The sequence below is a fragment of the Paenibacillus sp. IHBB 3054 genome (genome assembly GCF_051594305.1).
GTDB lineage: Bacteria > Bacillota > Bacilli > Paenibacillales > Paenibacillaceae > Paenibacillus_AQ.
In genome coordinates, this window is sequence record NZ_JBOFBG010000007.1 from 114,425 (window position 1) to 172,095 (window position 57,671).

A 57,671-nucleotide genomic window follows, 5' to 3' on the forward strand; every position below is an offset into this window, starting at 1 on the left:
TTGTCCTCATACATATAGAAGTCTTCCCAAACCGCTTCATAAATTCGCTTGCGCGTGAACACCCGCCCCGGTTCTTCCATCATCAGCTTAAGGATTTTATATTCAGTGGAGGTCAACACAACCGGTTCCCCTGAGACATACAGAACACACTCGCTCAGATCTAGTGTCAGTGCTCCAAGTACAATTTTCTCAACCGCCGGCTCCTTCTCCACAGGAGAAACATCAAAATGATGGACTCTCCTCAGCAAAGCATTGACACGGGCAACGACCTCTAGCGGATTAAAGGGTTTAGAGATATAATCATCCGCTCCGAGCTCCAGACCGAGAATTTTGTCATGATGCTGGCTTTTGGCCGATAAGAACAGGACGGGAAAATGATACGCCCGGCGAATACTCTTAAGCAGCTGTAATCCATCCATCCCCGGCATCATAATATCGAGAATAGCTAAATCGATGGTATGCTCCCCAATGATATGTAAAGCGTCCATACCGTTGGTAGCCTTCAAAATATGGTAGTCCTTTTCAAGGTAAAGCTGCAGCAATTCGACGATTTCGAGTTCGTCATCAGCGATCAGTATCGTAAATATAATAAATCACCCCTACTCAATATAACTCTCTAACCTTTATTCATTCTAAACCAAACCTAAAGATTGGATAAATATTTATGGAATATTGTATTTATCTTTTTTTCATTCGTTCGAACGGGGCTTTACAGTTTCTTGCGCTGACTGTATAATTATTTTTAATTGTATACGGAATCAAACGGAGGAGCCTGCCAAAAGCGGGCTCTTTTTGTGTTTTTTACTGGGAAAATAAGTTAATTATCAATACCTGAGAATTGTACAGAATGAATGGATACAACCGCAATAGCAGAAAACTAGAACATGAATAAAAGAGGAGGAGTGCTGGACCGTGCTGCATCTTGTAGTTTTACTTCCATTTTTGCTTGCTGCATTTATTCCGCTTACTAAATATTTGCCGCGTTTTCATGTGGGCTGGATCGTTCTGCCCTTGCCTGCAGCTCTATTTCTCTACTTCCTGACAAGAATCCCAAGTATTCAAGCAGGATCAAATCTAATGACAAGCTTCTCCTGGATGCCTTCACTTGGAGTCGATATTACACTTTACCTGGATGGACTCAGCCTGTTGTTTGTTTTGCTGATTACCGGAATGGGCGCTCTGGTGGTACTCTATTCCATTTATTATCTGAGTAAGCACAGCGAAGGGATTCGCCAATTCTACATGTACCTGCTGATGTTTATGGGGGCGATGCTGGGTGTTGTGCTGTCAGATAATCTGATGGTTCTATACGGGTTCTGGGAGCTCACCAGTATTTCTTCATTCCTGCTGATTGCTTTCTGGCACCGCCGGGAAAGATCGCGCTACGGTGCAATGAAGTCGATGCTCATTACGGTGTTTGGCGGTCTGGCTATGTTTGCCGGATTTAATCTGTTATACGTCATGACTGGAACTTATAGTATCCGGGAAATTGTAGCTGTAGCCGGATCTTTGCCGGGCCACTCCATGTTTATCCCGGCGATGCTGCTGATCCTGCTGGGAGCGTTCACGAAATCCGCGCAATTTCCATTTCATATCTGGCTGCCTGATGCGATGGAAGCACCGACACCGGTCAGCGCCTATCTTCATTCGGCTACGATGGTTAAGGCGGGAATCTATTTGGTTGCACGGCTCACCCCTGTATTTGCAGGTCAATCCGGGTGGTTCTGGCTGGTTTCGCTCACAGGAATGGTGACACTGATCTATGGAGCATTTAAAGCGATTAAGCAAAGCGATCTCAAAGGCTTGCTTGCGTACTCTACCATCAGCCAGCTCGGTCTGATCATGTCTCTGCTGGGACTTGGTTCGGCGGCTTCCTTTTTTGCCGGGAAGGAAGAAGCTGTTTTCTATACTATGGCTACTACAGCGGCCCTCTTTCATCTCCTGAATCATGCTGTTTTTAAAGGCAGCTTGTTTATGGTTGTCGGAATTATTGACCATGAAACGGGTACCCGGGATCTCCGCAAGCTGGGCGGGCTGATGTCTCTCATGCCCATTACTTTCTCGGTCGCATTGATCGGCGCATTCTCCATGGCGGGCTTGCCGCCGTTCAGCGGGTTCCTCAGCAAAGAAATGTTCTTTACCGCTATGCTGAATATCCGTGAGTTCGACATACTGAATACTGGCTCCTTGATGGGGATTTTTCCGGTAGCAGCCTGGCTTGCTAGTGTGTTTACCTTTGTGTACAGTATGATTCTCGTCTTTAAGACCTTTGGGGGTAAACTTCAGAAGGCTAAACTGGATAAAATGCCGCATGAAGCGCCGCTCGGCCTTCTGCTGTCACCAGTGATGCTGGTCTCCCTTGCTGTAGTCTTTGCTTTCTTTCCTGAGCTTGTTTCTAATTCGCTGATTGAGCCGGCCATGGCATCGATCCATAACGGGGTATTGGCGCCTGAAGAAACGTTCGAGGTCTCGATTCATTTCTGGCATGGCTGGACACCGGAGATATTTATGACCATAGGTGTTATCGCTGCTGGTGTGCTGTTATACCGAAGCTACAGCCGGGTGCGGGTCTTGGACCGTGGGCCAAGCGGACGGAAAACGCTCCACCATCTCTATGATGGGAGCCTTCAATTGTTGGAGCGGGGCTCAAAACGCCTGACCAATGCTTATATGACCGGCTCCAACCGTCATTATTTGCTGTATATTTTCAGCTTCTTTATTATCGCGTTGCTCGCTGCTCTAATTGGACAACCGGGTATCAGCTTCGGCATGGAGCACTATGCGCCATTGTCCATTTATGAGACAGCGGTAATAGCCGTTATGCTGCTTGCGGCATTCGCGGTGCCTTTTGCCAAATCACGGGTCAGTGCCATTTTATTCACTGGCTGTGTCGGCTATATGGTAACGCTATTGTTCGTCATCTTCCGGGCGCCTGATCTCGCGCTTACGCAAATGATGATAGAGACGGTGTCGGTCATTCTCTTCCTTCTCTGCTTCAGATATCTTCCGAAGCTGAAGAAGGAGAAGGAACGCCTGCGGTTTAAGCTGCCGAACTTGATTATCGCCCTTGGTGTTGGTATCACCACAACTTTAATTGCTTTGGCGGCGATGGGTAGCAGTCCCTTTGAACCGATTTCTGAGTTTTTCCTGAAAGAAAGCTACAATTCAGCCGGCGGTAAAAATGTAGTCAACGTCATTCTGGTGGATTTCCGCGGCTTTGATACCTTGTTTGAAATTATGGTGCTCGGTATCGCCTCAATGGCTATCTATGGTTTGATTCATTTAAGAATGGAACCTGGTCAGACTGAAGCCGGAAAAGTCCATTCTGGAAACTCAGCCTCGAGGCTGCAAAGTAATGATGTGATCCTGCAGACCATGTCTAAGGGAATTGTCCTCATTATACTTACGTTCTCCTTGTACTTGTTCTTTGCGGGCCACAACCATCCGGGGGGAGGTTTTATTGGAGCGCTGATGACTTCCGCCGCGCTTGTTCTGATGGCTGTCGCTTTTGGCATGGATACGGTCCGTAAGGTTATTCCGGTGAACTACCGCTTGATTACGGGAGCCGGATTGCTGATCGCGATTGTTACGGCATCGGGTTCCTTCATATTTAATGCACCGTTTCTCAGTCATGCCTTTGGTCATTTTCAATTGCCTATACTCGGGGATACAGAGCTTGCGACAGCGGTTCTGTTTGACCTGGGCGTGTATTTGGCCGTAGTGGGTGTAACCATGAACATCATATTATCGATCGGGGGGGATAAACAATGGAACTCATAATGGCGGTGGCTGTAGGGATTTTATTTACAATTGGTGTCTATCTGATTCTGTCCAAAAGTCTGCTGCGCATTGTGCTGGGAACTTCCCTGCTGACACATGGCGTCCATCTGCTGCTCCTCACGATGGCCGGACTCAAAAAAGGCGCTGCACCGGTGCTAGGAGACAATGCGGAGACTTATGTTGATCCCCTGCCGCAGGCGCTGATCTTAACCTCCATTGTGATCAGCTTTGGAGTTACTGCGTTCTATTTTGTTCTGGCCTACCGTTCCTACCAGACACTGGGTACGGATGAAATCGATAGTATCAAGGAGGAGAAAGAATGAGCAATCTGTTAGTGCTGCCGATTCTGATCCCCCTGTGTACAGCTGTGATCCTGATCTTCCTGAAAGAAAGAATCCGGCTCCAGCGCCGGATCAGCTCCGCCAGTGGATTACTGAATATCGTCATTGCTGCTGTCCTGGTCTCACGCGTTCACGATAAGGGTATACAAACCCTGCAGATGGGGGGATGGTCCCCGCCTTACAGCATTGTGTTCGTTGGCGATATGTTAGCGTCATTGCTGCTGCTGACGGCTTCGCTGGTCAGCTTTGCCATATTGCTCTACTCCTTCCGCAGTATAGGTGAGGAGCGGGAGCGCTTTTACTACTATAGCTTTTTTCATTTCTTGCTCGTAGGGGTATACGGTTCCTTCCTTACAGGGGACATCTTTAATCTGTTCGTCTTCTTCGAGGTGATGCTCATTTCTTCCTATGCGCTTATTTCTATTGGCGGGACGAAGCTCCAGCTCCGGGAGACGTCCAAATATTTGCTGATAAATATCGTATCCTCCACACTGTTCGTGGCGGCGGTAGCTTATCTCTATGCAGCAGTGGGCACGCTCAACATGGCCCATTTGTCCCAGCGTATTGCCGAAGCGGGGCAAGGCGGCGTACTTAATGTAATAGCCATTTTGTTCCTGATCGTATTTTCTTTAAAGGCCGGGCTCATGCTGTTTTATTGGCTGCCTGGATCATACAGTGCACCTCCGGTGGCGGTCAGGGCTTTGTTTGGCGCATTGTTGACTAAAGTGGGCTTGTATGCAATTATTCGTACATTTACCCTCCTGTTCGTAAACGATCCGGGCTTCACCCAGCCTTGGATAGCCTGGATGGCGGCGGCTACAATGATTCTGGGCGGATTGGGAGCTGTAGCCTATCAGGATATTCCCCGTATTCTTAATTACAATGTCATCATCAGCGTTGGTTTTGTCGCCTTTGGCCTGGCAGTTGGGACACCTGACTCTCTGAACGGGGCGGTATTCTATTTGCTGCATGATATGTTGGCGAAAGCACTGATGTTTATTCTCGGAGGAATGATCATCTCTGCCGCAGGAACAGAACACTTGAAGAACATGGGGGGGATGATCAGAAAGTACCCCTTGATCGGTTGGATGTTTTTTATACTGGCGCTTGCTCTGGTGGGGATTCCTCCGCTCAGCGGTTTTACCGGCAAGGTTCTGATCATTCGCGGAGGGTTGGATACCGGCATGTTGACCTTGTCTCTGATTGGTCTGGCGTCAAGCTTTCTTGTACTGTATTCCTTGATGAAGGTGTTCAGACTGGCATTTTGGGGAAATGAACCGGAGAAGGAATTACCAAAGGCCAACTTAAAAAGCGCTTCGGCCGTTGCTGCCGGACTGCTTGTTCTTGTTATTGCAATGGGTATTGGGGCGGAGTGGGTATACGCCTATGTATCGCAGGCTGGAGATCTCTTGGTCTCACCCGGGCTTTATATTGAAGCTGTAATGAAGGAGTAGAGGAGATGGCTTTGCAAATACTGTTCAACCTGATGATTGCTTTCATGTGGATGCTGCTGAATAACAACAGTTCGGGCTCAAGCTTTATCGTGGGGTTTGTGCTTGGAGTGTTCATTCTGCTGATCCTGCGGAAATCCTGGACGCAGCCCTTTTATCTCAAACGAGTATGGGCAATGCTGAAGCTGCTGCTGATATTTATCCGCGAGCTGCTGGTATCGAGCTTTGTGGTGATCGGTCATATCGTTCGTCCAAAACTGGCTATACGTCCCGGTATTTTTGCTTACGAGACTGCCTTAACATCCGCGTGGGAAGTCACTTTATTATCCTGTTTGATTTGTCTGACACCGGGAACACTGACCCTTGATGTTTCGGGAGATGGAAAGATCCTGTACATCCATGCCATTGATATTGAAGATGCACAGCTGCTTACCGAGCAGATCAGAGGTACTTTTGAGCAAGCCATTATGGAGGTGACCCGCTGATGAGTCTGACTTTGTTAACTGCAGGGCTGATTATATTATCGGTGTCTATGCTGGCCTGTCTGTACCGTCTGCTTAAAGGACCGACCCGTTCTGACCGGGTTGCCGCACTGGATACGATAGGCATCCATGTGCTGGCCATGATTGCGGTAGTCTCTATGCTGCTGAATACACAGGATTTTCTTGAGATTATTCTGGTGATAGGCATTCTTACTTTTATAGGAACGACGGCGCTGGCCAGATATATTGAACGGGGCGTTGTATTTGAAGAGGGAGGTGACAGGCATGACCGGTGAGTTGTTCAGTTCGATTCTGGTGCTGCTAGGCGCTGTATTCTGCGGTTTGAGCGCATTCGGGTTGGTCCGGCTGCCCGATGTGTACCTGCGTTCACACGCTGCTACCAAAAGCGCGACACTTGGGGTGCTCTGTGTGCTGAGCGGAGCGTTTGTCTACTTCCTGTTTCACGATGGAATGGTCAGCTATAAGCTGCTGCTTGCTATCGTCTTTGTATTCATTACCTCTCCGGTAGCAGGCCATTTAAACGGCAGATCAGCCTACCGGTCGGGAGTCCCATTATGGGAAGGCAGCATTCAGGATGACCTGAAGCCCTCCATGGAAGAGGATCAGGCGCTGTCTGTAGAGCAAGATCGCTGACAGTAGCAGGCGAGCTGTGGAAGAACAACTCCACAATTCGCCGCTTCCGGCTGCGTTGTTCCGCAGACAACCCCGCAGTTTACACCACACCCTGTTTAGATTTCATACACTTCAGATTATATGTGCGGCCATAGGCGTTAGCGTATTTGACGATTCGGGCAATCATGCTTTTGTTCTTCAGCTTGGTAAACGGACAAGGATCGGGGGAAGTATTCACTTCCAGAATCCAGGGCTTGAGGCGCCGGTCCAAGGCAATATCCACGCCAATTTCCTGGAGGGCGGGAAAGGTTGTGCTTAGCTGCTTGGCGGACTTCACACCCATTTCCTTCAGGGCCGAGATCAATGCTTTACGCTTCTCCAGGCTGGTGTAGGCTTTCAACAATACTTCAACCGGATAAATCGTCCCCCCCTGGCTCCCGTTTGTAACAACCTTGCGGGGATGCGCTACGCGTCCTGCAACCCCAGTAGCTTCCCACCCACCCTTAAGATTTCGCTGCACCATCACCCGGATATCGAAGGGGCGGCCCTCATAAACCAAAAGCCGGATCCCTTTCTGCACTAAATAGGACTTTCCCTGAGTCTCACTTAAGATTGCGCGATAAGCCGTGTCGTAATCCGGGAAGCTGCGTACATGCATACCCGCCTGATAGCTGTATTGAATCCGTTCCTTCCGGACGGTCTTTTCAATCCGCATCACACCTTTCCCCAAGGATCCACAGCATGGCTTAATGTAGACCATATTATATTTTTGCAGCATCTCATGTAGAGTGCTTTGATCCATTTTTCTCGTTACCGGGATGTATGTCCTTAATTCTTGGCTTCGGGCCATCACCTTTGTCTTCGTCAGCTTATTGGATATATGCCTTATTTGCTTCTTCATTTTGTCCCTCCGTCTCTATAGTTCCATAGGCTATATTACGGAAATATTCAGTTTTTGATTGGGCATCCACACAGCAATAGAACACACCCGGAGAATTCTACATAAGATTATTGCAGGTGTTTATCTAATGAGGCTACAGTATGCGGCCAATAGGAGGCGGCGAAGATGCTGCTCGGCAATTTGCAGGATAAGGTGCTAGAAGTCACCGGGGTTTTTCCTTGGTACAAGAGGCTGATCGGCGGGGAGAAGACGAGTTATAGCCTACAGAACCTTCCGCTTATGACGTCTGAGATTCTGGATACCCATTATTATACCCAATTTAGTGACCCTTCTCTGGCCGTATACCGGACCTCGGGCACAAGCACGGGCCGCCGAAAAGCGATATTCTACTCAGAGGAAGACGATAAAAACTACATTGATATCAAAACAAAGCTGTTCGGTGAGCTGCTTGCGGGAAGCGGCTGCACAAGAGCTTTGGCGGACATGGGTACCGGACATGCAGCGAACACAGCCTTGTCCATATTTGAGCGGCTGGGACTCGAAAAGAGTTCAATACCCTTTGATCTTCCCATCGAACAGCACATTGAACGGCTGCAAGCCTTTAAGCCTGAGCTGCTGTATACGATGCCTTCCATCCTTGACCATATCGTATATGCCGCCGGAAATCCGCGCGACTTCGGCATCCGCAAAATTATTCTGGTCGGGGAAATCGCCACACTGGGATGGCAGCGGAATATGGCGCGCCTGTTCGGTCTTGATCCACGAGACATTGTAGATACGTATGGCTCCATTGAAATGGGCACGATCGCTTATTACTCTCATGAGCTAGGCAGATACATCTTTGCCGATGGAATTTTTGCGGAAGGGCTCGGGACGGAGGCGTTAGGCGGGGATTTAAGGCCGCTGGGTAAAAATGAAAGTATTCTGGTTCTTACTTCAACCGTCCGCAAGATGATGCCAGCCATTCGTTTTGTTACCTATGATGTGGTAAGGGATTTCAGACCTGTGATGATAGGCGGTGTGGAAAAGCAGAGTTTTGCCTCAATCGTTAAACGGGTGGGCCGGGAACTGAAGCATGGGGAAAAAATCAGCCTGTACGATATTGAACAGGTTGTATACCGTCATATAGAAGATGCGATCATCCGGGTGAAGGTAAGGAACAATGCGCTGACCATTTATATCAAAAGTAAATCTGCAGTTAACTCCACGGCTCCGGCAATCAGGGAGGAAATCAGGGAGTGCATTCCGGAAATCGGCATGATGATTCGGAATCATCTGCTTGACGATATTGAAGTCTTTATAGTAGCCAATGGCGAGACGCTGGAGAGCGGGCAGGTAAAGAACAAAAAGCTATATTACCAAAAAGATAAAGACAGGGCAGAGATGAACTTGAGTGGCGGCATACTGTCGACCATCGGAAATACGCCCTTAATCAAGCTGAGCAACCTGTTCCAGAACAGTAGTTTTGAGGTCTACGCCAAAATGGAGCTGCTGAATCCGGGCGGAAGTGCGAAAGACCGTCCTGCCCTGCGGATGATCCAAGAGGCTTGGAAGGAAGGTAGAATAAGGCCTGGAACTGTCATTATTGAATCGAGTTCGGGGAATATGGCGATCAGCCTGGCAATGATTTGCAAATATTTGGGGCTGCGGTTTATCAGCGTTATCGACCCCCGAACAACCGAAACGAATATTCAGATCCTGAAGGCATTGGATGCAAAAATCGACTATGTCGCCGAACCAGACCCGGAAACAGGCGAGTTTCTACCTGCGAGGCTCACACGTGTACAGCAGCTATTGGCAGAAATACCCGGCAGCTTTTGGCCGAATCAATATGGAAATGCAAATAATTATCTGGCACACTACCATACGACCATGAAAGAGATCGTGACCGAACTTGGCCGGGTGGATTATTTGTTTTGCAGTGTCAGTACATGCGGCACGATCAGGGGGCTGGCGGAATACGCAAGGGATCATGGGCTAAAGACCAAGATCGTGGCTGTCGACGCGGAGGGCAGCGTTATTTTTGGCGGAAATAAGGGCAGTCGGCGTTTCCCCGGACTGGGTGCCGGCATTGTGCCGCCTTTCTGCAGAAAAGACCTAATCGACCATATCGTGTATGTTTCGGACTGGGAGATCGTAAAAGGCTGCCGGGCGCTCTCGCAGAATGAATCGATCCTGGCCGGTGCATCCTCCGGAGGGATTATTGCCGCCGTCAAGCGTATGCAGCAAGAAATAACTCCGGGATCCCACTGCGCGGTCATTCTGCATGACAAGGGAGAACGTTACCTCGATACCGTATATTCGGACTCATGGATTCAGAACCAGTTCGGCCGGGATCTCTCGTCTGAAGACGGAGATGTCCCTACCTAAAAGCCAAAGGAGGGAGTGGCATGCTGTACTTAAATGACCGGGATATCCAGGCGATAGGCCTTGAGTGGCCTGACCTTGTGGAGTCGGCAGAATCTGTGGTGCGCATTCTTGATTCCGGTGATTACGCACAGCCAGTTAAGCCTTATCTAAGGTATAACCATCCTCAGAACCGGATTATTGCAATGCCCGCGTATGTAGGAGGAGACGTGAATGCAGCAGGGATCAAGTGGATTTCCAGCTTCCCGGATAATATCGGGGCCGGTCTTCCCCGCGCGCATAGCGTCATCATATTGAATGATCCCAATACGGGCCAGCCTTCAGCCGTTCTGAACTCGCCGCTGCCCAGCATCGTCAGGACAGCTTCCATCAGCGGGCTGATGATCCGTCACTTTATGCAGGCGCGGCCGCTGGAAGAGATTCAGCTCGGCATTATCGGCTGGGGGCCGATTGGGCAGCATCATTTTCAAATGGCAATGGCTCTGTACGGTGATCGAATTGAACGTATCCGCATCTTCGATCTAAGGGGAGCCGATCTGTCAGGAATTCCGTCCTGTTATAGGGACAGGATTGAAGTGGCAGAGACGTGGGCAGACGTCTATCTGAAGTCCAATATCTTCATCACCTGTACCCTATCCGATCACCGGTATATCGATCTTCCCCCTGCAAAAGGTTGTCTTCTGCTGAATGTTTCTCTGCGTGATTATAAGCCGGAGGCGTTAGCTTCGGTGAAAGCTGTCATTGTCGACGATTGGGATGAAGTGTGCCGCGAGAATACAGACATCGAGCGGCTCCATCTGGAACAGGGGCTGACCCGTACCGGCACCCGTAAGATTAGCGACGTCGTCTGCCGAAGCAGCCTGACTGAATTCGCCGAAGATGAGCCGGTCTTCTTCTGCCCGATGGGGATGGCTGTCTTCGATATTGCAACAGCGGTATATTATGTAAAGAAGGCCAGGGAGAAAGGGATTGGGACCGAGCTTGAGTAAGGTGGGAGCAATTTGCTCTGCTGTAATACAGCTTTCACCGCTCGATACAAGACTTAACGATATTATGCCGACGCCATGGGGTTAATTGAATGTATGATAAGGTAGATAGAACAAAAACAGCGCGAGCCAATGGATACTGGCACGCGCTGTTTTTATTCTATTCTGTAAATAATCTTGCCACCGTAATAATATAGTTAACTTCTTTTTGAGGAAAGTTTTGTGATATAGATATATTACCATTTACATTAATTTCTCGAATTGCTGGATAAACTGGACGACTATAAGAGTCGCTAGCAAAGCCTCCATACTCAGCCCCAAAAGAAACAAGTGGATGAATGTCAGCCTTACCCTTAGGAATACTCTTACCGGTTATGTTTGTTGCATTTATGGTGAGCTGAAATGTGTTATTGCTTCTATTAGTTATTGCAAAGTCATTGTTTCTCAGGTTTTGTATCCATCACAACAGTTTGTCCATCCATCTGAGCATTTTTTGAATCTTTAGAAAATACAAACTACATAAGTTGAACTAAAGAACACCTAGAGGCTAAAGCAGCGGAGGGGAAGTTTGGAACTGTAGGAGCGCTAGCGACCGCCTTTGTCTGCGGATTTCTACCGCTATAAGCGGTATTCATCAAGAAATCTGTAGACAACAGCGGCCGGAAGTCCAAACATTCACCGCAGTTGCGTTCTATGCCGGCTCGGTAATTCTAAAGTTCATATAGAGGAATTATTTAGTGAAAGCAGCCCTTGAAAGCAGAACTATACTTTCTTCAGCTAGCCGATTATACTGAATTATAAAATTCACAATCTGAAATAGTTGAAAGGTGCTGCCCATGTTATCATTTTTGCTTACGCTTAAGCGTCTGGTGACCGGCTTATGGCGGGCGCTCAAGCTTAAGAATTTTCAGGCATTGCTCGTATTGGTGGTCATCACGCTGACCTCCGGAACCATTTTTTATGTCAAAGAGGAAGGACTCTCTGTAATTGACGCGATCTATTTTTGCGTAGCCACGCTTAGTACAATCGGACATCCTACCTTTGTTCCGCAAACCACTTTAGGGAAAACTTTTACTATTGTCTACATCATCGTTGGCACCGGATTATTCCTGGGGATGATCGGCTACATCGCTTACTTCTTGATCAAACAAACGGACAAGGAAAGTGATTGATCCGCAGCAAACAGAACAGAATAATTTCTTCTTAATTTATGAACTGTATGTGACGATAATAATTAAAAACATTCACATTTAGGGAGATGCATCATGGATAATTTGACCGCACTAGTACTGGCTGCACCAATGTTTAAGCAAATTCACGCACAGGATATTATGATCGGCATTACGGATAAGGAGATCTTTCATTACTATGCACCAAGCAAGGTACTCGATTTTGGCCTGACCAAGGGAAGTCCTGTTCCAGAGGATGACCCGTCGCTCGGGAACGCCCTTGCAGGACGTGCTACGACGAATCGTCTGTCTGCCGAGCTGTACGGGGCGACTGTAATCTCCTCAGCGGTGCCGATTTACGGCGATGAAGGGGAGATTATCGGGGCATTTGCGATTGCTTATACGCTTGAGAACGAAGACAAGATGGAACAGCTGACTGAGAATATCAACCAGATCAGCGGTCAATTGATGGATATGGTCCAGAACGTTGCGGCACAATCCGAAGAGCTGTCAGCTACGACGGCACAAATTCTGGAGAACTCGCGCAAGACGGTTGAGGAGTCGAAGCAGGTGAACAAGGTGGCCGGCTTTATCCGTGAAATCTCGGAACAGACGAATCTGCTTGGCCTGAACGCAGCGATTGAAGCGGCCCGCGTAGGGGAGCAGGGTGCAGGTTTCGGTGTAGTAGCTACAGAAGTGCGCAAGCTTTCCGTCAACACAAAGGAAGCGACGAAGACGATCGAAGATTCACTCAGCACCGTGCAGCATTCCATTCTGCAGATGGAACAGGAAATTGAAGCCATTGCGGATTCTTCCTCTGCACAGGCCGAATTGGTCACCCAGTTCAGCGAGCTTATTGAGCGCCTGAATGAGACTAGCAGTGAGATGGAAAAGTTCATTTCATCTATTCTTCAATAAACTCGGCAAAATTGGCTGCAACTGTATAAGCCCCGCAAATGAGGATACTTATTTGCGGGGTTTTTTGCTATGAAGAAGTCCAAATGCGGTCTCTCCTGTTCAGGCAGGATGTATTATTGACAATTACTTGTTAATAAATGAGCTATCTAGTTTAAGTAAGTGACATAGCTGTATTTCATGGTGGCATGCACGCTGTGTTGCATCATGATGAAATAGAGGGATTTTCAGGTTTGACAACCTGTATATACAGGTGTACAATCCATCTTGTATATACAAGTTGAAGAGAAGTGAGCTAAACCTATAATGGGTGGAAAATGCTACATACAACTAGGAGGGGCAAATAAATGGCAAATACACCTGAACAACAATGGTGGCGGAAATCAACGGTGTATCAGGTCTATCCGAAAAGCTTCAAAGATACGACTGGGAGCGGAACGGGTGATATAAAAGGTTTAACCCAGAAGCTGGATTATTTGCAGGACCTGGGCATTGATATCGTTTGGCTGCAGCCGGTTTATGTATCCCCGCAAAATGATAACGGTTACGATGTCGCGGATTACCGGCAGATTGACCCGACTTTCGGAACGATGGAGGACTTCGATGAGCTGATGCATGAGCTTAAGAAGCGCGGCATGCATCTGATGACGGATATTGTGGTCAACCATTCCTCTACAGAGCATCCCTGGTTTCAGGAAGCCCGCAAATCGAAGGACAATGCTTACCGCAATTATTATATCTGGAAAGATGCAGCACCGGACGGCGGTCCTCCGAACAACTGGCAGTCCAAGTTTGGCGGACCTGCATGGCAGTGGGAAGAGACAACGGGCCAGTATTTTTTGACACTGTTTGATAAGACACAGGCCGATCTGAACTGGGAGAACGAGCAAGTGCGGCAGGAAGTGGCCGACCTGATGATTTTTTGGGCGGAGAAGGGAGTCAGCGGATTCCGTATGGATGTTATCAACCTGATCTCTAAGGATCAGGGATTTCCGGAGGATGACGGAAGTATTTCACCCGGCGACGGACGGCGTTACTATACGGACGGGCCGCGGGTGCATGAATACATCAAGGAGCTGTATGCCAAGGTCTTTGGTCCCTACAATCTTGTAACTGTAGGAGAGATGTCTTCAACTACTCTGGAGCACTGCATCCGCTATTCCAATCCGGAGGAGAAGGAATTCTCCATGACCTTCAACTTTCACCATCTGAAAGTGGACTACCGGAATGGGCAGAAGTGGGAACTGAAGCCTTACGATTTCGAGGAATTGAAGCAGCTGTTCACGAAATGGCAGTCCGGTATGCAGCGGGGAGGGGGCTGGAACGCACTCTTCTGGAACAATCATGATCAGCCGCGGGCCTTGTCCCGGTTTGCGGACGACGGAATCTACCGGGTGGAGAGTGCCAAGATGCTGGCGACGACGCTCCACGGGCTGCAGGGTACACCGTATGTGTACCAGGGTGAAGAGATCGGAATGGCAAATCCGAAATGGCTGGACATTGGTGAGTTCAATGATATCGAATCCACCAATATGTTCATGATCCTGCAGGAAAGAGGCCTGTCAGCGGATGAAGCACTCGCCATCATCCGGGAACGCTCCCGCGATAATTCGCGGACACCGATGCAGTGGGATGGGACAGCGAATGCCGGATTTACCAGCGGGACCCCATGGCTGAAGGTGGATGAGAGTTACAAGGAGATCAACGTTAGCGCGCAGCTTGGAGATCCGACTTCCATCCTGGCTCATTACCGTAAGCTGATCCGTCTGCGCAAGCAGGAAGAAGTGCTTACCAACGGACGTTATGTCCGGCTTGATGAGGCGCATCCTCAGATTTACGCGTATGCCCGGATTAACGAAACCGAAATACTGGTCGTCGTATCTAATTTCAGCGGTGAACATGTAGTATTTACTGCTGCCGAAGTGTTCTGGGGGACCGTAAAGGGCAAGGAAGCAGAACTGCTGATCGGAAACACCCCGCAGACCCCGGCATGGGGCCAGACGGTTGAGCTATCACCTTATGCATCCTACATGTGGATTATCCGATAACAGCACGAATATAACCTAACTAACTTAAGGAGTGAGAACATGGCGATTAACCGGCAAAACGTGGAGCAGATCGTACAGGCCATCGGCGGAAAAGACAATATCGAAGCAGCCACGCACTGTGTCACAAGGCTGAGATTTGCCCTGAAAGACGAGGGCAAGGTTGATACCTCTGCGCTGGAGCGGAATGATCTGGTGAAAGGGCATTTTTCTTCCCAAGGCCAATTTCAAGTGATTATCGGTCCGGGACTGGTGGACAAAGTATATGAAGAAATGATCGGCATTACCGGCGGAGCCCGTTCTTCGAAAGACGAGGTAAAGACGGCGGCCAGCAAACACCAGAATCCGCTGCAGCAGGCAATCAAGACACTGGCGGATATCTTTATTCCGATCCTCCCGGCCATTGTGATGGCAGGTCTGCTGCTCGGGATCAACAACATTCTGACGGGTCCCGGCATCTTTTTCGACGAACGTTCCCTGGTGGATGTGTATCCGCAATGGAAAGACATCGCTTCGATTATCAATACGATTGCCAGTACGGCCTTTACGTTCCTGCCCGCACTTATTGGATGGTCGGCAGTAACCCGGTTCGGCGGCAGTCCGCTGCTGGGGATTGTGCTCGGTCTTATCCTGGTTCATCCTGATCTGCTCAGTGCATACGGATATGCGGATGCCAAGCTGCAAGGTACGGTTCCAGTCTGGAATTTATTCGGCTGGGAGGTTAATAAGATCGGCTATCAGGGACAGGTGCTCCCGGTGCTGGTCTCCGCTTATCTGCTCGCCCGGCTGGAGCGCTGGCTTAACAAGCGGGTGCATGATTCCATCAAGCTTCTGGTCGTTGCACCGGTAGCGCTGCTGATTACAGGATTTCTGGCGTTTACGGTTATCGGTCCGGTTACATTCATGATTGCCAACGCCATTACAACGGGGCTGGTCAACATCTTTGGCTCCTTCCCGGCGCTGGGAGGACTCATTTATGGGGGGCTGTACGCACTGTTGGTTATTACCGGCATGCACCATACGTTCCTTGCTGTGGATATTCAGCTGATCGGTTCCGAAGGAGGAACCTTCCTCTGGCCGATGCTGGCGTTGTCCAACATTGCACAGGGTGCAGCCGCACTCGGGATGCTGTTCGTGGCCAAGCAGGAGAAAACGAAAGGTCTGGCCGTGACCTCTTCCATTTCTGCCTTCCTGGGTGTTACAGAACCGGCGATCTTCGGGGTTAACATCCGTTATAAGTATCCGTTTATCTTCGGGATGATCGGTTCGGGTCTGGCGGGCATACTGCTGGCACTCAACAATGTGCTGGCGTCCTCCATCGGGGTCGGCGGGATTCCCGGCTTCCTGTCCATCTTCCCGAATCAATGGGGAATCTTCTTTGTCGGCATGGCCATCGTATTAATCATTCCTTTCGGAGCTACCGTATTGTTCGGCAAGATCCGCGGCCGGGGAGGCGAAGAACCGGATAATAACGCAAAGACGGATAACGTCCAGGCCACAACTCCGGCTTCTCTTCCTCCGATGATTCAAGAGAAGGCTGGCACCAAGGAATCAGCAGCGAATGTTCTGGAAATCGTCTCGCCGGTGAGAGGACAGATTGTACCGCTGGAAGAAGTGCCGGACCCGGCCTTCGCCGAGCGGCAAATGGGTAAAGGAGTGGCGGTAAATCCGTCCGAAGGAAAAGTGTATGCTCCATTTGACGCCACCGTCGTCCATGTCATCAAGAGCAAGCATGCGATGATTCTGGAGCATGCTACGGGAGTGCAGATTCTGATTCATATCGGCATCAATACCGTTTCGATGAAAGGCAGCGGATTTACGGCTCATGCCGCCACCGGAGATCAAGTCAAGGCGGGTCAGCTGCTGCTTGAATTCGACCGGGATGCTATAACCGCAGCAGGATACCCGCTGACTTCACCGGTTATCGTACCTGACGGGCAGGATATCATCGAACGGGTGGAGGAGCTGATCCCTAGTTCAAATCCTGTTCAGGGGCAAGCGGTTCCTGTTCTAAAGATCTATCTTAAAGGTTAACAATCGTGGTACTATGGGCATGGTGATTAAGGATGAATAAGAATATATATCTTCATATTTATAATGATTATTCGGCCCTGATTCAGTCCGGGCAGCTCCCTGCCGGCAAGAAGCTGCCTTCGGAAAGCGAGCTTGCTGAAGCATACGGAACTTCAAGGGAGACGGTACGCAAGGCTTTGCTTATGCTCTCTCAGAACGGCTATATCCATAAGATTAAGGGGAAGGGTTCCTTTGTACTCGATACCCAGCGGATGAATTTCCCCGTTTCCGGATTGGTTAGCTTCAAGGAAGTATCCAAGAACCTGGGACGTTCCGTACGTACCATTGTATATGAGAACGGCTGTGTGCCCAGTACATCTGAGGAGGAACGGCGTCTTCAGATGAAGGAGCCGGGCCCGCTTTGGAAGGTAGTCCGTGCCCGGGAGATTGATGGGGAGAAGATCATCCTGGACAAGGATTATTTTCTAACCTCCTATGTACCGTCTCTCACTGCTGAAACCGCCGGGAATTCGATCTATGCGTATTTGGAAGGAGAACTTCATCTCACTATCAGCTACGCTAAAAAGGAGATCTCTGTGGAAGAAGCTACACCGGAGGATAAGCTTTTGCTTGATTTGCACGATTATCAGCATATTGTCGTAGTCCGCAACTATGTGCATCTGGTGGACACTAAGCTGTTCCAGTATACCGAATCGCGGCACCGGCTCGATAAGTTTCAGTTCGTGGACTTTGCCCGGCGGGCTCAGAGCGAAAGCGATCTGTAGCATTGACAGCTAGAATGGAAGTTTGTTTTTTAAAATATAATAATTTATATGCTTCACGCTATAAATTATCCTTCTATTTCTCGCTGAAACGGATACCGTCCTTTTGAGGACGGCGAAGCCGTTTCCACTTGGAAAAAATCGGGTGTGATTCCTCCGTCAAAGAGGGATTGCACCCGATTTTTTGTATGAAGAAGGGAATCTGGATTATGATTGATAGACCTGAAAATTGAGTAGAAGCTTTAAGCGGGTAGAATACGGAAGGTGAATTATTAATAGAAAGCGCATACAAATCTTCAGTCCATTTTCTTGAACACAGCCCATAACAGCCCAATCAAGCATAAGCCTACAGCCAGGAGGACAAAGGGGAGCCACTGCGGACCGGCTGCACCAGTTATATTTATTGAGACCATTCGCGGGTTCACCCCCTTTCCGGGTAGAGATTGCAGGCTACTCTGTGGGGCCATAGACCAGTGAAATCTGATGCTCCTTGAAAAAATCAATCCATTCCTCCGAAGGCTTGCGGTCTGTCACAATGTAATCCACCTTGTCAAAGCTGAACAATTTGATGAAGGCAATACGGTCGAATTTCGAATGGTCCACAAGCAGGATCACCTTGCTCGCCTGCTGCTGCATCAGAACCTTAAGCTCGCTCTCTGCTTCATTGGAATCACTCAGCCCGCCTGTCATAGACAGAGCTTTGCAGCTGAACAAGGCGACGTCCACATTGTACTTCTGTAGAGTATAGGAGGCAGTTGGTCCGACAAAAGAGTTCGTCTCAGCACCCAGCATACCACCAGTAGAGATCAGCTTGTGGCCGGAATGCTGGAACTCGGACAGGACTACTAGTGAATTGGTGATCACCGTCAGATTTTGTTTAACATCGGTTATTTTCCTTAAGGCTTCAAAAGCGGTCGAACTGGTGTCTGTCATCAGGCTGTCGCCATCATTGATCAGTCCCAGCACGTTGTCGGCGATCATCCGCTTCTCGTCAAGATGGACTGAATGCCGGAGGGAGTAGGCGGGGTCTTCATTGGTATGAACATTCAGAACCGCTCCGCCATAGCTCTTCTTGGCAATTCCTTCTTTATCCAGCTTGTCGAGATCTCTTCTTATCGTTTCTTCGGAAACTCCGAAATGCTGTGCCAGATCAGCAACATGGACTTTCTTATAGCGGTGCAGCTTGTTGATAATATATTCCCGGCGTTCAAAGGCTCTCATGTAGTTCCTCCTGCATTAAAACATCTATAAGGTTAGTGTACTACAATTCACTTCAGAAATAAAAGGATATTCCACATTTATTAGCGATTAACAAAATAAAATCCACAAAAAGTCACATTAACGTGTGGTTTTTTGTTGACATTCCATTTCCCAGATTTTATGATGAAGCAGATGAAAGCGATTTATTTATATTATAAACCCATTTACCTTTGAGGAGGTTGTTCAGTATGGCAGTAAAGTATCCGGCAATCGGCATTCGTCCAACGATCGACGGCAGAAGGCGCGGTGTGCGCGAATCGTTAGAGCTTCAGACTATGGGAATGGCACAACGGGTAGCTGATTTTTTGCAGGAGAATTTGCGTTATCCTGATGGATCGCCCGTGGAATGCGTCATTGCGGATTCTACCATTGGCGGGGTCAGTGAGGCTTCGGCTGCACGTTCGAAGTTCTCCGGAGCAAATGTGGGGGTATCCATTACAGTAACTCCTTGCTGGTGCTACGGCTCCGAAACGATGGATATGGATGCGGCAATTCCCCAGGCGGTATGGGGGTTCAATGGCACGGAAAGACCCGGTGCCGTTTATCTTGCCGCAGTTCTGTCGGCGTACGCCCAGAAGGGGATTCCGGCCTTCGGGATCTACGGGGAGGATGTACAGGACTCCGGAAGTGAGGAGATTCCGGCCGATGTTCAGGCAAAATTGCTCCGGTTTGCCAAATCGGCGTTGGCTGCTGCCATTATGAAGAGCCGCTCCTATTTATCCATGGGTTCCGTTTCCATGGGAATCGCCGGTTCCATCGTGAACGACCAGTTCTTCCAGGAGTATTTGGGCATGCGTAATGAATATATCGACATGTCCGAGTTCGTGCGCCGCTTCGAAGAGGAAATCTACGATCCGGAGGAATTCGCGCGGGCCTTGAAATGGACCAAGGAGAACTGCCAGATAGGGCCTGACAACAACCCTGCCCATCTGCAGGTCAGCGAAGAAGAGAAGGAGAAGCAGTGGGAGACCTGTGTCAAGATGGCCCTGATCGGACGTGACCTCATGATCGGCAATCCTGTGCTTGCGGAGCTTGGCTTTGAAGAAGAAGCGCAGGGACATAACGCTATTGCTGCAGGCTTTCAAGGGCAACGCCAGTGGACCGACCATTTCCCGAATGGCGACTTTATGGAGACGATCCTGAATTCCTCCTTTGACTGGAACGGCAAACGGGCTCCTTATATTCTGGCTACCGAAAATGACAGCCTAAACGGCGTGACGATGCTGTTTAACTATCTGCTGACGAATACGGCGCAAATATTCGCTGATGTCCGCACGTACTGGAGTCCGGCAGCCGTGAAGCGTGTGACCGGCTACGAGCTGGAAGGCGCTGCTGCGAATGGCTTGCTTCACTTGATCAACTCCGGTTCGGCCGCGCTAGACGGAACCGGGCAGCAATCCCTCGAAGGCAAGCCGGCGATCAAGCCCTTCTGGGACATTACGGATGAAGAAGTGGCTACTTCACTTAAGGAGACCTTCTTCCGCCCTGCCTCGCAGGAATATTTCCGCGGCGGCGGTTTCTCTACCGACTACTTGACCAAAGGCGGTATGCCTGTCACGATGGCGCGGCTTAACCTCGTCAAAGGCTTGGGACCCGTTCTGCAGCTGGTGGAAGGGTATACCGCCGAGCTCCCCGGAGAGGTTCACCGCCAACTGGATGAACGTACCGATCCGACCTGGCCGACTACCTGGTTTGCTCCAATCCTTACCGGAACCGGCTCGTTCAAATCGGTCTATGATGTGATGAACAATTGGGGAGCCAATCATGGAGCCATCAGCTACGGCCATATTGGTGCCGATCTGATTACACTTGCTTCAATATTGCGTATTCCAGTCAGCATGCATAATGTCGACGAATCACAGATTTTTAGACCGCGTGTGTGGTCGCTGTTTGGAACAGACAGCTTAGAGGATGCCGATTACCGGGCATGCCGCAATTTCGGTCCGCTGTATCATTGACAGAACTTAGGCAGGTGGTTTCGATGAGCGAGTTCAAAAGAGTGCTGGCCGTGGATCTTGGAGCCAGCTCCGGCAGAGTGATTCTGGGAACTTATGACGGCAGCCGCATTATCACCGAGGAGCTTCACCGGTTTGCCAATACTCCGCTGCACATCGGCGGGGATTTACACTGGAACGTGCTGGAGCTGTTTCAGGAAATTAAGCAGGGTATCAGGCTGGCCTGCAGCAAATACGGGGAGCTGCTTAGTCTCAGTGTGGACACCTGGGGAGTGGATTATGGCGTGTTGGATCAGGACGGAATGCTGCTGTATCCGCCTCACCATTACAGAGATCAGCGGATGCAGGAATACCGCCTCAAGCTGGAAGAGCTGCTGCCGCCGGAGGAACAATTCCGCCTGACCGGCAACCAGCCGGACCCCATCAACACAGTGTATCAGCTGTTTGCTGATGTTCAGCGGAATCCTGAACTGCGGGCAAATGCTGGCCGTATCTTAATGATGCCGGATTTATTTCATTATTTATTATCAGGAACAGCCGCCGCCGAGAGGACGATCCTCAGCACCAGCGGCCTCATGAAGGCCGGCACGGCAGAACTCTCATCCGAGGTGTTCAGCAGACTGGGAGTTCCTCCGGCGCTGATTGCCGACAGGGTGGATGCCGGAACAATTATCGGCTCCCTGCTTCCCGGCCTCCGCAAGGAATTCGGAGGCAGTGCCCTGCAGATCATTGCCGGCGCTTCACATGATACGGCTTCAGCGGTTGCTTCCATTCCTTATCGTGACAAGGAGCATGCAGCATTTATCAGCTGCGGCACCTGGTCGCTGGTCGGATTGGAAACGGAGCAGCCCGTGCTTACAGAGCGCTGCTACCGTTACGGCTTCACCAATGAGAGCTGCTACGGCAGGGGCAACCGGCTGCTGAAGAATATTACGGGTCTTTGGCTGCTGCAGGAAACCCAAAGAGCCTGGGCGGAAGCCGGTGTGGTCCTTAGCTTTGGGGAAATGGTCGAGCTGGCCGAGAGCGAGCAGGCTGTGCAAGGGTTGATCAATCCGGGTGATCCGCTGTTCAGCACTCCGGGAGATATTCCCGGACGTATTGCGGAATATTGCCGCAGCACCGGACAGCCTGTGCCGGATACCAAAGGTGCAGTCGTCCGGCTCATTCTAGTGAGCCTCGCCGAGGCGTACCGCAAGGCGATCGCGGAGCTTGAGGAGCTCACCGGCAAAACGATCCGTACCGTGCATATGGTTGGCGGCGGTATTCAGAACCGGCTGCTGTGCCAGCTGACGGCGGATGCGACCGGGAAAGAAGTGATCGCCGGTCCGGTCGAAGCAAGCGCGATCGGGAACGTTATCGTGCAGCTTACTGCACTCGGCTTGCTGGATTACAGCCGGGCGGGCGAAGTGGCCGCCGCTTCCGGAAGTCTTGCCGTGTACCGGCCTGTTCAAGAATGACTATACAAAGAGGAGAAATGACAATGGATGAAATGGAACGGAAATTACGACTGCAGATTTGCGACATTGGGAGAAACCTGTTCAATAAAGATTATATTGCCGCCAATGACGGCAATATTTCAGCAAGGTTGAACGAACACGAAGTATTGGCCACCCCTACCGGTGTAAGCAAAGGATATCTGGAGCCGGATATTCTGGTGAAAGTTAATCTTCAGGGTGAAATTCTGGAGGCACAGGAAGGCTACCGCCCTTCGACAGAGGTGAAAATGCATCTGCGGATCTACCGGGAACTTCCCGGCATCCATGGTGTCGTTCACGCACATCCGCCATTTGCCACCGCCTTTGCCATCAAGGGAGAAGCACTGGATAAGATGATGATGCCGGAATCGGTCATTGCCATGGGCGAGATTCCTCTGGCCCCGTACGGTACGCCTTCCACTGAGGAGGTTCCTGATTCGATTATGCCCTTCCTCGGTAAGAAATCCGCTGTGCTGCTGGAAAGCCACGGGGCCTTGTCCTGGGGGAAGGATGTAATGGCGGCTTACATGAATATGGAGAGATTGGAGTATACAGCAAAGCTCACTTTTCTGACCCGCATGATCCAAGGGGAGCGTGAACTGCCGGCAGACCGTATCAAGCAACTGGTAGCACTTAGATCATTTTACGGAATGTAAAGGAGATTATAGGATGCTCAAAAAGATTCCCAAGCTGCTGTCTCCTGAGCTCGTGCGGATTATGATGGAAATGGGCCATGGGGATGAGCTGGTGCTGGCGGATGCGAATTTTCCGGGACATGCGCTGCATCCCCGGGTGACAAGATGCGATGGCATAGGAATTCCCCAGCTGCTGGCTGCTATTCTGGAGCTGTTTCCGCTGGATCATTACGCCGGGCATCAGGCCGTTCTGATGGATGTGGTGCAAGGTGATCCCGCCGTTCCTGTGATCTGGGACACTTATAAGGAGATTATTAGGGATGTTGATCCTCAAGCGGTGATTGGTTACGAGGAACGCTTCAACTTCTATGAACGGTCCAAATCCGCTTATGCGATTGTAGTAACCGGGGAAGAAGTGCTGTATGGCAATCTCATTCTTAAAAAAGGCGTTATTGAAGGGTGAAAGTAGAATTACAGGCATTTTTTAATTTTTTTGTAATATACTTGAGTGTTGCGAAATCGACTTGAATGTTTTGAAAAAAACAGAGCTGTAGTGTGTTAGGCCGTTCAGGCGTTTTAGGCAGAGAGTCGAAGCAATTTTAGAATGTCGAAAAGAGGCTTCTTTTCCAGGGCTTGCTGATACACAATGAATGGGACATCTCCTTTATCTGGAAATTGTGGTCTGGTAAACGACAATTTCTCCAACAAGGCTGGATGTCCTTCTTCTGTCTGCCTATTCGATAAAAGTTCTAACCGTTTGACTTTAATTTCATTTGTTCGTCAGCATGTTTTTTACAAGACTCAAGTCAATAATAGAGATGTGAGTTAAAACCTTCTATGCTTAACATGAATTGACGCGAATACTCAGCGCCCCCTCGTTAGCCCTCTGCTTATATAACTTAAATATAAAATATCCCAAATTTGTTTTAATCGTTCCCAAATGGGTTATATATCTCCTGTGCTTTGTAATGGGTAATTTTGGATTACGCACCATTGCCCTCATTAAGACAACCCAGACAGGAGAGGACGTTAGTGAAAGTGAAACAATTGGCAATGATTATGCTCATCATGTGTATGATTCTAACAGGCTGCATGGGGGGCGGCAAGGAAGCCGGTCCAGCGCCTTCACCCGCACCGACGGCCAGTCCGGCTGCAGAAACGAAGAAACCTTCAGGGAACCCTCCGCCGGACGCTTCGCAGACGGTGTATAATCTGAAACAGAAATACGATACTGACAACAATCCGGGCATCATGCCTATGTATAATGTTGAGCAGGATATGGAATTTATCTTCAGATTCAATACGGATCTTGGCTCAGAGGCAATTGGCAAGACGCTGTCCGTACATACCGATATCAAGGCACTGCCGGAGAGCAAGGTAGGGACCCTTGAAGACTCACAGCTTGTAGGTGGCAAAAGCGTATACTCCATCAAGCCGCTCGGCTTCGGCGTACTCCCTTCCGATTCCTTGCGCGAAGCCGGAGGCAGCTCCTGGGGGAACGCCCCCGTGTACTACATCCGGCTCAACTATGACCTGGATGCCAAATCGCCTACTCCGCTGAAGCAGCCGATTATCATTCCGTTTACGGTGAAATCGGATCTGCCCACACCGACTCTGGATGCCGACATCAGCCCTGACGGCAGACTGACTCTCGTATGGAATGAGGTGCCGGGCGCAGAGAGCTACAATATTTACAGCGCTTCGCATATCACGATGGAGAATACCAATGAGGCGCTGAACGGGGCGGAGCAAGGATATGCGAATCAGCGTCCGCTGAAGATTGCGACGGTGCCCGGCACTTCTTATAACGACTTCATGAAGGACGGGCGCGGTGCGCTCGGCATTGTGGATGAGACCATCACCAGCCTTCAGAACAACAATGTACAAGGTGAATATTATGTCACCGCTGTTCAGGGAGGCAAAGAGTCCAGGTTCAGCCGCTCGGTGGATACCGTGTCGCTTTCCAAGCTGCTGCCGCGCACCGTAGCTTCTGAGGATAATATCAACCTGAAATTGTTCAAGAACGCTGCCGAATTGCCCAAGACTGTACCTGTCCAGTTCATTGACGGCTCCAAAGCCTCGGGGACTGTGATATATGACACGGATTCCATCACGATTCAGCAGTCCGGTCCAACCGATGTGCCATACTCCATTCAAGGTACAGCGCTCAAGGGGTACGTACAGGTTACGCAGTTGACGGATGCCGATATTGCAGGTCTTGCAGCCGCCCAGAGCAAAGGGGCCAATCAAGGGTATGTGGAGCCGGAGAATAATACGGAGTATGTGCCTGCCCCTGATGTTCCGACCATCATTGACAACGACAATGCGGGCGAATCCGGCGATAATGTCATTGACCGGCAGAAGGAAAATACCCGCAGCAAGGTAGATGAGGGGAACAAGCAGGCCGTGCCTGCCTCAACGATCCGGGCGGACCTGATTCATGCCGATTCTGCGCTGGAAGAGTATCTCGCCTTGTCACTGATCAGCGGAAAGACCGAAATTTCGCTTCTGGCCTTCCCGGAGGCGCAGAATGCGCGAACCCTGGTCGATGTAGTGGAAAAAGTAGTCTATCAGAACCCGCTCATTCTTGGATTCCGCAGCTACGGCTACGATTATCAGAACCTGACGCTGCATGTGGAGTACGATGATTCAGCCGAGGTCATTGCGTCCAAACAGCGTGAGATCCTCACAGAGGCAGATAAAGTGATCGCCGCCACACTCAAGGACGGTATGAGCGCCGATGAGAAGCAGATGGCGATCTACGATTATCTGAATGACAATACCGCCTATGACGATGCCGCGCTGGAGAATGCCAAGGAGCAGCAGTTCAAGAGTGTGGATGCCAAATTCAATGATTCCTTCAGTACCTACGGCATTCTGGTCAAAAAAGTTGGCGTATGTATGAGCTATGCACACACCTTCCAGTTGCTCGCTGACCTGTCCCAGGTCCCTTCGATGGTGGTCACAGGAACCATGAGCGGCGTGAATCACGCCTGGAACAAAGTGAAAATCGGCGCGGAATGGGTCAATGTCGATCCGACCAATAATGCTACCAATAGCGGACTTCCCTATCTGCTCTACAATTCCAGCGATGCCACTGCCACAGATGTAGAGTATGTGATGGACAAGGCTTACTGGCTGGACCATGAGCTGTCCCTGTTCCAGGCCACCAGCAATGCCTATGATTATTATGTGACGCAAGGGCTTGAGGTGGATTCCCTGGAAGCGTACAAGACCAAATTGGCCGAACAGTTGAAGAATGGGGAGACCCTGGTGGTCCTGCGCGTTCTGGCCGATACAGACAGTTCAGAGCTGATGCAGAAGACCGCCGAGGTCATCAAGCAATATGATGCAACCAAGTTGGACAAAGCGGGTATGGTTGAATTCGGAAGCTACGTGGCGGTTCAGCTGTAAGCCTGGCCCCTATAGAAATGCCAAAAGGTAAGCTCCTGCAGCGGAGCTTACCTTTTGACTTTCCAGAAGAAACAAATTGCAGTCTGGGCTATGAACTTAGTTCCAAAAATATTGCATCCGCTTATACCCGAGATCCCATACTTTTTGGTTCCCCTCAATGGTGATCTTCAGCTCGTTCCCCGGCTCGAGAGGAATCTTGAATATCGACGGGAATAGATCAGGATCACTCCGCTGATCTTCTCCAGAGCCGGTCATTATCTCTTTTCCATCGAGGGTAACACGGATGCTTCCCGAATAATCGGTTGGTTCAGGGATTCCGTTATAGAACGAGAATATCGTCTCCCCCTCAGACGTATACGTGAACGTTCTAGAATCTACGCCTTCAGCGCCATACATATTATACAAGGGCTTTACAGTTTGACCGCTTATTTGAAAGCCGTCCTCCGGCTTGTATCCAGCGGATGAATTCCCGGAACTGTCCGTCCATTCATTGATCGCCACAAACGGGCCTTCTACTTTGGTTGTCGCTTTATCTATCGCCCCGCTTAATCCCCATACGGCTGTTTTAGGCAGAGAGTCGAAGCAATTTTAGAATGTCGAAAAGAGGCTTCTTTTCCAGGGCTTGCTGATACACAATGAATGGGACATCTCCTTTATCTGGAAATTGTGGTCTGGTAAACGACAATTTCTCCAACAAGGCTGGATGTCCTTCTTCTGTCTGCCTATTCGATAAAAGTTCTAACCGTTTGACTTTAATTTCATTTGTTCGTCAGCATGTTTTTTACAAGACTCAAGTAATATAGTGAATTCAAAAGGGGCGCCCCGTAACCATTTCTGGTTGTCGGAGCACCCCTTAGTAGTTTGTGATTATTCGCTGCGCAGCGCCGTTACCGGATTCTTCTTGGCGGCAAGCTTGGCCGGAATGAATCCGCCGAGCATGGTGAGCACCACGTTAATGAGGATCAGCAGCAAGGCATGCAGCGGATTTAATTGGGCGACATTGGAAAGATCCGTGAGCGACTTAATAATAATGTTCGCCGGGATGGTCAGCAGATAGGTAATTCCTATCGCCAGAACCCCGGAAAAGGCACCGATGATAAAGGTTTCTGCGTTGAAGACACGCGTGATATCTTTTTTGCGTGCGCCTAATGCGCGTAGCACCCCGATCTCCTTAGTCCGCTCCAGTACAGAAATATAAGTGATAATTGCGATCATAATCATGGAAACGACGAGCGAGATCGAAGCAAAGGCAATCAGTACAAGTGTTATGGCATTCATAATCCCGCCGGTCAGGCCGGTAACGATGGCCGCCATGTCCGTGTATACGATCATATCACTCTCAGGCAGGTCTTCATTCCATTTGTCCAGATACTCCACGATGGCTTCCTTGGAATCAAAGTCCTTCGGATAGATGGAGATCGAAGCCGGGATGCTTGTTGCACCCAGAGCAGCCAGAACATCTTCTTTCACAGGAGCCGTATTGCTGCCTGCGCCACCTGGCATCATGGGTGCACCAGGCATCATGTCTGTCTGAGCAGAGGTTTTCGGAAACACATCGCCGGTCAGAAGGTTAACGGTATCTTCCTGCTCCTGGGCCTTTACCACCTTGGAAGCCTGAGCGGAGGTAATGAAGCGGAGCGCCAGGTCGTCGGAATAGGCGATCCCGGCAGCCATAGTGGACATCGGAGAATCCTTCTGTGCCCGGATAATTCCTGCAATCCGAAGTGGAATGGCATCCGTGCTGTTATACATATCGCTTAAGTTGGCAGCCGTTCCATTGACCACGAAATGGTCACCGGATTTTACATAGTATAGATCATTCGGGATCAGCTTAAACTCTTGGCCGACAATATCGTCAAATTTGATGCTGTCCGCAGTATAATCCAGGCCGAGTGCTTCCACCGAAGCAACATTCAGCTGGTTGTATTCATCCACGATCAGTACAAGGTCGGTATCCTTGGACGGAAACGAACCGGCGAGCAGGTCATAATAGTTCTCCAGATAACTTCCGGGAGCACCGCCGGCCTTACTTGGGAATGAGGAGAAGTAGCTTGTATTGATGGCAGTTGCCGTTTTACCATCAGACTTTAGAATGTTCATATTCACTTTACGGGCATAAGAGATGCCGTCGATCAGGGACGGATCAATCTGCTTCACAAAGTCCAGATATTTTTCGGTCAGAACATTGGTGTGCATAATGGTATTGGCACTCGGATCGTATGGATAGATTTCCTGCGAGTCGCTATACTCCTCCTTGCTGGTTGCTGCATCATCTGCCGCAGTTTCCGAGCGGTCAAAGCTCATCGCAGACTGGCTGATCGACACCGGGAAATTAGAGAGCGCACCCGCCTCATAGTTGTTGATTTGTTTATTGAATCCGTTGGAGAGCGCCAGGATTAAGGCAATCCCGATGATACCGATACTGGAGGCGAAAGCGGTTAAGGTCGTTCTCCATTTTTTGGTCATGATGTTTTTGAAGGACAATTTGAGCGCTGTGGAGAAACCCATTGCTGTCTTTTTCAGCTTGTAGTCAGAGCTTACTTTCTGGTCGGGAAGCGGATCGGTGTCGGAAATGATTTTACCGTCTCTAAATTCCACAGTCCGGTCTGTGTATTTCCGGGCCAGTTCCGGGTTATGCGTAACCATAACGACCAGCTTATCCTTGGCGATTTCCTTGATCAGCTCCATAATCTGTTCACTTGTCTGGGTATCCAACGCTCCTGTAGGTTCGTCGGCAAGAATAATGTCGGGGTCATTGGCGAGCGCCCGGGCGATGGCTACACGCTGCATTTGACCGCCGGACAGCTGGTTCGGCTTCTTGTGCAGGTGATCTTTAAGGCCAACCTTCTCCAGCACCTCTTTTGCCTTGTGCCGTTTCTCGGCTGCGGGGACACCGCTGAGGGTCATGCCCAGCTCGACATTGTCCATAATACTCAGATGCGCAATCAGATTATAGCTTTGAAAGATGAAGCCAACGCTATTATTACGGTAAGCATCCCAATCGCTGTCCTGAAAGTTCTGTGTGGATTTACCGTTAATGATCAGGTCTCCGCTGTCATATTGATCCAGACCGCCGATGATGTTCAGGCAGGTGGTTTTACCCGAGCCGCTGGGACCCAGGATGGCGACAAATTCATTTTCCCGTAAATTGAGGCTGACCTTATCGAGCGCTACCTGTGTGAAATCTCCTGTCGTGTAGCTCTTGCTGATGTTTTTTAGCTGAAGCATATCTGTAAACCTTCCTTTCAAATAAAGCTAGCTTGATGAATTGCTGACAGCATATCATACGAATATGAACTGAACATCAACTGGCTTCCGGCTACAGGGAAAGACTATAATTTATTCAAAGGCTAAAGAATGCAGGTGATTTCATGATTACTATACTAGTTGTGGAAGATAATGAGACGTTGCGCCAGCTGATCTGTACAGTGCTTGGGAAACATGGGTACAGGGTGCTTGCAGCAGAGGATGGCCAGAGTGCACTGGATATTTTGGAAGCGGAATATATCGATTTGATTATTTCTGATATTATGATGCCTCAAGTGGACGGTTACGAGCTGATTGAGCATCTGAGGCAATCCAATAACAATCTGCCTGTGCTGATCATTACTGCCAAAGACAGCTTTCAGGACAAGCAAAAAGGGTTCCTTGTCGGCACGGACGATTATATGGTGAAGCCGATTGATATCAATGAGATGGTACTGCGGGTGGGGGCTTTGCTGCGCCGGGCGCAGATTGTCAATGAACGCAAGCTGACCGTGGGCGGGGTGACCCTCGATTATGATTCTGTAACGGTCTACAGGGATGGGGAGAGTACGGTTCTCCCGCAGAAAGAATTTTTCCTGCTATATAAGCTGATTGCTTATCCAAACAAAATATTTACCAGGCAGCAGCTGATGGATGAAATCTGGGGGATGGACACGGAGACAGATGCCCGGACAGTGGATGTGCATATCAACCGGCTGCGGGAACGTTTCAGGGAATATACGGAGTTTGAGATTGTAACGGTCCGGGGACTCGGGTATAAGGCGGTGAAGCATATATGAAAAAGAGGTTCAGCAATTTATGGTTCGCCTTTGTGATGCTGGTATTTATGATCATGCTGTCTTCTGCGGTGTTTATGATGACTATTATATTCATTATAAAGAGGTTCACAATAATCGAGCCGGGCCAATTCCACGCCTTCGGATTTCTGGCAGCGGTACTGCTTACGGGGATCCTTACTGGAACGCTTATCACTGCCGTCATCGGGCAAAAAATATTGCTTCCCATCAGCAGACTGAGAGAAGCAACCAAGGAAGTCGCCAAAGGCAACTTTAATGTTCAGTTGTATGAGAATATTAAGATTGAAGAATTCCGGGAGATGGCCAAGGATTTCAATAAGATGGTTCAAGAGCTCCAAGGGATTGAAACACTAAGAACCGATTTTGTCACGAATGTATCCCATGAGTTCAAGACGCCTATCACAGCCATTGAGGGCTATGCTGCACTGTTGCAGAATTCGGATCTTCCGGCCGAGGAAAGAGAGGAATACGCGGGCAAGATCATTAGCAGCACCAGGCAATTATCCATGCTGACCAACAATATTCTGAAGCTGTCGAAGCTGGAGAACCAGGAAATCATCATTGAAAAAACAGAGTTCAGTCTGGATGAGCAGATCCGCCAGGCGCTTCTTCTCCTGGAGCCGCAGTGGAGCGGCAAACAGCTGGATCTGGAGATTCAGTTGGCGGAGACTGGCTTCTATGGCAGCGAAGAGCTGCTGATGCAGGTGTGGATTAACATTCTGGGGAATGCGGTGAAATTCTCAAGAGAATACGGGAACCTGTCCGTCACCTTGACCGAATCCCCCCAGAACGTGAGTGTTGAAATTACCGATACCGGAATCGGCATGACCCCGGAGGTGCAGCGGCATATCTTTGAAAAGTTCTACCAGGGCGATAAAGCACGGGCTTCTTACGGGAACGGGCTCGGACTGCCTTTGGCCAAACGGATTGTCGACCTGTGCGGGGGACGGATTATTGTGAGCAGCAAGCCGGGCCAGGGCTCGACATTCCTCATTGAATTGCCAAGAGGATAAAGATCGGGAACCTCTTACTGCGAGCGGACACCGGACCAGAACGTAAGCCCGTCAAGGGGATAATCGGCTCTGCCGGAAGCCCCGGCTGCTGAACTCAAGGAGAGCTGCGTACCGTTTGCCTGAAGCTTGAACAGCTGTTCAATATGATGTATTCCCGCCGGATGGGTTTCCTCATATACACTCAGTGCAACCCCGGCGGCCACTCTGGCGGTGATTGCGGATTCCCGCATTCCTTCGATACCGGCTTCCATGACAACAACTTTACCGCCCCGAACACCATAAGCATCGACTTTGACGGCATATTGTTCTGAACCCAGCCGAAGTTTGCCGAAAGCCTGGACCGTGAACTTGCGGATGACTTTGTTGCGGAAGAGGGCGGTTAAGCCGATTTTCCGCATAAGAGCGATGCCGGAGGTGGCCGCCCGGGAATCAAAGCATAAACGTGTAGCGACGGAAGGGACTTTCAAGGTATAGGGCAGGATCTGCTGATCGGAAAAAGGGAAAAGGTAAGTCTTGCGCGTTCCCGGCGTACCTCCGAAATTCACCTGCTTGCGTTCCGTGAAGCTTCTTGCGGCAACCTTGCGTCCTTGCTCCACACGCTCAAAGGCAGAACCGAGACTATCAACCGTCCATTCCAGGGCAGCTTGGCCGTGACTGTCGCCCAGACCCAGCATGATGGAGATGTCGATGCGCTCACGTGTATCCAGTTCATTCACCGCTTTGAGGGATAGCAGATTGGTTAAGCCGGGGGCAAGCCCCACGCTTAGAACAGCTGTACCCTTGAGCCCGGCTGCTGTGTCTCCCAGGCTCTGAAGCAGCCGGAAGTATTCCCCATTTGCCGACACATCGACATAATGGGTTCCGCTGCGCAGACAAGCCTCCGCAAACGAGGTATCCTGCTGATCCAGGCACATGACCACCAGCTTGGTCCGCTTCAGAAGTTCTCCATCTATCGCTTCTCCCACACTAAGCCGCAGCGGCTTCACTTTGCCGTCTGTCGTCCTGCAGAATTGTTCCGCACGTTCCAGGCTTCGTCCCGCCGCATATACCACTCCAGGATGCTGTTCTCCCAGAAGCCGGCAAATTTCTGCGCCGACATGGCCATACCCGCCGACAACCACTATATCTGTTTTCATTTCGCAACCTCTTTTCCGTGCTTCACAGCGAACCAGCCATCAATCAGATAGGAGCTGAAAAAGCGGGTGACGCCGGAGAACCCGCTGCTTGACAGCAACGCTAGAAGTTCATGTTCCGGAATGGGGAAGGAAGTTTCACCGATGGAATGCTCGAACCATTCGCATTCCTGCCCGGAAATCCCGCCTGCCAGCATGTGGTTTTTCCAGGCATTTAGCGGCAAGGACCCGGGGATAGAACGGACGTCCCCGCTTAAGGTTGCCACAACCAGTATCGCTCCCTCCTGAAGCCGGCTATGGATTTCTTCCAGCATCCGCTGCTTCTGTCGGGTTTCCTTGACAAAGTGAAGCACCAGCATGCATGTGGCGGCGTCAAACAGCTTGTTCTTGTCCAGTTCATCAACCGTGCTTTGCTGGAGAGTGATTTCAGCGGCCAGCTCCGTGCGCTGCATCCGCTGCCGGGCAAGCTCAAGCATTGCCGTTGACAGATCAATGCCAGTGAGCCGCCAGTGCTCATGCTGAGCGCCGAGGGTTATCAATTCTTGTCCGCCTCCGGCCCCGACAATCAGCAGGTCTGCCGGAGTTTCACCGCCGAGTTGTGCACTCAGCAATTGCTCCATGATGTCATAGAGCAGTGGATACCCCGGTATTTTTGCAGCGATTGTTGTCTCGTAATGCTGAACATCGGGATGCTCCCAGTCTCTGGCATGATGTAAATGTTTCTCTTGCATGATATCTGCTCCTGTCTCTATAGCTTGAATGTGAGTTCTCCTGATATATAATAAGAATTATTACTGATTATCAGGATTAAACACGGAATAGGCTATCCCACATATGTGGGATTTGGAAAGGACATCAGGATGAGCGAGGTTCTAAAAGGCTTGAGGATGCTGGAAATCAACCGGCAGGAGATGAGAATGACATCGCCGCAATACAGGGAGGCGGTAATCTCCAAGCTGCGGCAGTACATTCCGTTTACCGCTGCCTGCTGCACTACCGTGGACCCGCATACGCTGCTGTCCACCGGGGCGATCACAGAGCAGGGTCTTGAGGATCTGCACCCGCAGCTGTTTGAATATGAATATCTGCATGAGGATTATATGAAATATGAGCAGTTGGCCGCTGAGGCAGTGCCGGTCGCCTGTTTAAGCGGTGTAACGGAAGGGCAGCCCGAGCGGAGTGAACGTTACCGAAACGTACTCCAGCCTGCGGGCCTGGGAGACGAGCTCCGGGCTGCGCTGGTTGAAGGCGGTGGCTGCTGGGGGTTCTTAACCTTGTTCCGGTCACAGCACGAACCTCCTTTTCAGGAGCGGGAGTGTGCGGTGATCGCATCTGTTGTTCCGTTGATTGCCGGCGCACTCCGCAGCTATGCCTCTGAGCCCCCTCTGGGACGGATGGATACCGCACCGGAGGACAGTGGAATCATGATTCTGACGGACCAGCTGCTTCCGGTCAGCGCGAATAGTGCGGCCCAATATTGGATGAACCGTCTGCAGCAGCTGGAACGGTTGGATCACGGAGTTCTTCCCCGGCCGGTCAACGCCGTATGCCTGCGGGCACTTGGCGAGAATACGGAACCAGGAGGGTTACCTTCGAAGGCGAAATTATGCCTGCGTGTCGAGGATGGGGCATACTTGACAGTTACGGCCAGCAGGCTTGAAGGAAGCGGCGGGAAGACGGAGCTGGCCGTTGCCTTTGTCTATGCCAAGTCCTCGGAGATCTTCCGGCTGCTGGCCGATGCCTGCCAGCTGACCGCCAGGGAGAAGCAGCTGGCCGAAATGCTCTCCCGCGGATTATCTACCAAGGAGCTGGCGGAGTCGCTGCATATTTCTGCGTACACCGTACAGGATCACCTGAAATCGATCTTCTCAAAGACTGGCGTATCCAGCCGGAGAGCGCTCATCAGCAAGCTGTTCTCACAGGGGATGGAATAAACCGGTAAGCACGCTAAACAGTCCCGATGCTGATACAAGGGGACTGTGCTGGCTTTTATAGGAGCTGCGGGATCTGGGAAGTGGAAGCAGGATGGGTCCAGTGCTTCTCGCTGCCGGGAAGATCATCGAACCATTCCGCATCCGGTGGACATTCCAGGATCATAAATTTGCCGTACTCCTGCGCTCTGGACTGATGGTATTTCAGATAGGCCTTGCCGTCTTCAATCGCCAGTATCTCGATTTTACCGGAGGAGTGGCTCATGGATAGACGGACTCTTTTACCCAGACCTGAGGTTCTGGCCTTGGCTTCCTCAACAATGTTGTAGACACGCTCCAGCGGCAGAACGAACTCGCGGTTGCCGGCAATGGGCCGGTTCACGAAGAAATAATAGGGAGTGACTCCGGCCCAGGACAGCCGGTCGAGCAGTTCTCCGAGTACCGCCGGATCATCGTTGATGCCTTTCAGCACCGGCGTTTGATTAACCACGATTGCCCCAGCATGATGGAGTGCTCTGAATGCTTGTTTGGCTTCGGGCGTTATTTCTCTGGGATGATTAATATGCGCCATGACGTAAATGCGTTTGTCCTCCGATGAATAGGTACGGATTAGTTCCAGCAGTTCTTCGTCCTGATAAATGCGCATGGGATTAAATACGGGGATTTTGGAGCCCAGCCGGATAATCTTCACATGGTCAATGGATCTCAGACTTTCGATGATGAAGCGCAGCTTGGAGGTAGAGAGAATCAGGCTGTCTCCGCCGGTAAGCAGCACATTATTGATCTCTGGATGATTCCTGATGTATTCCAAGCCCGGAGCCACATCGGTTTGTGCTTCCTTCACATCATTGCGGAACAGGCGCTTGCGGAAGCAGTAGCGGCAGTAAGCTCCACACACCTCGGAGACAATCAGAAGGGCCGTTGTTCTGTATTTGTGCTGACATCCCGGTACTACATAATTCATTCCCTCATCGGATGCATCCCAGCAGCCGTACTCCGCAAGTTCACCTTCACTTGGAATGACGAGCCTGCGGATCGGATCACCCGGGTCGTCCCAGTCGATGAGCGACAGATAATAGTCATTGACCCGAAAGGCAAATTTGTCGGTGATCTCCTTCAGCTTTTCTTTCTCCGTTTCAGACAGCATGGCAACCTTGTTGATATCCGTTATGTACCTTACCTTTTGCACTTGCATCTCTCCTTGGTCTCATAGTGTGAGAAGAAAGGGAGCCTTGAGGTCGATAGCCAAACTGCTGCCAGCAGGGTCATGAGAATACAAAAAAGAGACCCTTAGCAAGGGTCTCTGGTTATGAATATACCTAAAAAAGCAGACCCATCCACTACTGACGAGGTTAGCTGACGGACTCGGGTAAGATGGTACCCTACATTCTGTGAATGATTCGCCCCAAAAGACTGGTTCCCCCGCTTTCCTGCCCAAAGGCTGGAAATTAAGCGTAGATAAAGTATAACCCGGAAAGTTTTGAAAAGTCAAAGCTAAACTTGCCCGCGGCAAGGCATACGGGACCAAGCCAAAATCAGCAGAGTAGAAAATTTTTTTGTTGTGGGATTGCCGGTCTTCTTGAAACGCATCATACGCAGAGTCCCGGGTGCAAGGCATAGAAAGGCGAAATCCCTTGTACAGAAAGGTTTTTTTTGTTTTTTTGGTGCAAACAGGAGCGAACGGGAAAGCGTTTTTTTTAGGCTTGTCCCGGTTTCGTTTTTGTACAATTGTAACCGTCCTCATATGATGGAAGATAAGCTGCCTCGGTTGACGCGGCCAGAAAACCTTTGTTATGGTTTTTACAGACAGACGCCAGCCGGAAGCATTTTTGGAGGCAAATTGCACACTTTTGTGTGAGCTTAGCTTACCGGACTACTGCGAGGGAGATGGTTGATTTGATCAAAGGGATTATATTTGATTTTGACGGAACAATTATCGACACGGAAACGGCTTGGTTTACTGCTTTTAGAGAAGCCTATGGAGAGCATGGGGTAGACCTGTCGCTGGAACAGTATTCTGTCTGCATAGGCACCAGTGATAACAGCTTTGACCCCTACGAATATTTGATGACTGACCTTAAGCTGCCTATTGACCGGAGGGCATTCAGAACAGCGGTCCAGCAGAGGCATAGCAAGCTGATGGAGCTCGAACAGATGCGGCCGGGAATTCAGCAATATCTGGATGCTGCCAAGGACGCCGGACTGCGGATTGGCCTTGCTTCCAGCTCCTCTATGGACTGGGTGGAACGGCATTTGGAGCTGCTGGGCATACGCGATTATTTCGAGAGCATCCGCACCTCCGATCATGTGGAGAAGGTGAAGCCTGATCCGGAGTTGTATAACCAGGTCATGTCCTCTCTTGACATTAAACCACATGAGGCAGTCGCTATCGAGGATTCGCCAAACGGCGCAAGAGCTGCAGCTGCGGCCGGAATGTTCTGTGTGGTGATCCCGAATGCCATTACCCGCTTTCTTGAATTTGATATGCCGCATCATCAGACCGAAAGTCTGAGTCTTCTGGACTTCGATCACGTAATTTCCCGGAGCTGCTTCGAAATCTCTGGTGTGCAGGTATAAAACACTACAGTGTACTAATTTCTGCGTATAACAACTATAATTCGTGAAATTATAAAGAGTTGAAATTACTTAAGGGGGACACCGATTTGAGAGCCGTACATTTTGGAGCGGGCAATATTGGCCGGGGATTTATCGGTCCAGTGCTGTCAGACTCCGGTTATGAGGTTTGTTTTGTCGGAAGAAATAAGCTGAGAATCGCTCAGCTGCAGGAACGGGGGCGCTATCCCGTTACCCTTGCCAATGATGAGCGGGACCGCTTTATTGTGGAGAATGTAACCGCCCTTCATCTGAAGGATCAGGAACAGGTGGCCCAAGCTGTAGCAGAGGCTGAGATCGTGACGACAGCGGTCGGGCTAACAGCGCTGAAAGACATTGCCGGAGCCATCGCGCAGGGTATCGAGAACAGGCTAAACAGCAACGCCTATCCGAAGCCGCTTCATATTATTGCCTGTGAGAATGGCGTGGGGAGCAGCCAAAAGCTTAAAAATCTGGTCTACCGCCATTTAAAGCAGCCTTTAAAGGGGCGTGCAGACCGCTGTGTCGCCTTCCCCGATGTTATGGTGGATCGCATCGTTCCAGTACAGACGCATAAAGATCCGCTGGAAATCGTAGTGGAGCCGTTCAGTGAATGGGTCATTCCCCGCAGCGAATTAATCGCTGATTATACGGAAATCAAAGGCGTCCATTATGTAGACTCCCTCGATTCCTATCTTGAACGGAAGCTGTTTACGGTGAATACCGGGCATTGCAGCGCAGCGTATTTTGGTTACCTGGAGGGCTGCTCCAGCATTCAGGAGGCGATGTCCGACCCCGGAATTAGGGACCGTGTCCGCGGAGTACTGCAGGAGACCGGCGCGCTGCTGGTCCATTTATATGGTTTTGATCCTGCGGCGCACGACAGATATATCAATAAGATCATGGACCGGTTCATCAACCCGAACTTCAACGATAAAATATCGCGCGTAGCCCGTTCCCCGCTTCGCAAGCTTTCGCCAAATGACCGGTTGCTCCGGCCTGCCATGCTTGCCCATGAGCTTGGTCTAGAGACCTCGTATCTGGTGTCAGCCATTACTTCCGCACTTCTCTTCGACGACCCTAATGATCAGGAAGCCGTGCTTCTCCAGGAAGAAATTCGGACTGCCGGTTTAAGCGCAGTGCTTGCCTCCCGGTTAGGGGTTCCGGCCGAACATCCGCTTCACGGCGAAATCCTCAAGACATACCGGAGAGCCTGCTTGAGACATCCTCATCTGGCCAGCAGCGGCTTTGAATCCATGGTGCAAATTCTTCGCAGTTAAGCTGTCCGAAAATTCGCATATCAACGATAGTCCGAGTCATAATGCTTATGCCGGCCTGCCGTTTTAATAAGCAAAGATGGCTTTTGCAGCAATCCCGCATGTGAAAAAAAGGACGATATCCCGGGGCCATTCGACCGCTGGATATCGTCCTTTTGAAGACGGCGAAGCCGTTTCCACTTGTGGCAGCAGAGGATTCAGGAAGAGGGCTTGCTGAGTGTAGCAGAGCTAAGCCGATAAATCTGGTCTTCCAGAACCATACTTGCCTTGCCCAAAAATTGCGTAATGAGTTCAAGCTCTTCTGCCGTATACGAGGAAGCAAGGTTCAGCATTTCCGAGTGAAGCTTGAGGTAGGTGCTGCTTACCTCTTCTTTATTCTCATACAACGGGACAATAATCACTTTGCGGCGGTCATTGGGATCATTTTGCCTGCGGACATACCCGCTTTTTTCAAGCCGGTCAATTAATGCGGTAACGCTGCCGGTGGTCAGCCCGGTCAGTTTGGCCAGTTCCCCGGCCGTAATGGGACCTTTCTCGCGCAGGATGTCTATGGATAAAAAATCATTATTGTATAACCCGAGGGAAGCGGCTACGTTTTGCTGATAGATTACCGTTCGGGTTCCCAGTCCACGCATGAGTAGGGTGAGTTGTTCCTGCAGCTCCGTAGGTTGATCTTGTTCATGACTTGACATAAGACAACCCTCCTTCTGGAATGTTAATATCTCGATGGGCTAGATATTACAATCTTAAAATATTTGATGGCATGTAATAAATTAATTTTATTCTATCGAAACCGTTGATATTTTGCAAAACAAGTTCAAAATAGTGTGGACCACAGTGATTGGAACAACGGTCCGGTCGCGGACCATTCGCACCAAGTGCTCATGCCTATCCTGTTCACCAAACGAGGGTGTTCTTAGCAGCTATTTCATAACCGCTGAGAACACCCTTTTTGTTGACGAAATTAATCAACTAGGGCGTGTCTTCAAACCGCTTCCCCGCCAAAACCTGCTGCTGTATGCCCTATGGAATCATGGGTACAGTACCATTTTCTGATCACACGCGGAGAAAGGCGTTTCGCCACTAGGTAGTTTTTTCGGTGGAGGCTTACGGCTCGGTGTTTCAAAGACTTCACTCTTTTTCCGAAGGCGTGTGTGTGCGTCCGGAAAGTGTATTCCTGGCTCTGAGCACGAACGGACCGAGTTGCACTTATTTGGGGCTTTTAGCCTGTTACAGGAGGACAACGGACTCCAGCGCAGTTATTTCTCCCTGCTGGCCGTTTTTAGATAGAATGCAGAGCAGATAAGGTCGCCTGGGTCCGCAAAAGAGAATAAACAGGTGTTTTACTCTCCATAGCGCCTCCTGAGTCCGTCCGAGTAAACGAACCCGCTGTGGGCTTTTAGGGACCCTACTTTCAATACTAAATCCCTGCTTCCCCAAAGCTCTTCCAGTTTGAAGACAGGCTCTAGATAGATGAAGTAAAGCTTGACGGTTAACACAATAATGGAATAAAGTATTAGAAAAAACTAAGTATCAAAATAAATAAAGTTTCAAATATATCAAAAGGAGCAATTGAATATGGGACAGATGATCCGAGGATTCACCGAGCTAAGCCCGGAGCAATATGTCGAAGCAGGAGGTAAGGGAGCGATGCTCTCCAGAATGCTTCAGGCGGGATATCCTGTGCCGGAGGGATTTGTTGTCTTCCCTTCGGCCTTTGAGGGCGATAAATTAAAGGAAGAGGTTTGGACTGAAAGTGCAGCCAGGTTGCGAAAAATCCGCATGTCACATAAGAATGCACGATTTGCAGTCAGATCTTCGGCCTTAAGTGAAGATTCGGCGGAGGCATCTTTTGCCGGGGAATTCGAAACGGTGCTGGACGTGGAGACAGACGAACAGATTCGCGAAGCTATGTACACGGTGTATCAATCAAAGGATAGCGAACGGGTTCAAGTCTACAGCTCCATGCAGGACATGGACTCCTCCCATAAGGTTGCCATTGTCGTGCAGCTGATGATTCACTCGGAAATCTCCGGAGTCCTGTTCACCGCTGACCCCATTACAGGCAGCCGCACGGTTCTGCCGGGGAATTATGTCTATGGACTGGGAGAACAGTTAGTTTCAGGTGAGAGCAACGCTTATTCTTTCACACTGGCAAGGAACCGGGGACATTATGAAGGCCCGGGTGATTTCAAGCGGTATGCAGCCAAGTTATACCGGTACGCATGCCGGCTGGAGAGGGAGCTGGGAGCTCCCCAAGATATCGAGTGGGCGGTCGCAAAGGGGCGGGTCTATCTCCTGCAGACGAGACCGGTTACGACCTTGAACCCGGGAAACCGCAATACATTCGAGATCAACGACTCGCTGGCCGGTGATTTTCTCTGGACCAATACCAATGTGGGAGAATCCATCTCCGGTGTCTTAACACCTCTGACCTGGTCTATCCTGCGCTCCTTGGATGAAGAGTACAATATTATACCGGGGCATTATGTAATGTCCGGCAATATTTGCGGAAGGGTGTACACTAATGTTAGTCTTTCCGTATCAATGTTCTCGGCATTTGGACTGAACACCAAGTCGATATGGAAGAAAATGAGCCGGGTGTTTGGAGAGCTTCCTGAAGGCATGGCTCTGCCGGTATATCCATTTACCAAACGGGAGCTGCTCAAGACAGTGCTTCCCAAGATGATGCACAGTATGAAACAAACTCGCGAGACCGTTAGAACCATTCCGCAGTTCCTGGAAGATTCACCGGAGTGGTGCAGACGGCTGACAACCCGACTCCAAGCTGCAACAACCCGCGAGGAACTGCTGTCGCTCTGGAGGCAGGAGCTGTGGCCGCAGAATGTCACGGCGCTGTGGTCGGCGCTGGAAGCGCCCTCTGCCCAAATGCAGAAGTTTGAGAAGCTGCATAAGCAGCTCAGCGAGGCAGTCGGAGAAGAAAAGGCCAATATGCTGCTGTCCAACGCCGGAGAAGCCGCCCAGCTGGAAAGCCTGGGACCGCTGATCGGAATATCCAGAGTAATAAAGGGAGAAATGAGCCGGAAGGAATACCTTGTGAAGTATGGCCACCGGGGACCAAATGAAATGGAATTATCGTATCCTGACCCGGGAGAAGATGACGCGTGGCTGGACAAGCAGATCGCTGAGTTCCGCAAGGCCCCTATGGACGTGGAGGACATCCTGCAGAGACAGCGGGTCCGGAGCAGAGAAGCCTTGAAGGCGTTCGAACGGCAGTACCCGGCACAGGCCAAGCGGATTGCCCGGCGGATAGAGGCAGCCTCGGAGGGCCCGCGGCTGCGGGAAGCCGTACGTTCCGAATGGACCCGAACGATGCGGGTGAACCGCGTATTTGCGCTTAAAGCGGGTGAGCTTGCGGGAATTGGAGAGGATGTCTTTTTTCTATATCTGGATGAGATTCTGGATTGGCTTGCCACAGGCAATCTGACTGCTGTACAATATTTTTCTGCACGCAAGCAAACGTATGTAAGGTATCAGTCATTGCCGCCGCTGCCCTCGATGCTCCGGGGACGTTTTGAACCGTTCAAGTGGGCCAAGGATCCGCACCGGCGGCTGGATTACTACGATGCTTCCCAACCTATTCTCTTATCTGAATACCCTTATGCCGAAAGGCTGAAGGGTTCTGCCGGTGCCGCAGGAAGGGTTGAAGGGCGGGTGCGTGTACTGGCCAAACCGGAAGAGGGAGAGCAGTTTCAAGCTGGTGAAATTCTGGTGGCTTCGACGATCAATATGGGCTGGACACCGCTGTTTCCAAGAGCTGCGGCCATTATAACCGATATCGGTGCGCCGTTGTCGCACGCGGCTATCGTAGCCAGGGAATTGGGGATCCCGGCTGTTGTCGGCTGCGGCAGCGCGACAGTAAGGCTGAAGACCGGCGACCGTGTAATTGTGGACGGGGGACAGGGAGTAGTAGAACTTATTGTGAACTGACATATGGAAATAAGGGGAAAATTCATTACAAGTTAATTTTAACAGGACAGGATGTGTGTACTATGCCTACAGGCGGGAAACGAAATATGGGATTGCGTGAACGTAAAAAGGCGAAGTCCATGGCAGAGGTTCAACGGCATGCCCTGCGGCTGTTCCGTGAGCAAGGCTATAAGTCAACCACTGTGGAACAGATTGCCGAAGCTGCTGAAATTTCCTACAGCACTTTTTTTCGTTACTTCTCAAGCAAGGAGGATGTGCTGACCCGTGATAATTATGATCCTCTGCTCGTGTCTGCCTTTGAGGCACAGCCGTCCGAACTTAGTCCGCTCCACGCGCTCAAAAACGCCATGATGTCCGAGGTGCTTGATATGTCTGAAGATGAGCTGGATACGATGCGCGAACGGAATCAGCTTGTGATTGCGATTCCCGAGCTGTGGTCAGCGATGATGAACAGCATGACGCAGATGATGCAGCTGATTGCGGAGATGGTAGCGGGGCGTGTTGGCCGTCAGCCGAATGATCTCGCAGTTCGCACTTTTGCGGGAGCGGTCATCGGTGTGAACATCTCGGTCATGCTCCATTATGCAGAGCACCCGGAAGCGGATTTCGCTGCAGTGCTGGATGAAGCGCTGAGCAAGCTGGAGGATGGACTGCCGTTGTAAGCAACTAATTCTATTTAGAGGTACTTTCTTTTTGTGGAGAAGTAGGGTTTCACCAAGCCTTTCGGTTTGCCGGAGGGCTGTTAATGTTTTCAAATTAACTATTGAAATGAAAACGGTTTTATGATAATTTAAATTTATAAAAACGTTTTTATAGCAAAGGGCGAATTTCATGGCAAAGATAACAATCAAGGACGTTGCCAGAGAGGCTGGCGTTTCTATTTCTACCGTGTCCAACGCATTAAATGATGTGGATGTGCTGAGTCCAGAGACCAAATCCCATGTGCTCAAGGTTGCTCAGCGGTTGAATTATATTCCCAACCTGAACGGCAAGCTGTTAAAGTCCGGTACGACCAAGATGCTCGGGTTCTTCACTACAAGTGTTACGGGTCCATATTTTTATAAGCTGGTTGAAACCATGGCCCGTGAGTGCGACCGTTTAGGATACGGACTGAATGTGTTTGTTACCAAGGATAAACAAGTAATCATGAGCAATATCCTGGGCCGGCGCGTGGATGGGGTCATTATTTACGAAGAACTCAAAATTGATGATGATGACATCAACGTGATGCTGAAAGACAAGATCAAGACGGTATTCCTGGACCGGGTGATCGAGAACGAAACGATGGGCAGTGTGATATTCGATTCCTATATCGCTGGCTATGAGGCTGCCAAGTACTTGATCAATCTCGGGCACAAAAAAATTGCCTACATATCCGGGGTGGATACGATGCTGGACAGTGTTCAGCGTAAGGAAGGATATCTGGCCGCCCTGCGTGAGGCACGGCTGCCGATTAAGGATGAGTATATTCTGCAAGGTTATTTTGAGGAAGAAAGTACTTATATTGCCGTGAAATCCTATCTCCACCTCAATCCTGACGATATACCCGATGCCTTTTTAGCCGGAAATGACGTGAGTGCGATGGGATGTATTCAGGCATTGAAGACCTATGGCTACGAAGTCCCCTCGGACATCAGCGTAATAGGGTTCGATGATATTGATATCGCTCCGTATTATTCACCACCGCTTACCACGGTGCGCAATCAGATCGCCAGACAAGGAATTATGGCCATAGACCACCTGGTCCGCATGATTCAGCAGAAAGAGCAGGGACAGGCACAGAAATTGGCCGGGGAACTGGTCGTGCGGGGTTCTAGTCAAGTGAAGATCGGCCGGAATTAAGCAGAGATAGAGGGCAACAAGGGAGCAACAATTCCGGTCTATTTTTATAATTATGCGCTAGGGGGTTTTTACTGTCAAAAATAAAAACGTTTTTATAGCTTGGACTTTCATACGAGGGGAGTGCGGAATGTGAATAAATTAGCCACCATACCGTCAGCCGGGAAGAGATCAATGGGGCAAAAGATCAAAGAATTCGTGGTTGATTATAAGAGACAATGGGAGATTCAGTCCATGGTTCTCCCGGGCATCATTTTTATGATTATTTTTTGCTACATTCCGATTTATGGCTTGTCCATTGCCTTTAAGAATTACACGGTCATTGATACGCTGGATACTGCTCCTTGGGTCGGACTGGATAATTTCAAAATCATTCTATCCGACAAATACTTCTGGGACGCGGTCATCAACACTTTGGGAATCAGCTTTCTGAAGCTGGCCATCGGCTTTGTTATTCCTATCATTCTATCCATTATGATTTATGAATTGAACATGGGACGTTTCAAGAAATGGGTACAGACCATCTCCTATCTGCCGCACTTTTTGTCCTGGATCGTGCTCGGCGGCATGCTGATTACCTGGTTCTCGACTACCGGACTGTTCAATGAGCTGCTGCTTAATCTGGGAATTATCTCGAAGCCGCAGAACATTCTGCTGGATGCCGGGAAGTACTGGTGGATTGCCACCTTGTCGGATATCTGGAAAGAGGCAGGCTGGGGAACGATTCTGTATTTGGCCATCATGTCCAAGATCGATCCTACCTATTATGAAGCAGCCAAAATTGATGGCGCAGGCCGGATGAGACAAATCTGGAATATTACCTTGCCTAACATGAAGCCGATTATCAGTTTAAATCTGATCTTAACTGTAAGCGGTTTATTGGGATCAAACCTGGATCAAACGCTCGTACTCATGAATTCGCAAAACCGGGTTAAAGCGGAAGTCATCAACTCCTACGTGTACCGTATGGGGATGACACAGGGTGATTTCTCCTATGCTACCGCCGTTGGGCTGGGCGTATCCATTGTATCGGTGATTCTGCTGCTGACCGCCAACCAGATTACCAGCAAATTGAATGACAATCAATCAGTCCTATAGAAGGAGGCCTTCCCATGAATCGAAAGGCGGTTAAGGAAGATCTCGACAGCCGAATCTTCGATGCCATTAATATAACGCTGCTAGTGCTTGTTACCGTTGTTATTCTAGTCCCTTTGTGGAATGTCATTATTTCTTCACTCAGTTCAGGCCGGGCGCTGGCGGAAGGCGGATTTATATTCTGGTCCAAAGAGTTCTCACTGGAAAATTACCGCGCCGTCTTCCGGGACAGCAGCATCTGGCAATCGTTTTTTATCTCGGTGTCCAAAACGCTGATCGGCGTCATTACCCATGTATTTTTCTGTGCGATGGTCGGTTATGCACTCAGCAAAAAATATTTACGCGGCCGCAAGCTGTACGTGGCTATGGGCGTCATCACCATGTTTTTCTCGGGCGGGATGATTCCAACCTACCTGCTGATCAAATCCCTGGGAATGCTCGACAGCTTCTGGGTCTACATTATTCCCGCACTCTTCAGCTATTACGATGTTGTCATACTGATGAATTTCTTCAGAAATGTGCCGGATTCGCTTGAAGAATCAGCCAAGATCGACGGTGCTGGCGATTGGCGTGTTTTTCTCAAAATATTCATCCCGCTGTCCATGCCAGCCATGGCTACGATTGCCTTATTCAACGGTGTCGGACAATGGAACGACTTTATGACTACCAAACTATATATTACCGATCAAAACTTATATCCGCTGCAAATGAAGCTGTATGAAATTATTGTGCAGTCTCAAACGCAATCCATGCAGAATATCGGAGGATCAGCTGTGATCGAAACGACCACCAAAGGGGTTCAACTTGCGACAATTGTCATTACCACCTTGCCGATTGTTGTAATGTATCCATTGCTACAAAGGTACTTTATCTCTGGCATGATGATGGGGGCGGTAAAAGAGTAGAGGTCACTTGCAGAGCTGTAGAGAAAAAGCAGACAGGTGTGAAGTATCAAGTAAGCGTTTACAAAAAATGGGAGGTTACACAATGGACAAAAAGATGAACAGAACATTCGCTACAAAAGGGCTCAAGCTGTGTATTTCACTGATGGCTGTCATGCTGGTGGTCAGCGGCTGCGGATCAGGCGGCAATTCCAAAAGCGGATCTAAAAATAACATGGTATCCATAGAAGACCGTTACACACCGGACCCGGAAAAACCGGCATGGACGCTGGACAAAAAGGAAGAAACCACTGAGCTTACCTGGTATGTGAATGCAGACTGGTGGAATACCGATTTCGGCAAGGATGTAGTGACCAAGAAGATCAAAGAGGATCTGAATATTAATATTAAATTCATTACCGGTGACGATACCAAATTAAACACATTTTTTGCCGGGGGCAAAATGCCGGACCTGTTGACCATCTTTGACTCGAACTCCCAAATCGTGCAAAAAGCCGCAAATTGGGCGGTTCCGTTAAATGATCTGGCTGAAAAATATGATCCGTATTTCAATAAGGTTGCTGCCCAGGACACGTTGAACTGGTTCCAGTTGAAGGATGGAAAAACTTATGGCTATCCGAACTATTCCAATACACAAGCCGATTATGACAGCGGTAACATCCCGGCCAAAACAGCATTTATTGTGCGCAAGGATGTATACGAAGCACTTGGAAAGCCAAGCATGGGAACCCCGGAAGAATTCAAAAGTGTACTGGGCAAAATCAAAACACAGTTCCCGGACATGATTCCTTTCGGCTTCAACTCTATCGGTGAAGGCAGCGGATCCCTGGGCGATGTACTGCAGGACTTTATCGGGGTGCCGCTGGAAGACAGCAATGGCGGATTCTACAACCGCAATTTGGATGAAGATTATCTGGCTTGGCTGAGAACACTTAATGCCGTCTACCGGGACGGGAATATCAGCGATGACAGCTTTGCCGATGACGGAACAGCTTTTGAGGAAAAAGTGAAATCCGGCAAATACGCTACCATTTTCCTTGACGGCACACCTCAGCAAGGGGGCAATCTGCAAATCTTCATGAGCGGCAACCCGGGCAAGGAGTATATTGCCATTGACGGTCCGCAAAGCACTGTTGGAAATCAGCCAACCCTGAATCAGTCCGGGATTACCGGCTGGATGATCAGCTACATTACAAAAGACAGCAAGGACCCGGCCAAAGCCATTCAGCTGTTCACCTACCTGCTCAGCGAAGAAGGCCAGATGCTGATGAACTACGGTATTGAAGGCGAAACCTATAAGAAAAACGATCAGGGCAAGGTGGAATTGCTGCCTGCCATTAAAGACCTGCAGCTCAACAATGCGGATAAATTCAAGAAAGACTATCGGATGGGTGAATTTATGTTCTTCGGGCATGACCGTCATAAATCTATCAGCGACGACGCATTCCCTGAATCTATTAAACAAATGCAGGAATGGGGCAAAGGCAAGCTGAAACCGCATTTCATTCTTGAGAACATTAACCCTGACCAAGGTACCCCGGAAGCACGGGCATTAACAGCAATCAATACGAACTGGAACACAGCGCTGGTAAGCATGATCCGGTCCAAGAGCGAAGCCGAGTTCGACAATACCCTTGCCGGCTACAAATCCTTCCTGGATGCCAACAGTTGGGATAAGATCGTGGAAATCCGCAGTGAAAAGATGAAGCTGAACAAAGAAAAATTGGGCATCAAATAATCTGTGAACAAGCATGAGTCCAAAATATAGAAACTGGAGGGAAACACATGCGTGAGCTATTGATTTACCAGTCTAAAGGAGAAGGCGAGCTGTTCCAGAAACAGTCTCCGGAGCAGCTGATACCTGTTGATTCGGGAGCGGAGATTAGTGTAGTTGCCCTTGATGACAACCTAACCTACCAGCAGATGGATGGCTTCGGTGCTTCCTTTACGGATTCGGCTGCTTATCTGATCCATCAGGTGCTGGATGCGGAGCAGCAAGCAGAGGTCATGACCAAGCTGTTCGATCCGCAGGACGGAATTGGCCTGTCTGTATTAAGAAATCCGATGGGGGCATCCGATTATGCCCGAACCTTATACAGCTATAACGATCTGCCCGAACAGGAAACCGATCCGGAGCTGACCCGTTTTTCAGTGGCTCATGATGAAGGGGACATCATCCCTTTATTGCAGCAGGCCTTGAAGCTGAATCCGGCGATCAAGCTGTTTGCTTCACCTTGGAGTGCTCCCGGCTGGATGAAAACGAATGGATCGATGAAAGCCGGACAATTGAAAAAAGAACACTACGGCACCTATGCGAACTATTTCGTGCGTTACATTCAGGCCTACGGTGACAAAGGGCTGCCAATTTATGCGGTCACTCCGCAAAATGAGCCCTTATACGAACCGACTCATTATCCAAGCATGCTGATGCAACCCGAGGTGCAAATCGATTTTATTAAAAATCATTTAAAACCCGCATTTATAGCGCATCAGCTGGAGACCAAAATTCTTAGCTATGATCACAACTGGGATCGCCCCGACTATCCGCTGACAGTATTAGAGCAGGCGAATGAAGAGGTAGACGGTGTGGCCTGGCACTGGTACGGCGGGAAACCGTCGGCCCAATCCGAGGTTTTTGAAGCCTTTGCCGGCAAAGAGGTGCATTTTACCGAAGGCTCCGGGGGAGAATGGATTCCGCCGTTTGAGCAGGCCTTCTCGAATGTCATGCGGACCGGGATTGAAATTCTCAACAATCACAGCAAATCGTTTATCCTGTGGAATATGGCACTGGATGAACATAACGGCCCTACGGTCCCAGGCTTTGGCACAAGCACCTGCCGTGGAATCGTGCAGGTCAACCAGCAGACCCGGGAGCTGGTGTATACGCTGGATTATTACGCACTGGCTCATTTCAGCAAAATTATCCGCCCGCAGGCTGTACGTATTGCATCCGCTTCGGGCAACGAGGTGATTCGTTCCGTTGCCTTCAAGAATACGGACCAGTCCATTGCTGCCGTGCTGTTCAATGACAGCGGGAAGGCGGAGAATGTTGCTGTGAAGCTGCAGGGAACAGAGGTGCTAACCTTCCGTCTAGAGTCGAAGAGTGCCTTGTCCATCCTGATCAGCAGCAGCGTGGAATAAGCGAGCAGAAGCTGGATCCTATCGGATCCTAAGGGAGCGACCGGCGAGAGAATGTTCTCGCCGGTTTATTTCTGTACCGTAAACCGTGTAAACTCAGGTAGAGGATAAGTGACTGTTTATTGTAAAGGAGAGATGAGATGCTGCATTATACAATCCGGCTCATGGAAGAGCAGGATACGCGGGAAATCGTGAAATGGTGATATGAAGCGCCTTTAAGCCGGCAGGGGAGTTCGTAAATAACAATGGAGAACAAGAGATGATGTTCTTGTTGATGGAGTGTCCAAGCTGATACCGAACCGATCAAATCCCTGCAAATTTGCACTAGAGCAAAAAATATGTTCTAATTTTAAGTATATTCTAAACCCTAGCTTTTTTGTTGCATATACATGTAGTATCCTGATACGAACATAAGTGGTCTTGCCAATTTACAGAGGAGGCGATGGTATGTTTAAGAAATTGCTGAAAAAGGTGATTCATTCCGTTGAGCATTCCCAGCATAAACACTCCAGCAGCAAACGGGGAAGGCAAGGGTATGCCCGTCATTCCAGCTCCGATAAGAAAATACAGTATTCCCGTCATTCCAGCAGTGACAGACCGAGATCCCGGGGAGGTTCTTCTTCGGACTACCGTCATGGCAGCGGTCATAAAGGGCATAAATATTATAAGAATAGATACGGCAGCCACTCGAGCTGAGCGGTTAAGACTTCAGCCCGGGGAGGCTTGCCGATAGTTCGGAGACAAACTCGGAGGTGCTCTGATAAGGTGCGCCTTCACCGAGCAGCCTGATGAGAATAGGCTCCAGCTGTGGTGAGAGCTCAAGCTCCTCCATCCAGCTGCCTTCAGCTGCACCGGATGTGGGGCTGTAACGGGAGTAGAGCATGAACAGCATCAGATGTCCGATATCAAATAGATCACCTTGTATGGTTGCAGGCTTCGACGGCGTTACGCTGTTGAAGCCTGTTTTTGTTTGCTGCCGGGCTGCTGTGTCATTGCCGCCGATCGGCGCAGCTAATCCGAAGTCGATCAAATAGAGATCTTCACCCCGCATAATTACATTTGGAATGCGGATATCCAGATGAACAAAACCCTTTGAGTGAACATATTGCACACGTTCCATAAGCGCCAGTGTCCACTTCACCGTGTCCTGCTCTCCGAAAGTCCGGCTGTCTGCAAAGATCAGATCCTCTAACGTTTTGCCCTCCACATAATCGGTCACCAGCCAATAGGAGCGGTTCTCGCTGAAATAATCGCGGCAGGCCGGGATGAAGGGATGCTCCAGCTGTGAAATGACCTCCCGTTCCCAGGCCAGCATCTTTTGCCCGATTCCTTTCTTGCTCGGCTTGGCCTGCTTCACAGCTACAATCTGCTGCTCCTGTTCGTCCATACACCGGTAGGTAATTCCGTAGCTGCCAACGCCAATCTGCGCTATAATTCTGTACCGCTTCCCGATAAAATTGCCTTTCTCCAGCGGATAGTCCGCCCATGCCTGCAGGAAGCTTTTCAGATATTTATACACGTTGATGTTACCTCGTCTTCTTCATTTTTCATGATTTATAAATTATATCATTGGCCTTGGGGCATCTGCCATTGCCGCTGCTGAACGGTTGACGGATAGGAAGAGTACTGACTATAATTATTTATATAATAACTAACTAATTAATATAATCATTAATCAAAAGAAAAGCGGTGAAAAAATGAAAACAGAAGGAACATTAACAGTCCATACGGGGCGGGGCGGGGCGGAACTCAGCGATTTGTTCGGCATCTTCTTCGAGGATCTCAACCATGCAGCGGACGGCGGATTGTATGCTGAACTGGTCCAGAACCGGTCCTTTGAATTTGATCCCATAGACAAGGCTGACTACCATGCGCTGACTGCCTGGGAACCGGTGATACGCGGTGACGGGCAAGCTGTAATCACTATGGAAGACAAAGAAGCTTTAAATGCCCGGAATCTCCATTATGCTGTCATCGACATTGTGTCGGAGGGCGGCGGAGTCGGCATCATGAATCTGGGCTTTAACAGCGGCATCCCGGTAAAAGAAGGCGATAATTATAAATTTTCCATGTACGCACGCCGCGATAACAGCTGAGATAGGCCACTGACTGTAACCTATGTGTATACAGGCAAAGGACAATTCAAAAACAACGACGGCAATGTGTCGATAAGCTTTGACAAACAATCGAATGGAAATACTTATATTAAGCTTAATTCTTATGTGGATATCCCTGGAATCGGGCAAACGATTATGGTCACCTATGAATACCAGAAGCTTGATGCCAATCCTCTGCAGCCAGCAACCAAAGCCGCATGGGAAAAAAGAAACGGTAAAAATTACTATGAGTTGGGAGAAAAGATCAATTCTCTGTTCTATCTCTCCCCTGCCATCTTAGTCAAAAATATAGCTGTGGATAGTGAAAATGGCTATGCATCAGGCACTAAAATTGTTGATGAGCATACAGCTGTAAATGCCGTTGAAATTCCGGTTATGAACGGAAGGGATGCCTTCAATTTGAGCTTCCATACCGTGAACAACAAAGAGTATTTGACGATAGATGGGCAGTCTTATCTTAGTGAGGATGCTGTTAATTCGATCTACGGCGGAAAAACGTCGATCTGCACGATTGAGGATAGCGGTCATGCCGTATGGTTCAAAATCGGTGACAATTCGGCTGCTAAAATGATGAGCGTTGATGCTCCGGCAACCGGAGGATTCGTCGTTTACGATGAGAAAGGAATGCTTGTGTACTCCTCTATCTTTAATAAAGATAAGCCAGTCGCCCTCCCAAAAGACGGGATGATTGTTTTCGGCGGCGAGGCAGGAGATGTTTTTCAGATTAGTATGAAGAAATAGAGGTTTGGAACAACAAATAGACCGCCCAAGGGTGGTCTATTTGTTTGAGCGTTGAATCCTTATGAAGCTCAATAATAATGTAAGATTCACGAAAGATTCCGTTTACATTCGGTTTGAAATCTCTTGATAAACTACAAGAGTTATAGCCGCCAATAATCAAAAAAGCATATGGAGGACAGTCAAATGAATATCACAGGTAACAGTGCTGAAGCCGTGAACAAACGCCAAGCTGTAGCTGGAGCTGCTGCAGATCTGACACCAACTAACGCTCAAGCTTTTATGGACGAATTATTTGAACGGAAAGAGATCAAAGAGCATTATGCAGGAGCAGCAGTGGTGATCGTCAAAGAGGGCCAGATCATTCTGGAACAAGGGTACGGGTATGCCAATAAGGAAAAGCAGCAAAAGGTAGATCCGAATAGCACGGTATTTCGGGTCGCTTCTGTTAGTAAATTGTTTACGGCAATTGCCTTAATGCAACTGGTAGAGCAAGGAAAAGTTGGTTTGCAGGATGATATCTCCAACTATCTGGGTGATCTCAAACAGGATAATCCTTATCCGAATCCGGTTACGATTGAGCAATTGCTGACCCATACGACCGGATTTGAGGTCCGCGAAGTACGGCCAGAAGATACGCACACCGATTACGACACCAGAGTGGAGCTGGATGATTATGTCCGCCTAACCTTGCCACCGGTTGTCCGGGAACCTGGAACTACTTATATGTATGATAACTTTGCCTCTATGCTGCAAGGATATATCGTAGAGAAGATAAGCGGCATCCCCTTTCAGACTTACGTCGAACAGACCATCTTCCAACCGCTCGGGATGAATAACAGCAGTTTTGAGTTCCAAGGCAAGTTAAGAGAAGCGCTCGCTACGGGCTATGGCATAGATGGAAATCCGGTTCCTGATTATGCCTATTACCCTACCATAATGCCCCAAGGCGGTATGTTATCTACTGCCAGTGATTTCGGCGTATTTATGCTAGCTTTTCTGAATGGCGGCAAAACGGGTTCCGGGCAATTCCTCTCTGCCCATACGATCCAGGAGATGATGCAATATCGTTCTTATATCCACCCATTGCTGCCTGACAGCGCTTATGGCTTTGAAGCCCCTCCCCAGTTGCCAGGTGCTGGTGCAAGCTCGCATATCTTTGCAAAAGAAGGCGGTATGGATGGATATGGTGCCTATATCTGGTTTATCCCCGAACAGGACACAGCCGTTTTTGTCGTTCACAATCAACTGGGGGTTATCCGTGATGTTTTTTATCCTGCATTTATGAACCACTTTTTCCCAAAGTATGGTGAAGCCGCTAAATTTGACTCTGACAGTGCTGGAAATCAAGACATCGATTACAGTGGTATTTATATAGACCCCCGGGTTGCGGCATTTATAACCAAAATTTCTCAAGCAGGAGATGGTGATTATTGGTTGGAGTGTATGGCACTACCGAAACAAAAATTAAAGCAAACTGCCGCTGGAATATTTACGGACGAGCAAGGCAAGTTTGCAGCTTTTAAACAAGGAAAGAACGGAAAAGACTACTTAAAGTATAGTGGCCTTACCGATAATTATGTGGTTGGTGCTAAGGCACAAGGATTCATCGATGTTGCTGCGGATCATTCTTATTCTGAATATGTTAGAGGACTGCAGTCGGTCGGTTTTTATGAAAATGATGCTGCACTTTCGTTTCAACTGGAACGGCTTGTCACCCGCGGAGAATTCATTCGTGATTTCTTTGCTCTGTTTGGGATACACGGAAGTAACAATCCGGTCATGTTCCAAGATGCAGTTAACCATCCATATGGGAAGTATATTCAACTCGCGGCAGAAGCGGGATTTGTGTTAGGTGACGGGAACGGATTGTATCATCCTGACAAACCTATAACGCGTCAAGAAGCCGCGCTTATAGTGTGGAGAAATATCTCCCCCACCGCCAATCAAGAATCACTTTATTCGAAGGTTAAGTTGTCCGGAATTACAGATGAATTCGCTATTCCCGCCGTTAAGCTGATGGTCGCGCTCGGCTACTATGGTCCCCAGGGCGAAATTTTGCCGGATGGTTCCATTGATTTTCAATCACAAGAGACGTTAAATCATCAAGAAGAAGCCGCAATTCTTTACAAAATCCTGTTGACCCGGCTTTTACCGGACGGTTCTATTGATTTTGAAACGCTATTCCCGCAAGATTCACCTGCTTCTTAGGTTTATCCATAATGAAGAAGAAGCGGCCACTTTTTGATGGCCGGTTCTTCTTCATTTAAACCTTATAGAGGTGGTCTCGATATTATGTCTTTTGTGCGGTATGTGCGTGATCCGGTGCTTTTTGGTTCATGATCGGCAACATGACCAGTGCGCCAAGAAGAAATAATAATCCTGCTCCGCTATAGATCGTACCCAGCGAGAAGGCATCTTTTAACACACCAGCGAAAGACATAGCTGAGAATAGACATAAGCGCTTGGCTTCCCGGGAAGCAGGCGCTTTCTGCTGTTTTATCCGCTCTTTTGCGCTGGTGTTAGGGGACGGGCCCTGCGGATTTCACCCGAAACTGGCTTGGGGTAAGCCCGACGAACTTCTTAAACTGCCGCATAAAATGCACGCTGTTCTCATAGCCGCAAGCGGAAGCAATATGGCTTACCGGGTAGGAAGTGTTCTCCAGCAAATACGAAGCGTACCCGAGCCTGTTGTGGATGACGTCAACCATGACCGGGATTCCGAAGATCTGCTTGTACATATGCTGGAAATGCGACCGGCTGAGCCGCAGCTTCTCTGCAAGCTGATCCACGGTAAACCAAATCCAGGGCGAGTTATAGACTTCATTGCGCAGAGCCAGAAACTGATCGTAGTATTTGCTGATTTGCTCGTGATTTTCCACATGATTGCGGATATCGCTCAGCTTCATAAAAAAACAACGGATCGTGTAATCAATAATTTCGCTGCGGAACGAGCCGGTTTGCAGATGCTCCAATTGAATATCATTCACTTTTCTGGAAATATAGAACGGGTCATGCGCCCGGATCAGCGTGTCAAACGGAAGATTCAGCTGACTGAAGAAATCCTCGGCATCCTCCATCTCAAAGTGGAACCAATCATGGATCATCGGACATCCGGCCCCCCGGTAGAACTGAAGGCTGCTTTTCTTGTAGATAATGTAGGTGTTTTTGTCGGCGATGATCGTTTGGCCCTGTAGCTGTATCTCCATGGTACTGCGGAACATTAAAAACAGATAATCCCCCGAGCCATGGGGACGGTCTATCGTAAACCCTTCGGGATGGATGACATTATAACCGCATCTCTTTAGCTGTATCAATTTCGCACTCTCCCAAAACATATAATAGATCAGTTAAAGGATAGAATAAAACATTTTATTTTAAGGGTCAAGTGAGAAATATACCTGAGGTTAACAGATAATAAGTTAGTAGCGGAGATGAAAGCAAGAGGGGATTCATCCGGAATTCTGAGTGGACGCATTCAGTTATTCGTAAACAGATGTCAGAACATTCAGAGAGAAATTGTGTCGAGTGTCAGTAAAATATATAATGAAAGAGTAGACGCAGCGAAGAACAGAGAAGGCAGCGGCGAAGCAGGGCGGGCATCATACATACCAAAGGAGAAATTTAATGTGAATGAGAAGCTGAAGAAGGCATATGAACGAGTGGGGTTGTCTGAAAACGTATCCAGAGATGAGATAAATAAACGGTTTGATCTGCTGCTTAAACGGCGGCGTTCCAAAGCTTCCGATGACGAAAGGTCGGCGCCGGAGGAGGATTTTCAGGCCTTCAAGTTTATTCTGGATAGTCTGGACCAGCAGGAGATTCAGGAAGCCGAAGAGCAGAGACTGGCGAAATACGGCAAGCTTTCCGGTTTTGCGAGTAAATGGGAACGGTTTATGCGGCTGTACAAGACACATGTAATAGTATCCATTATTATCGTTATTGTACTGGCTGTAGGCGGGAACGCGCTCTATAATAATTGGCAGCATAAGAAATACCTCGCCTCTCTGCCGCCGGTTGATGCGGAAATCATGTTCCTGGGCAATTTCGGGGTTCAGGACCCGGATGGTAAGACGGATGATCTGGAAAAGGCAGTTATCGCCCAATACCCTGATTGGAAGCGGGTAGAGGCCAGTATCGTTTATCTCCCTCAAACAGGACCCGGTTCGGATACGTTTGATATGAACTATATGCAGAAGGCCGTTGTAGAACTGGCGGCGAATCAGCCGGATGTTCTCATTCTGGATGAAGCAACCCTGGAATGGATCGGAGGGCAGGATGGCTTCGGGAATCTAGAGGCCATCGTAGCAGACGGGGCAATTGCCAAAGACGATTCACGCCTGAAATGGGGGAAGAACGAAGAAAGCGGACAGGAGGAGCTGTACGGAGTAGACATCACAGACTCACCGTTTGTGTCCGCGCTTCCACTCAACCATAATTCCAAAAACGTCATCATTGGGGTCCTTGGTGAAGATGAAGACAAGGACAAGCTCATTTCGTTCATCGAGAAGATCGCCGGGAAGTCAGCCGCTCAAAAATAAGCCTTGAGGTTCTCTGAAGCTTCGATTGTATAGAACAAACCGTTATCATGCTGCTTTGCGCAGCGCGATAACGGTTTTTTTACAATAGGCTAACAAAAACCGTGCCACCTTATACGGGGCACGGTTTTGTTATGCGTATAGCAAGCAGGTAGCAGGTTGAGGGACGCATATCCAGTCAGGGAATTACAGCCCTGCCTGTGCAGTCCTACAGCCCCGGCTTGTCCTACTGTTCCAGGCGGTAACCGCCATGAAATACAGGACCGACATATTGATTGAAGGCGTAACCGCTGCGGATGGCTGCGGAGACGAAATCCTTCGCTTTGACTACTGCGTCATGCACGGACAGGCCGTTCGCCAGGCCGCCGGTAATGGCAGCTGCAAACGTGCAGCCTGCTCCGTGATTGTACGCAGGTTCAATCTTGGCGGTCTCAAGTACAGTATATTCGGAGCCGTCGAAGAAGACGTCAATCGCAAGGTCTCCACCTAGCGCTTTGCCGCCTTTGACAACGACATTTTGGGTTCCCAGCAAATGGATCAGGCGCGCAGCCTCTTTCATTTCTTCAATGGTTGTGAGCTTGCCCAGTCCTGAGAGCACCCCTGCTTCAAACAGGTTGGGAGTGGCTACGGTAGCCAGCGGCAGCAGCAAATCACGGATGGCATTTGCGCTCTCCGGATTCAGCACCTCGTCTTCACCTTTGCAGACCATAACCGGGTCAATGACCACATTGGTCTGGAG

The 57,671-nt window shown here is 49.5% G+C and carries 47 protein-coding genes and 1 riboswitch (2 of these 48 running past the window's edge); of the genes, 35 read left to right on the top strand and 12 right to left on the bottom strand.

Annotated features, from left to right (window positions below):
• Window positions 1-590 carry the 5' portion of a response regulator transcription factor gene (locus ACQ76X_RS10905; protein WP_379145166.1) on the bottom strand. The gene continues 121 nt to the left of window position 1, outside the view, so the window shows 590 of its 711 coding nt (coding positions 1-590); it begins with the start codon at window positions 588-590; its stop codon lies off the left edge, out of view.
• Between the two features lie 322 nt (window positions 591-912).
• Between ACQ76X_RS10905 and ACQ76X_RS10910 the strand changes: the two genes are divergently transcribed.
• The 6 genes from ACQ76X_RS10910 to mnhG are packed head-to-tail and all read left to right on the top strand — an operon-like array spanning window position 913 to window position 6,708.
• Entirely contained in the window at window positions 913-3,780 is a 2,868-nt protein-coding gene (locus ACQ76X_RS10910; protein WP_438493687.1) for a Na+/H+ antiporter subunit A, read from the top strand.
• Entirely contained in the window at window positions 3,768-4,103 is a 336-nt protein-coding gene (locus ACQ76X_RS10915; protein WP_081966165.1) for a Na(+)/H(+) antiporter subunit C, read from the top strand. The genes ACQ76X_RS10910 and ACQ76X_RS10915 overlap by 13 nt, the downstream gene beginning before the upstream one ends.
• Complete coding sequence (locus ACQ76X_RS10920; RefSeq protein WP_438493689.1) at window positions 4,100-5,575, top strand: Na+/H+ antiporter subunit D; 1,476 nt, start codon at window positions 4,100-4,102, stop codon at window positions 5,573-5,575. The genes ACQ76X_RS10915 and ACQ76X_RS10920 overlap by 4 nt, the downstream gene beginning before the upstream one ends.
• Window positions 5,576-5,580: 5 nt before the next feature.
• Window positions 5,581-6,057 (top strand): Na+/H+ antiporter subunit E, encoded by a 477-nt coding sequence (locus ACQ76X_RS10925; protein ID WP_379144967.1) that lies wholly within the window; start codon window positions 5,581-5,583, stop codon window positions 6,055-6,057.
• A complete protein-coding gene (locus ACQ76X_RS10930; protein ID WP_438493692.1) occupies window positions 6,057-6,350 on the top strand; it encodes a Na(+)/H(+) antiporter subunit F1 in 294 nt (97 codons plus the stop codon). The genes ACQ76X_RS10925 and ACQ76X_RS10930 overlap by 1 nt, the downstream gene beginning before the upstream one ends.
• Entirely contained in the window at window positions 6,340-6,708 is a 369-nt protein-coding gene (gene mnhG / locus ACQ76X_RS10935) for a monovalent cation/H(+) antiporter subunit G (protein WP_438493694.1), read from the top strand. Before ACQ76X_RS10930 ends, mnhG begins: the two co-directional genes overlap by 11 nt.
• Window positions 6,709-6,787: 79 nt before the next feature.
• Here mnhG and ACQ76X_RS10940 read toward each other — a convergent pair whose 3' ends face one another.
• A complete protein-coding gene (locus ACQ76X_RS10940; protein WP_438493696.1) occupies window positions 6,788-7,588 on the bottom strand; it encodes a YheC/YheD family protein in 801 nt (266 codons plus the stop codon).
• Window positions 7,589-7,753: 165 nt separating this feature from the next.
• Here ACQ76X_RS10940 and sbnA point away from each other — a divergent pair, with 165 nt between their 5' ends.
• The 7 genes from sbnA to treR all read left to right on the top strand — a co-directional run bounded on the left by sbnA (window position 7,754) and on the right by treR (window position 17,868).
• On the top strand, window positions 7,754-9,958 hold the full coding sequence (sbnA, locus tag ACQ76X_RS10945) for a 2,3-diaminopropionate biosynthesis protein SbnA (protein ID WP_438493698.1): 2,205 nt from the start codon (window positions 7,754-7,756) through the stop codon (window positions 9,956-9,958).
• A gap of 20 nt (window positions 9,959-9,978) precedes the next feature.
• A complete protein-coding gene (locus ACQ76X_RS10950; RefSeq protein ID WP_438493699.1) occupies window positions 9,979-10,944 on the top strand; it encodes a 2,3-diaminopropionate biosynthesis protein SbnB in 966 nt (321 codons plus the stop codon).
• 833 nt (window positions 10,945-11,777) lie between these two features.
• Complete coding sequence (locus ACQ76X_RS10955) at window positions 11,778-12,113, top strand: potassium channel family protein (RefSeq protein ID WP_038589938.1); 336 nt, start codon at window positions 11,778-11,780, stop codon at window positions 12,111-12,113.
• A 93-nt stretch (window positions 12,114-12,206) separates the two neighbouring features.
• Window positions 12,207-13,028 carry a methyl-accepting chemotaxis protein gene (locus ACQ76X_RS10960; protein ID WP_438493701.1) on the top strand — a complete coding sequence of 274 codons (822 nt, stop codon included), beginning with the start codon at window positions 12,207-12,209 and terminating at the stop codon, window positions 13,026-13,028.
• Window positions 13,029-13,372: 344 nt separating this feature from the next.
• The gene (treC, locus tag ACQ76X_RS10965) at window positions 13,373-15,073 is read left to right on the top strand and encodes an alpha,alpha-phosphotrehalase (RefSeq protein WP_438493703.1); all 1,701 of its coding nucleotides are present in this window, start codon (window positions 13,373-13,375) and stop codon (window positions 15,071-15,073) included.
• Window positions 15,074-15,112: 39 nt separating this feature from the next.
• On the top strand, window positions 15,113-17,104 hold the full coding sequence (gene treP / locus ACQ76X_RS10970; protein ID WP_438493705.1) for a PTS system trehalose-specific EIIBC component: 1,992 nt from the start codon (window positions 15,113-15,115) through the stop codon (window positions 17,102-17,104).
• Between the two features lie 32 nt (window positions 17,105-17,136).
• Entirely contained in the window at window positions 17,137-17,868 is a 732-nt protein-coding gene (treR, locus tag ACQ76X_RS10975; RefSeq protein WP_438493706.1) for a trehalose operon repressor, read from the top strand.
• Between the two features lie 447 nt (window positions 17,869-18,315).
• Here the strand turns inward: treR and ACQ76X_RS10980 are convergent, their stop codons facing one another.
• Window positions 18,316-19,086, bottom strand: a complete 771-nt coding sequence (locus tag ACQ76X_RS10980) for a DeoR/GlpR family DNA-binding transcription regulator (RefSeq protein WP_438493708.1) — start codon at window positions 19,084-19,086, stop codon at window positions 18,316-18,318.
• A 227-nt stretch (window positions 19,087-19,313) separates the two neighbouring features.
• Here ACQ76X_RS10980 and ACQ76X_RS10985 point away from each other — a divergent pair, with 227 nt between their 5' ends.
• The 5 genes from ACQ76X_RS10985 to ACQ76X_RS11005 all read left to right on the top strand — a co-directional run bounded on the left by ACQ76X_RS10985 (window position 19,314) and on the right by ACQ76X_RS11005 (window position 26,604).
• Window positions 19,314-21,083 carry an L-fucose isomerase gene (locus ACQ76X_RS10985; RefSeq protein WP_438493710.1) on the top strand — a complete coding sequence of 590 codons (1,770 nt, stop codon included), beginning with the start codon at window positions 19,314-19,316 and terminating at the stop codon, window positions 21,081-21,083.
• 23 nt (window positions 21,084-21,106) lie between these two features.
• On the top strand, window positions 21,107-22,537 hold the full coding sequence (locus ACQ76X_RS10990; RefSeq protein WP_438493712.1) for a rhamnulokinase: 1,431 nt from the start codon (window positions 21,107-21,109) through the stop codon (window positions 22,535-22,537).
• Between the two features lie 23 nt (window positions 22,538-22,560).
• The gene (locus tag ACQ76X_RS10995; RefSeq protein ID WP_438493714.1) at window positions 22,561-23,211 is read left to right on the top strand and encodes a class II aldolase/adducin family protein; all 651 of its coding nucleotides are present in this window, start codon (window positions 22,561-22,563) and stop codon (window positions 23,209-23,211) included.
• A 13-nt stretch (window positions 23,212-23,224) separates the two neighbouring features.
• Complete coding sequence (gene fucU, locus ACQ76X_RS11000) at window positions 23,225-23,653, top strand: L-fucose mutarotase (RefSeq protein WP_438493716.1); 429 nt, start codon at window positions 23,225-23,227, stop codon at window positions 23,651-23,653.
• Between the two features lie 569 nt (window positions 23,654-24,222).
• Window positions 24,223-26,604 carry a transglutaminase domain-containing protein gene (locus ACQ76X_RS11005; RefSeq protein WP_438493718.1) on the top strand — a complete coding sequence of 794 codons (2,382 nt, stop codon included), beginning with the start codon at window positions 24,223-24,225 and terminating at the stop codon, window positions 26,602-26,604.
• 96 nt (window positions 26,605-26,700) lie between these two features.
• Here ACQ76X_RS11005 and ACQ76X_RS11010 read toward each other — a convergent pair whose 3' ends face one another.
• Together ACQ76X_RS11010 and ACQ76X_RS11015 are read right to left on the bottom strand one after the other, a co-directional pair.
• Window positions 26,701-27,105, bottom strand: a complete 405-nt coding sequence (locus ACQ76X_RS11010) for a hypothetical protein (protein WP_438493720.1) — start codon at window positions 27,103-27,105, stop codon at window positions 26,701-26,703.
• A gap of 366 nt (window positions 27,106-27,471) precedes the next feature.
• Window positions 27,472-29,832 (bottom strand): ABC transporter ATP-binding protein/permease, encoded by a 2,361-nt coding sequence (locus ACQ76X_RS11015; protein WP_438493722.1) that lies wholly within the window; start codon window positions 29,830-29,832, stop codon window positions 27,472-27,474.
• A gap of 143 nt (window positions 29,833-29,975) precedes the next feature.
• On the opposite strand from ACQ76X_RS11015, the gene ACQ76X_RS11020 reads away from it, so the two are divergent.
• Window positions 29,976-30,650 (top strand): response regulator transcription factor, encoded by a 675-nt coding sequence (locus ACQ76X_RS11020; protein WP_438493724.1) that lies wholly within the window; start codon window positions 29,976-29,978, stop codon window positions 30,648-30,650.
• On the top strand, window positions 30,647-31,681 hold the full coding sequence (locus ACQ76X_RS11025) for a HAMP domain-containing sensor histidine kinase (RefSeq protein ID WP_076112978.1): 1,035 nt from the start codon (window positions 30,647-30,649) through the stop codon (window positions 31,679-31,681). Before ACQ76X_RS11020 ends, ACQ76X_RS11025 begins: the two co-directional genes overlap by 4 nt.
• 14 nt (window positions 31,682-31,695) lie before the next feature.
• Here ACQ76X_RS11025 and ACQ76X_RS11030 read toward each other — a convergent pair whose 3' ends face one another.
• The gene (locus ACQ76X_RS11030) at window positions 31,696-32,817 is read right to left on the bottom strand and encodes a saccharopine dehydrogenase family protein (RefSeq protein WP_438493726.1); all 1,122 of its coding nucleotides are present in this window, start codon (window positions 32,815-32,817) and stop codon (window positions 31,696-31,698) included.
• On the bottom strand, window positions 32,814-33,545 hold the full coding sequence (locus ACQ76X_RS11035; RefSeq protein ID WP_438493727.1) for a class I SAM-dependent methyltransferase: 732 nt from the start codon (window positions 33,543-33,545) through the stop codon (window positions 32,814-32,816). Before ACQ76X_RS11035 ends, ACQ76X_RS11030 begins: the two co-directional genes overlap by 4 nt.
• Window positions 33,546-33,674: 129 nt before the next feature.
• Here ACQ76X_RS11035 and ACQ76X_RS11040 point away from each other — a divergent pair, with 129 nt between their 5' ends.
• Complete coding sequence (locus ACQ76X_RS11040) at window positions 33,675-34,748, top strand: helix-turn-helix transcriptional regulator (RefSeq protein ID WP_438493729.1); 1,074 nt, start codon at window positions 33,675-33,677, stop codon at window positions 34,746-34,748.
• Between the two features lie 55 nt (window positions 34,749-34,803).
• Here ACQ76X_RS11040 and ACQ76X_RS11045 read toward each other — a convergent pair whose 3' ends face one another.
• Window positions 34,804-35,940: a KamA family radical SAM protein gene (locus ACQ76X_RS11045; protein WP_438493731.1), complete on the bottom strand. Its 1,137-nt coding sequence runs from the start codon at window positions 35,938-35,940 to the stop codon at window positions 34,804-34,806.
• A gap of 131 nt (window positions 35,941-36,071) precedes the next feature.
• Window positions 36,072-36,210: riboswitch (cyclic di-AMP (ydaO/yuaA leader) on the bottom strand.
• Window positions 36,211-36,641: 431 nt separating this feature from the next.
• On the opposite strand from ACQ76X_RS11045, the gene ACQ76X_RS11050 reads away from it, so the two are divergent.
• Entirely contained in the window at window positions 36,642-37,322 is a 681-nt protein-coding gene (locus ACQ76X_RS11050; protein ID WP_438493733.1) for an HAD family hydrolase, read from the top strand.
• An 86-nt stretch (window positions 37,323-37,408) separates the two neighbouring features.
• Window positions 37,409-38,617 carry a mannitol-1-phosphate 5-dehydrogenase gene (locus ACQ76X_RS11055; RefSeq protein WP_438493735.1) on the top strand — a complete coding sequence of 403 codons (1,209 nt, stop codon included), beginning with the start codon at window positions 37,409-37,411 and terminating at the stop codon, window positions 38,615-38,617.
• A gap of 194 nt (window positions 38,618-38,811) precedes the next feature.
• Here the strand turns inward: ACQ76X_RS11055 and ACQ76X_RS11060 are convergent, their stop codons facing one another.
• The gene (locus ACQ76X_RS11060; protein WP_438493737.1) at window positions 38,812-39,306 is read right to left on the bottom strand and encodes a MarR family winged helix-turn-helix transcriptional regulator; all 495 of its coding nucleotides are present in this window, start codon (window positions 39,304-39,306) and stop codon (window positions 38,812-38,814) included.
• An 886-nt stretch (window positions 39,307-40,192) separates the two neighbouring features.
• Here ACQ76X_RS11060 and ACQ76X_RS11065 point away from each other — a divergent pair.
• From ACQ76X_RS11065 to ACQ76X_RS11100, 8 genes are all read left to right on the top strand, one after another.
• Window positions 40,193-42,565 (top strand): PEP/pyruvate-binding domain-containing protein, encoded by a 2,373-nt coding sequence (locus ACQ76X_RS11065; RefSeq protein ID WP_438493739.1) that lies wholly within the window; start codon window positions 40,193-40,195, stop codon window positions 42,563-42,565.
• Window positions 42,566-42,627: 62 nt separating this feature from the next.
• Window positions 42,628-43,227: an acyl-CoA-like ligand-binding transcription factor gene (locus ACQ76X_RS11070; protein WP_438493741.1), complete on the top strand. Its 600-nt coding sequence runs from the start codon at window positions 42,628-42,630 to the stop codon at window positions 43,225-43,227.
• 169 nt (window positions 43,228-43,396) lie between these two features.
• Window positions 43,397-44,407: a LacI family DNA-binding transcriptional regulator gene (locus ACQ76X_RS11075; protein ID WP_341092158.1), complete on the top strand. Its 1,011-nt coding sequence runs from the start codon at window positions 43,397-43,399 to the stop codon at window positions 44,405-44,407.
• Window positions 44,408-44,578: 171 nt separating this feature from the next.
• Window positions 44,579-45,502, top strand: a complete 924-nt coding sequence (locus ACQ76X_RS11080; protein ID WP_076112990.1) for an ABC transporter permease — start codon at window positions 44,579-44,581, stop codon at window positions 45,500-45,502.
• Between the two features lie 14 nt (window positions 45,503-45,516).
• Window positions 45,517-46,404, top strand: coding sequence for a carbohydrate ABC transporter permease (locus ACQ76X_RS11085; protein ID WP_076112991.1), 888 nt, complete (start codon window positions 45,517-45,519; stop codon window positions 46,402-46,404).
• Window positions 46,405-46,486: 82 nt separating this feature from the next.
• On the top strand, window positions 46,487-48,139 hold the full coding sequence (locus tag ACQ76X_RS11090; protein ID WP_341118581.1) for a sugar ABC transporter substrate-binding protein: 1,653 nt from the start codon (window positions 46,487-46,489) through the stop codon (window positions 48,137-48,139).
• Between the two features lie 47 nt (window positions 48,140-48,186).
• Complete coding sequence (locus tag ACQ76X_RS11095; protein ID WP_438493744.1) at window positions 48,187-49,542, top strand: glycoside hydrolase family 30 protein; 1,356 nt, start codon at window positions 48,187-48,189, stop codon at window positions 49,540-49,542.
• Between the two features lie 444 nt (window positions 49,543-49,986).
• The gene (locus ACQ76X_RS11100; RefSeq protein WP_076113002.1) at window positions 49,987-50,235 is read left to right on the top strand and encodes a hypothetical protein; all 249 of its coding nucleotides are present in this window, start codon (window positions 49,987-49,989) and stop codon (window positions 50,233-50,235) included.
• A 4-nt stretch (window positions 50,236-50,239) separates the two neighbouring features.
• Here ACQ76X_RS11100 and ACQ76X_RS11105 read toward each other — a convergent pair whose 3' ends face one another.
• Window positions 50,240-51,058, bottom strand: coding sequence for a serine/threonine protein kinase (locus tag ACQ76X_RS11105; protein ID WP_438493746.1), 819 nt, complete (start codon window positions 51,056-51,058; stop codon window positions 50,240-50,242).
• Between the two features lie 178 nt (window positions 51,059-51,236).
• Here ACQ76X_RS11105 and ACQ76X_RS11110 point away from each other — a divergent pair, with 178 nt between their 5' ends.
• The 3 genes from ACQ76X_RS11110 (at window position 51,237) to ACQ76X_RS11120 (ending at window position 54,605) form a co-directional block, all read left to right on the top strand.
• Window positions 51,237-51,635 carry a hypothetical protein gene (locus tag ACQ76X_RS11110; RefSeq protein WP_438493748.1) on the top strand — a complete coding sequence of 133 codons (399 nt, stop codon included), beginning with the start codon at window positions 51,237-51,239 and terminating at the stop codon, window positions 51,633-51,635.
• A 24-nt stretch (window positions 51,636-51,659) separates the two neighbouring features.
• Window positions 51,660-52,397, top strand: a complete 738-nt coding sequence (locus ACQ76X_RS11115) for a hypothetical protein (RefSeq protein WP_438493750.1) — start codon at window positions 51,660-51,662, stop codon at window positions 52,395-52,397.
• A gap of 183 nt (window positions 52,398-52,580) precedes the next feature.
• A complete protein-coding gene (locus ACQ76X_RS11120; RefSeq protein ID WP_438493751.1) occupies window positions 52,581-54,605 on the top strand; it encodes a serine hydrolase in 2,025 nt (674 codons plus the stop codon).
• Between the two features lie 311 nt (window positions 54,606-54,916).
• Here ACQ76X_RS11120 and ACQ76X_RS11125 read toward each other — a convergent pair whose 3' ends face one another.
• Window positions 54,917-55,711 (bottom strand): helix-turn-helix transcriptional regulator, encoded by a 795-nt coding sequence (locus ACQ76X_RS11125; protein WP_438493753.1) that lies wholly within the window; start codon window positions 55,709-55,711, stop codon window positions 54,917-54,919.
• 312 nt (window positions 55,712-56,023) lie between these two features.
• On the opposite strand from ACQ76X_RS11125, the gene ACQ76X_RS11130 reads away from it, so the two are divergent.
• Entirely contained in the window at window positions 56,024-56,935 is a 912-nt protein-coding gene (locus tag ACQ76X_RS11130) for a hypothetical protein (protein WP_438493755.1), read from the top strand.
• 223 nt (window positions 56,936-57,158) lie between these two features.
• On the opposite strand, the gene thiD is transcribed toward ACQ76X_RS11130, so the two are convergent.
• Window positions 57,159-57,671 carry the 3' portion of a bifunctional hydroxymethylpyrimidine kinase/phosphomethylpyrimidine kinase gene (gene thiD, locus ACQ76X_RS11135; protein ID WP_038590041.1) on the bottom strand. 300 nt of this gene lie beyond the right edge of the window, so only the last 513 of its 813 coding nucleotides appear in the window; the start codon falls outside the window, past its right edge — the gene reads right to left on this strand; the stop codon is at window positions 57,159-57,161.

Coding starts and splice junctions, on each gene's coding strand:
- ACQ76X_RS10915 (WP_081966165.1), top strand. CDS start 3,768: ATGGAACTCATAATGGCGGTGGCTGTAGGGATTTTATTTACAATTGGT.
- ACQ76X_RS10920 (WP_438493689.1), top strand. CDS start 4,100: ATGAGCAATCTGTTAGTGCTGCCGATTCTGATCCCCCTGTGTACAGCT.
- ACQ76X_RS10925 (WP_379144967.1), top strand. CDS start 5,581: ATGGCTTTGCAAATACTGTTCAACCTGATGATTGCTTTCATGTGGATG.
- ACQ76X_RS10930 (WP_438493692.1), top strand. CDS start 6,057: ATGAGTCTGACTTTGTTAACTGCAGGGCTGATTATATTATCGGTGTCT.
- mnhG (WP_438493694.1), top strand. CDS start 6,340: ATGACCGGTGAGTTGTTCAGTTCGATTCTGGTGCTGCTAGGCGCTGTA.
- ACQ76X_RS10940 (WP_438493696.1), bottom strand. CDS start 7,588: ATGAAGAAGCAAATAAGGCATATATCCAATAAGCTGACGAAGACAAAG.
- sbnA (WP_438493698.1), top strand. CDS start 7,754: ATGCTGCTCGGCAATTTGCAGGATAAGGTGCTAGAAGTCACCGGGGTT.
- ACQ76X_RS10950 (WP_438493699.1), top strand. CDS start 9,979: ATGCTGTACTTAAATGACCGGGATATCCAGGCGATAGGCCTTGAGTGG.
- ACQ76X_RS10955 (WP_038589938.1), top strand. CDS start 11,778: ATGTTATCATTTTTGCTTACGCTTAAGCGTCTGGTGACCGGCTTATGG.
- ACQ76X_RS10960 (WP_438493701.1), top strand. CDS start 12,207: ATGGATAATTTGACCGCACTAGTACTGGCTGCACCAATGTTTAAGCAA.
- treC (WP_438493703.1), top strand. CDS start 13,373: ATGGCAAATACACCTGAACAACAATGGTGGCGGAAATCAACGGTGTAT.
- treP (WP_438493705.1), top strand. CDS start 15,113: ATGGCGATTAACCGGCAAAACGTGGAGCAGATCGTACAGGCCATCGGC.
- treR (WP_438493706.1), top strand. CDS start 17,137: ATGAATAAGAATATATATCTTCATATTTATAATGATTATTCGGCCCTG.
- ACQ76X_RS10980 (WP_438493708.1), bottom strand. CDS start 19,086: ATGAGAGCCTTTGAACGCCGGGAATATATTATCAACAAGCTGCACCGC.
- ACQ76X_RS10985 (WP_438493710.1), top strand. CDS start 19,314: ATGGCAGTAAAGTATCCGGCAATCGGCATTCGTCCAACGATCGACGGC.
- ACQ76X_RS10990 (WP_438493712.1), top strand. CDS start 21,107: ATGAGCGAGTTCAAAAGAGTGCTGGCCGTGGATCTTGGAGCCAGCTCC.
- ACQ76X_RS10995 (WP_438493714.1), top strand. CDS start 22,561: ATGGATGAAATGGAACGGAAATTACGACTGCAGATTTGCGACATTGGG.
- fucU (WP_438493716.1), top strand. CDS start 23,225: ATGCTCAAAAAGATTCCCAAGCTGCTGTCTCCTGAGCTCGTGCGGATT.
- ACQ76X_RS11015 (WP_438493722.1), bottom strand. CDS start 29,832: ATGCTTCAGCTAAAAAACATCAGCAAGAGCTACACGACAGGAGATTTC.
- ACQ76X_RS11020 (WP_438493724.1), top strand. CDS start 29,976: ATGATTACTATACTAGTTGTGGAAGATAATGAGACGTTGCGCCAGCTG.
- ACQ76X_RS11025 (WP_076112978.1), top strand. CDS start 30,647: ATGAAAAAGAGGTTCAGCAATTTATGGTTCGCCTTTGTGATGCTGGTA.
- ACQ76X_RS11030 (WP_438493726.1), bottom strand. CDS start 32,817: ATGAAAACAGATATAGTGGTTGTCGGCGGGTATGGCCATGTCGGCGCA.
- ACQ76X_RS11035 (WP_438493727.1), bottom strand. CDS start 33,545: ATGCAAGAGAAACATTTACATCATGCCAGAGACTGGGAGCATCCCGAT.
- ACQ76X_RS11040 (WP_438493729.1), top strand. CDS start 33,675: ATGAGCGAGGTTCTAAAAGGCTTGAGGATGCTGGAAATCAACCGGCAG.
- ACQ76X_RS11045 (WP_438493731.1), bottom strand. CDS start 35,940: ATGCAAGTGCAAAAGGTAAGGTACATAACGGATATCAACAAGGTTGCC.
- ACQ76X_RS11060 (WP_438493737.1), bottom strand. CDS start 39,306: ATGTCAAGTCATGAACAAGATCAACCTACGGAGCTGCAGGAACAACTC.
- ACQ76X_RS11065 (WP_438493739.1), top strand. CDS start 40,193: ATGGGACAGATGATCCGAGGATTCACCGAGCTAAGCCCGGAGCAATAT.
- ACQ76X_RS11070 (WP_438493741.1), top strand. CDS start 42,628: ATGCCTACAGGCGGGAAACGAAATATGGGATTGCGTGAACGTAAAAAG.
- ACQ76X_RS11075 (WP_341092158.1), top strand. CDS start 43,397: ATGGCAAAGATAACAATCAAGGACGTTGCCAGAGAGGCTGGCGTTTCT.
- ACQ76X_RS11080 (WP_076112990.1), top strand. CDS start 44,579: ATGGGGCAAAAGATCAAAGAATTCGTGGTTGATTATAAGAGACAATGG.
- ACQ76X_RS11085 (WP_076112991.1), top strand. CDS start 45,517: ATGAATCGAAAGGCGGTTAAGGAAGATCTCGACAGCCGAATCTTCGAT.
- ACQ76X_RS11090 (WP_341118581.1), top strand. CDS start 46,487: ATGGACAAAAAGATGAACAGAACATTCGCTACAAAAGGGCTCAAGCTG.
- ACQ76X_RS11095 (WP_438493744.1), top strand. CDS start 48,187: ATGCGTGAGCTATTGATTTACCAGTCTAAAGGAGAAGGCGAGCTGTTC.
- ACQ76X_RS11100 (WP_076113002.1), top strand. CDS start 49,987: ATGTTTAAGAAATTGCTGAAAAAGGTGATTCATTCCGTTGAGCATTCC.
- ACQ76X_RS11110 (WP_438493748.1), top strand. CDS start 51,237: ATGAAAACAGAAGGAACATTAACAGTCCATACGGGGCGGGGCGGGGCG.
- ACQ76X_RS11120 (WP_438493751.1), top strand. CDS start 52,581: ATGAATATCACAGGTAACAGTGCTGAAGCCGTGAACAAACGCCAAGCT.